This window comes from Desulfobotulus sapovorans DSM 2055, from assembly GCF_059569355.1.
This window is the reverse complement of sequence record NZ_JCANVJ010000009.1, coordinates 1-57,671: the sequence shown is the minus strand read 5'-3', so window position 1 is coordinate 57,671 and position 57,671 is coordinate 1. Positions and strand designations below refer to the sequence as shown.

Annotated in this window: 45 protein-coding genes, 1 rRNA gene and 1 other RNA gene (1 of these 47 running past the window's edge); 33 read left to right on the top strand and 14 right to left on the bottom strand. The window is 54.0% G+C overall.

The genetic code is table 11. The features are described from left to right. From lepB to BR04_RS08580, 6 genes are all read left to right on the top strand, one after another. A protein-coding gene (gene lepB, locus BR04_RS08605; protein ID WP_496355595.1) for a signal peptidase I crosses the window boundary here: on the top strand, positions 1-400 show its 3' portion. The gene continues 248 nt to the left of window position 1, outside the view; only the last 400 of its 648 coding nucleotides appear in the window; its start codon lies beyond the left edge, outside the window; it ends in the stop codon at positions 398-400. Between the two features lie 93 nt (positions 401-493). Then, positions 494-1,432 carry an aspartate carbamoyltransferase catalytic subunit gene (locus tag BR04_RS08600; protein WP_496355594.1) on the top strand — a complete coding sequence of 313 codons (939 nt, stop codon included), beginning with the start codon at positions 494-496 and terminating at the stop codon, positions 1,430-1,432. Beyond that, positions 1,416-2,690 carry a dihydroorotase gene (locus BR04_RS08595; protein ID WP_496355593.1) on the top strand — a complete coding sequence of 425 codons (1,275 nt, stop codon included), beginning with the start codon at positions 1,416-1,418 and terminating at the stop codon, positions 2,688-2,690. Before BR04_RS08600 ends, BR04_RS08595 begins: the two co-directional genes overlap by 17 nt. Positions 2,691-2,703: 13 nt before the next feature. After that, positions 2,704-4,116: a sigma-54-dependent transcriptional regulator gene (locus BR04_RS08590; protein ID WP_496355592.1), complete on the top strand. Its 1,413-nt coding sequence runs from the start codon at positions 2,704-2,706 to the stop codon at positions 4,114-4,116. A gap of 91 nt (positions 4,117-4,207) precedes the next feature. Then, complete coding sequence (locus BR04_RS08585; protein ID WP_496355591.1) at positions 4,208-4,975, top strand: DUF4412 domain-containing protein; 768 nt, start codon at positions 4,208-4,210, stop codon at positions 4,973-4,975. 14 nt (positions 4,976-4,989) lie between these two features. Next, entirely contained in the window at positions 4,990-5,721 is a 732-nt protein-coding gene (locus BR04_RS08580; protein ID WP_496355590.1) for a pseudouridine synthase, read from the top strand. 10 nt (positions 5,722-5,731) lie between these two features. Here the strand turns inward: BR04_RS08580 and BR04_RS08575 are convergent, their stop codons facing one another. The 5 genes from BR04_RS08575 to BR04_RS08555 all read right to left on the bottom strand — a co-directional run bounded on the left by BR04_RS08575 (position 5,732) and on the right by BR04_RS08555 (position 10,553). Continuing rightward, entirely contained in the window at positions 5,732-6,604 is an 873-nt protein-coding gene (locus BR04_RS08575) for a hypothetical protein (protein ID WP_496355589.1), read from the bottom strand. A 186-nt stretch (positions 6,605-6,790) separates the two neighbouring features. Beyond that, entirely contained in the window at positions 6,791-7,504 is a 714-nt protein-coding gene (locus BR04_RS08570; RefSeq protein ID WP_496355588.1) for a class I SAM-dependent methyltransferase, read from the bottom strand. Next, entirely contained in the window at positions 7,491-8,702 is a 1,212-nt protein-coding gene (locus tag BR04_RS08565) for a glycosyltransferase family 4 protein (protein ID WP_496355587.1), read from the bottom strand. The genes BR04_RS08570 and BR04_RS08565 overlap by 14 nt, the downstream gene beginning before the upstream one ends. Positions 8,703-8,940: 238 nt before the next feature. After that, entirely contained in the window at positions 8,941-9,450 is a 510-nt protein-coding gene (locus tag BR04_RS08560; protein WP_496355586.1) for a hypothetical protein, read from the bottom strand. Then, positions 9,447-10,553: a hypothetical protein gene (locus tag BR04_RS08555; RefSeq protein ID WP_496355585.1), complete on the bottom strand. Its 1,107-nt coding sequence runs from the start codon at positions 10,551-10,553 to the stop codon at positions 9,447-9,449. The genes BR04_RS08560 and BR04_RS08555 overlap by 4 nt, the downstream gene beginning before the upstream one ends. Positions 10,554-10,858: 305 nt before the next feature. Here BR04_RS08555 and BR04_RS08550 point away from each other — a divergent pair, with 305 nt between their 5' ends. Genes BR04_RS08550 through mnmH form a run of 3 tightly spaced genes read left to right on the top strand, consistent with a single transcriptional unit; the run spans position 10,859 to position 13,105 of the window. After that, positions 10,859-11,284, top strand: a complete 426-nt coding sequence (locus tag BR04_RS08550; RefSeq protein ID WP_496355584.1) for a hypothetical protein — start codon at positions 10,859-10,861, stop codon at positions 11,282-11,284. Continuing rightward, the gene (locus BR04_RS08545; RefSeq protein WP_496355583.1) at positions 11,241-11,852 is read left to right on the top strand and encodes a dihydrofolate reductase family protein; all 612 of its coding nucleotides are present in this window, start codon (positions 11,241-11,243) and stop codon (positions 11,850-11,852) included. The genes BR04_RS08550 and BR04_RS08545 overlap by 44 nt, the downstream gene beginning before the upstream one ends. Before the next feature lie 5 nt (positions 11,853-11,857). Then, complete coding sequence (gene mnmH / locus BR04_RS08540) at positions 11,858-13,105, top strand: tRNA 2-selenouridine(34) synthase MnmH (RefSeq protein ID WP_496355582.1); 1,248 nt, start codon at positions 11,858-11,860, stop codon at positions 13,103-13,105. On the opposite strand, the gene BR04_RS08535 is transcribed toward mnmH, so the two are convergent. Continuing rightward, positions 13,060-13,635 (bottom strand): hypothetical protein, encoded by a 576-nt coding sequence (locus BR04_RS08535; RefSeq protein WP_496355581.1) that lies wholly within the window; start codon positions 13,633-13,635, stop codon positions 13,060-13,062. The two genes, mnmH and BR04_RS08535, sit on opposite strands and share 46 nt — an antisense overlap. A 159-nt stretch (positions 13,636-13,794) precedes the next feature. On the opposite strand from BR04_RS08535, the gene BR04_RS08530 reads away from it, so the two are divergent. Continuing rightward, entirely contained in the window at positions 13,795-14,673 is an 879-nt protein-coding gene (locus tag BR04_RS08530; RefSeq protein ID WP_496355580.1) for a pyruvate, water dikinase regulatory protein, read from the top strand. 38 nt (positions 14,674-14,711) lie between these two features. Here BR04_RS08530 and BR04_RS08525 read toward each other — a convergent pair whose 3' ends face one another. Then, entirely contained in the window at positions 14,712-15,233 is a 522-nt protein-coding gene (locus BR04_RS08525; protein WP_496355579.1) for a DUF84 family protein, read from the bottom strand. Positions 15,234-15,385: 152 nt separating this feature from the next. Here BR04_RS08525 and BR04_RS08520 point away from each other — a divergent pair, with 152 nt between their 5' ends. The 9 genes from BR04_RS08520 to BR04_RS08480 all read left to right on the top strand — a co-directional run bounded on the left by BR04_RS08520 (position 15,386) and on the right by BR04_RS08480 (position 26,827). After that, the gene (locus BR04_RS08520) at positions 15,386-17,077 is read left to right on the top strand and encodes a glutamine--tRNA ligase/YqeY domain fusion protein (RefSeq protein ID WP_496355578.1); all 1,692 of its coding nucleotides are present in this window, start codon (positions 15,386-15,388) and stop codon (positions 17,075-17,077) included. Then, on the top strand, positions 17,077-17,943 hold the full coding sequence (locus BR04_RS08515; protein ID WP_496355577.1) for a biotin--[acetyl-CoA-carboxylase] ligase: 867 nt from the start codon (positions 17,077-17,079) through the stop codon (positions 17,941-17,943). The genes BR04_RS08520 and BR04_RS08515 overlap by 1 nt, the downstream gene beginning before the upstream one ends. Positions 17,944-17,998: 55 nt before the next feature. After that, entirely contained in the window at positions 17,999-21,709 is a 3,711-nt protein-coding gene (locus tag BR04_RS08510; RefSeq protein WP_496355576.1) for a pyruvate carboxylase, read from the top strand. 129 nt (positions 21,710-21,838) lie between these two features. Continuing rightward, positions 21,839-22,099: a DUF4405 domain-containing protein gene (locus BR04_RS08505; RefSeq protein ID WP_496355575.1), complete on the top strand. Its 261-nt coding sequence runs from the start codon at positions 21,839-21,841 to the stop codon at positions 22,097-22,099. Continuing rightward, complete coding sequence (locus BR04_RS08500) at positions 22,096-22,599, top strand: hypothetical protein (protein WP_496355574.1); 504 nt, start codon at positions 22,096-22,098, stop codon at positions 22,597-22,599. Before BR04_RS08505 ends, BR04_RS08500 begins: the two co-directional genes overlap by 4 nt. Continuing rightward, on the top strand, positions 22,596-24,419 hold the full coding sequence (locus BR04_RS08495) for a UbiD family decarboxylase (protein WP_496355573.1): 1,824 nt from the start codon (positions 22,596-22,598) through the stop codon (positions 24,417-24,419). The genes BR04_RS08500 and BR04_RS08495 overlap by 4 nt, the downstream gene beginning before the upstream one ends. A gap of 93 nt (positions 24,420-24,512) precedes the next feature. Beyond that, positions 24,513-24,839 carry a hypothetical protein gene (locus BR04_RS08490; protein WP_496355572.1) on the top strand — a complete coding sequence of 109 codons (327 nt, stop codon included), beginning with the start codon at positions 24,513-24,515 and terminating at the stop codon, positions 24,837-24,839. A 66-nt stretch (positions 24,840-24,905) separates the two neighbouring features. Next, positions 24,906-25,979: a 23S rRNA (adenine(2503)-C(2))-methyltransferase RlmN gene (rlmN, locus tag BR04_RS08485; RefSeq protein ID WP_496355571.1), complete on the top strand. Its 1,074-nt coding sequence runs from the start codon at positions 24,906-24,908 to the stop codon at positions 25,977-25,979. Beyond that, positions 25,976-26,827, top strand: a complete 852-nt coding sequence (locus BR04_RS08480; protein ID WP_496355570.1) for a rhomboid family intramembrane serine protease — start codon at positions 25,976-25,978, stop codon at positions 26,825-26,827. Before rlmN ends, BR04_RS08480 begins: the two co-directional genes overlap by 4 nt. 343 nt (positions 26,828-27,170) lie before the next feature. Here BR04_RS08480 and BR04_RS08475 read toward each other — a convergent pair whose 3' ends face one another. Further along, positions 27,171-27,545 (bottom strand): chemotaxis response regulator CheY, encoded by a 375-nt coding sequence (locus BR04_RS08475; protein ID WP_496355569.1) that lies wholly within the window; start codon positions 27,543-27,545, stop codon positions 27,171-27,173. A gap of 959 nt (positions 27,546-28,504) precedes the next feature. Continuing rightward, positions 28,505-28,853: a transfer-messenger RNA gene (ssrA, locus tag BR04_RS08470) on the bottom strand. 531 nt (positions 28,854-29,384) lie between these two features. Between ssrA and BR04_RS08465 the strand changes: the two genes are divergently transcribed. Both BR04_RS08465 and BR04_RS08460 read left to right on the top strand, forming a co-directional pair. Then, on the top strand, positions 29,385-30,683 hold the full coding sequence (locus BR04_RS08465) for an exonuclease SbcCD subunit D C-terminal domain-containing protein (protein WP_496355568.1): 1,299 nt from the start codon (positions 29,385-29,387) through the stop codon (positions 30,681-30,683). 148 nt (positions 30,684-30,831) lie between these two features. Then, a complete protein-coding gene (locus tag BR04_RS08460; RefSeq protein ID WP_496355567.1) occupies positions 30,832-34,527 on the top strand; it encodes an AAA family ATPase in 3,696 nt (1,231 codons plus the stop codon). A 69-nt stretch (positions 34,528-34,596) separates the two neighbouring features. Here BR04_RS08460 and BR04_RS08455 read toward each other — a convergent pair whose 3' ends face one another. Next, complete coding sequence (locus BR04_RS08455) at positions 34,597-36,711, bottom strand: Tex family protein (protein ID WP_496355566.1); 2,115 nt, start codon at positions 36,709-36,711, stop codon at positions 34,597-34,599. Between the two features lie 68 nt (positions 36,712-36,779). Continuing rightward, a complete protein-coding gene (locus tag BR04_RS08450) occupies positions 36,780-37,547 on the bottom strand; it encodes an alpha/beta fold hydrolase (protein ID WP_496355565.1) in 768 nt (255 codons plus the stop codon). 194 nt (positions 37,548-37,741) lie between these two features. Between BR04_RS08450 and BR04_RS08445 the strand changes: the two genes are divergently transcribed. Together BR04_RS08445 and BR04_RS08440 are read left to right on the top strand one after the other, a co-directional pair. Then, the gene (locus BR04_RS08445; RefSeq protein ID WP_496355564.1) at positions 37,742-38,503 is read left to right on the top strand and encodes a substrate-binding periplasmic protein; all 762 of its coding nucleotides are present in this window, start codon (positions 37,742-37,744) and stop codon (positions 38,501-38,503) included. Between the two features lie 102 nt (positions 38,504-38,605). Next, entirely contained in the window at positions 38,606-39,565 is a 960-nt protein-coding gene (locus BR04_RS08440) for a mechanosensitive ion channel domain-containing protein (RefSeq protein ID WP_496355563.1), read from the top strand. A gap of 121 nt (positions 39,566-39,686) precedes the next feature. On the opposite strand, the gene BR04_RS08435 is transcribed toward BR04_RS08440, so the two are convergent. Further along, on the bottom strand, positions 39,687-40,649 hold the full coding sequence (locus BR04_RS08435; RefSeq protein WP_496355562.1) for a calcium/sodium antiporter: 963 nt from the start codon (positions 40,647-40,649) through the stop codon (positions 39,687-39,689). A gap of 264 nt (positions 40,650-40,913) precedes the next feature. On the opposite strand from BR04_RS08435, the gene BR04_RS08430 reads away from it, so the two are divergent. The 3 genes from BR04_RS08430 (at position 40,914) to BR04_RS08420 (ending at position 45,142) form a co-directional block, all read left to right on the top strand. Continuing rightward, a complete protein-coding gene (locus BR04_RS08430) occupies positions 40,914-42,533 on the top strand; it encodes a FumA C-terminus/TtdB family hydratase beta subunit (protein ID WP_496355561.1) in 1,620 nt (539 codons plus the stop codon). Between the two features lie 75 nt (positions 42,534-42,608). After that, positions 42,609-43,385 (top strand): co-chaperone DjlA, encoded by a 777-nt coding sequence (gene djlA / locus BR04_RS08425; protein ID WP_496355560.1) that lies wholly within the window; start codon positions 42,609-42,611, stop codon positions 43,383-43,385. A 194-nt stretch (positions 43,386-43,579) separates the two neighbouring features. Beyond that, entirely contained in the window at positions 43,580-45,142 is a 1,563-nt protein-coding gene (locus BR04_RS08420) for a glycerol-3-phosphate dehydrogenase/oxidase (RefSeq protein WP_496355559.1), read from the top strand. Here BR04_RS08420 and BR04_RS08415 read toward each other — a convergent pair. Both BR04_RS08415 and BR04_RS08410 read right to left on the bottom strand, forming a co-directional pair. Further along, on the bottom strand, positions 45,139-46,812 hold the full coding sequence (locus BR04_RS08415) for a sugar phosphate nucleotidyltransferase (protein WP_496355558.1): 1,674 nt from the start codon (positions 46,810-46,812) through the stop codon (positions 45,139-45,141). The genes BR04_RS08420 and BR04_RS08415 overlap by 4 nt on opposite strands. A 70-nt stretch (positions 46,813-46,882) precedes the next feature. Beyond that, the gene (locus BR04_RS08410) at positions 46,883-49,519 is read right to left on the bottom strand and encodes a 1-acyl-sn-glycerol-3-phosphate acyltransferase (RefSeq protein ID WP_496355557.1); all 2,637 of its coding nucleotides are present in this window, start codon (positions 49,517-49,519) and stop codon (positions 46,883-46,885) included. Positions 49,520-50,094: 575 nt separating this feature from the next. On the opposite strand from BR04_RS08410, the gene BR04_RS08405 reads away from it, so the two are divergent. From BR04_RS08405 to BR04_RS08375, 7 genes are all read left to right on the top strand, one after another. Further along, positions 50,095-50,349, top strand: a complete 255-nt coding sequence (locus BR04_RS08405) for a hypothetical protein (protein ID WP_496355556.1) — start codon at positions 50,095-50,097, stop codon at positions 50,347-50,349. Between the two features lie 99 nt (positions 50,350-50,448). Beyond that, on the top strand, positions 50,449-51,570 hold the full coding sequence (locus BR04_RS08400; RefSeq protein WP_496355555.1) for a response regulator: 1,122 nt from the start codon (positions 50,449-50,451) through the stop codon (positions 51,568-51,570). A 169-nt stretch (positions 51,571-51,739) separates the two neighbouring features. Further along, the gene (locus tag BR04_RS08395; RefSeq protein WP_496355554.1) at positions 51,740-54,238 is read left to right on the top strand and encodes a heavy metal translocating P-type ATPase; all 2,499 of its coding nucleotides are present in this window, start codon (positions 51,740-51,742) and stop codon (positions 54,236-54,238) included. Positions 54,239-54,253: 15 nt separating this feature from the next. Continuing rightward, on the top strand, positions 54,254-55,066 hold the full coding sequence (locus BR04_RS08390; protein WP_496355553.1) for an N-acyl homoserine lactonase family protein: 813 nt from the start codon (positions 54,254-54,256) through the stop codon (positions 55,064-55,066). Between the two features lie 294 nt (positions 55,067-55,360). Continuing rightward, positions 55,361-56,290 (top strand): metal ABC transporter solute-binding protein, Zn/Mn family, encoded by a 930-nt coding sequence (locus BR04_RS08385; protein ID WP_496355552.1) that lies wholly within the window; start codon positions 55,361-55,363, stop codon positions 56,288-56,290. A 110-nt stretch (positions 56,291-56,400) separates the two neighbouring features. After that, positions 56,401-57,267, top strand: a complete 867-nt coding sequence (locus BR04_RS08380) for a histidinol-phosphatase (RefSeq protein ID WP_496355551.1) — start codon at positions 56,401-56,403, stop codon at positions 57,265-57,267. 173 nt (positions 57,268-57,440) lie between these two features. Beyond that, positions 57,441-57,671 (top strand): 16S ribosomal RNA (locus BR04_RS08375); the annotation flags it as partial.

Sequence of the window (57,671 nt, the reverse complement as noted above, 5' to 3'; positions counted from 1 at the left end):
GCTACCTGACCATGGAGACATTGTGGTTTTTGCGTACCCGGAAGATCCGCGTAAGGATTTTATCAAACGTGTGGTGGGAGTCGGAGGGGATGTGCTGGAGATCCGGAATAAAAAGTTTTATCGGAACGGCAGCCTTGTTTCCCATGAACCCTATGCCGTTTTCAGTGATTCTTCGGTCTACCGGAAAGAGTTGAGTCCCAGGGACAATCTCGGGCCCGTCACCGTTCCTGAGGGGATGCTTTTCACCATGGGCGACAACCGGGATAACAGCCACGACAGTCGTTTCTGGGGCTATGTGGATGTCCGGGCGGTCAAGGGCAGGGCCTTCATGATTTACTGGTCCTGGGACGCAGAGCGTTTCCGTCCCCGTTGGGGCAGGCTGGGCAATTTTCTGTCCTGATTCCACTGCGCTTGTTGGTATGGGATGTCCGGTGGCATCAGGCCTTTTTCAGGGCAGGTGTTTTTTTCCTGTTTCAGGATTTTCTGGAGGGGTATGCAGTTCATTAAAAAGGATATTCTGGATATGGTCTCCCTTTCCGCAGAGGAGATCACCCACATTCTGGACACAGCCCAGGGAATGAAGGAAATTTCCCTGCGGCCCGTTAAAAAAGTTCCCACCCTGAGGGGAAAAACCCTGGTGCTTTTTTTTCATGAAGACAGCACAAGAACAAAGCTGTCCTTTGATATCGCGGGGAAACGCCTCAGTGCCGATGTGATTGCCCTTGCCAAAAGTGGATCCAGCATGGCCAAGGGAGAGAGTCTTCTTGATACGGTCAGAACCCTGGAAGCCATGAAGCCCGATGTGCTGGTTATGCGCCACGGAACCTCGGGTGCCGCCTGCTTCATTGCAGAGCGTCTCCAGTGCAGTGTCATCAATGCGGGAGATGGCAAACATGCCCATCCTTCCCAGGCTCTTCTGGACATGATGACCATACGGGAGAAAAAGAAGCGCATAGCAGGGCTGGAGGTGGCCATTATCGGGGATATCGCCCACAGCCGTGTGGCCCGCTCCAATATGGAGGGACTGGTGAAAATGGGGGCACGCGTGCGGGTCTGCGGGCCGCCCACCATGATCCCCAAGGGCATTGAAAGTTATGGGGTGACGGTAACCGGATCAGTGGCCGAGGCACTTGAAAATGCGGATGTGGTCATGATGCTCCGGATTCAGAAAGAACGCATGGGGAAGGTGCTTTTTTCCACGGAAAGGGAATATGCCAGGGTGTTCGGGCTGAATGAAAAACGTCTGGCCCTGGCCCGTCCCGACGTCCTGGTGCTGCATCCGGGCCCCATGAACCGGGGAGTGGAAATCTCAGATGCGGTGGCCGATGGCCTGCATTCTGTGATTCTGGAACAGGTGGAAAACGGGGTGGCCCTGCGTATGGCCCTCTTTTATCTTTTGGCGGGAGGTGTACGGCATGCGGATGAAGATTGAAAACGGACATGTGCTGGATCCGGGCCATATTGACGGTATCCGGGATATCTGGATCCGGGAGGGGATCATCGAAGCCATTACAGAACCCGGAGAGATCCCGGACGTTGCGGACGAGGTGCTGGACGCAAAGGGGCTTGTGGTGACACCGGGACTTATCGACATGCATGTGCATCTGCGCGAGCCGGGTCAGGAATATAAGGAAACCATTGAAACGGGCTGTCGTGCGGCTGTGAAGGGGGGCTTTACGGCGGTTTGCTGTATGCCCAATACCCGTCCTGTGAATGATAATGTGGGAATCACGGCATTTATTGTGGCAAAGGCCAGGGAGGCCAATCTTGCCCGGGTCTATCCTGTGGCGGCGATTACGGCGGGGCTTCAGGGGGATCAGCTCAATGAGTATGCCGATCTGAAAGCCGCAGGAGCCATCGGGCTCAGTGATGACGGTATGCCCGTGGCCAACGGGCAGGTGATGCGCAGGGCCATGGAGTATGCAAAGGCTTTTGACCTTCTGCTCATTTCCCACTGCGAGGATCACACCCTTGCAGGGGATGGGGTGATGAACGAGGGGGAAACGGCCACCCGACTGGGGCTTTCCGGGATTTCCAATCTTTCCGAATCCCTTATGGTGGAAAGGGAAATCGGTCTTGCCGAGTGGACGGGAAGCCGTATCCACATTGCCCATGTCAGTACCCGGGAGTCTGTCCGGGCCATCCGCGAAGCCAAGAAACGGGGGGTTCAGGTGACAGCTGAGACCGCTCCCCATTACTTCACCCTCACGGATGTGGCTGTAGGGGATTATGACACGGCGGCCAAGATGAATCCTCCCCTGCGCAGTGAAGCGGATCGGGAGGCCATTCGTGAAGGTCTCCGGGATGGAACCCTGGACTGCATCGCTACGGATCATGCGCCCCATGCGGCCATGGAAAAGGACGTACCCTTTGATGATGCGCCCAATGGTATTATCGGGCTTGAGACTTCCCTGGGGCTTTCCCTGGCTCTGGTGCATGAGGGGCTTCTGTCCCTTGGGGATCTCGTTGATCTCATGAGCAAGAATCCGGCCCGTATCCTGGGAATTCACAACGACCTGATCCCAGGTGCTGCGGCAGATCTGACCCTTATGGATACGGGAGCTTCCTGGACGGTTAATCCTGCCACTTTTGCTTCCTTAAGCCGAAATACCCCTTTTGGTGGCTGGCAGCTTAGGGGCAGGGCCGTGGCGACCCTGGTGGCGGGGCGGGTGGTTTACAGGGATTTTTGAAGGAGGCAGGCAGATGGGTGGAAAAAAGGGTGCAGGCAGACATATTCTGGTGGTGGATGACGAGATCAGTATGCGGGAGTTTCTGGATGTGATGCTGAGCCGCGAGGGCTATACCATCACCACGGCGGAAAATGGGGCGGCGGCCCTGAAATGCCTGGACACGACGCCCTATGATCTCTTGCTCTCGGATATCCGTCTTGGGGATATGACGGGGCTGGATGTACTGCGGGCGGCCAAGGCGAAGAAGCCGGATGTGCCGGTGATTCTCATTTCCGCCTATGCCACCACGGAAACGGCGGTACAGGCCATGAATGCCGGAGCCTATGATTATCTGCCCAAACCCTTTGCCAATAAGGAACTGTTGCTGACCATTGACAATGCCATGACCCTGCGTACCCTGGAAGAGGAACGCAGGGCCATGAACCTTGCCATGAAAAAGACCCTGCGTTTTGGACGGATCATTGGTGAAAGTCCGGAAATGCAGCGGATCTTTGAACGGATTACCCAGGTGGCATCCACCCGGACCAGTGTGCTGATCAGCGGGGAGTCGGGTACGGGAAAGGAGCTGATAGCCCGTGCCATTCATGAAGTTTCTCCCAGGGCTTCCCAGGCCTTTGTGGTGGTGAACTGCGGGAGTATCCCGGAAAATCTTATGGAAAGTGCCTTTTTTGGTCATAAAAAAGGGTCTTTCACGGGCGCAAGTGCGGATCAGAAAGGTTTTTTTGAGGCGGCGGACGGGGGAACCATTTTTCTGGATGAGATTTCCGAGCTGCCCCTGTCCCTACAGGTGAAACTTCTCCGGGCACTTCAGGAACGTAAAATTCTTCCTGTTGGAGGAACCCAGGAGATCCCCGTGGATTTCCGGATTATTTCGGCCACAAACCGCAGTCTGGAAGAGGCGGTGATTCTGGGGAATTTTCGGGAAGATCTTTTTTATCGCCTGAATGTGATCGGTATTCGTGTGCCGCCCTTGCGGGAACGCAAGGAAGACCTGCGTATGCTGGCTCAGCATTTTCTGGATAAATTTGCAAGGGAAATGGGCAAGGGGGTGACCAAACTTTCCTCCTATGCCCTGGATTTGCTGCAACGCTATGATTTTCCAGGAAATGTTCGGGAGCTTGAAAATCTGATTGAACGTTCCGTGGCCCTTTCCTCCACCAATATCATTCTTCCGGAGAGTCTTTCCCTTTCCTTTCATAAACGAAAGCATAGCATCAAGGGGGATATCCGGCATACGGCGGAGATGGACGCCCTTGAGGATGTGGCTTCGGGTGTGGATCTTGATGGTATCCTTGAGGGGATTGAAAAACGCTATCTGGATAAGGCTCTGGATCTTACCCGGGGCAACAAGCAGCGGGCCGCGGATCTGCTTGGAATCACCTTCCGATCCATGCGTTATCGGCTCAGCAAGTACAATATCGAGTGAGGTCTTGTCTTAGAAGGGGATTTGGCTGTTCACCCGCAGCCTGGCTGCATGATCTGTTTTTTTAAATTTTAAAATTCAAGGAGTGTACAGTATGAAAAAAATGCTGGTGGGACTGATGGTCTGGCTGATGGCTGCCATGGTGCATGCAGATCTTGTGATGCAGGTGATGATGGTGGATCATGAAGGCGGTGAAGATGCCCGGGAGACCATGGAGATTTCCATGACCGGGGATAAGCTGAGAATGGACACTGTGGGGCTGCCGGGAAGTGTGACCATTGCCCGTAAGGATAAGGACATGCTCTGGATGCTGCGTACGGATAAGAAAATTTACAGTGAGCTTTCCATGCCGGAGATGCTGCGTATGCACAAGGAAGCGGAAGAACAGTCCGCTGCAACACGGGCCATGATGGAGTCCAGCATGGCGGGTTTGAGTGAGCAGGAAAAGATGGAGATGCGGGCATCCATGGGGCTGGATGAGGCAGAAGAAGCCCCCCTCCAGTATGTGAAAAAGGGAGAGGCCCGTGTGGGAAAATGGAACTGCATTCTGTACGATGGCATGTACAATGGTGAAAAACGGGAAGAGATCTGCACGGTTCCCCTGAAGACTCTGGGGGTTCAGAAGAGTGATTTTGATGTCCTTTTCTGGATGTCCATGGAAAAGGGGAGTAAATTCAGTGAAAAAGAGTGGATGGAAATTGAGGGAAGGGGTTTTCCTGTAAAAACAGTCCGCTACGATGAGGGGGGGATCCTGACAACGGAAGAAGTGACCCGTATGGAGAAAAAGACGCTGGAGGCCAGCCTCTTTGATCTGCCCTCAGGCTTTGGCAAGGTCAGCATGATGGAGTTTTACGGAGAATAAGGGGGACAGAAGGCGTGGAGTTTGCGGAGAAGTCGCCTGTGATTCTGTACAGGGATGAAGCCCTGGTGGCTGTGCATAAGCCATCGGGGCTTCCCGTTCATCGTGGCGGTCGGGAGTCCCGTTTTGGCATGGCTCTGCTTCAGATGCTGCGGGATCATCTGGGGTGTCATCTCTATCCCGTACACCGTCTGGATCGTCCCACTTCGGGTGTACTGATCCTGGCCCTGTCCCAGGAGTCCGCCGCCCGGCTGGGGGCACAGTTCCGTCGCCATGAGGTGGACAAGGAGTATCTTGCCCTGGTTCGGGGACAGATTTCCTTGAGAGGCCGGATTTCCCGTTTTCTCCGCCCGGAGGAAAAGCCGGATGCTCGTCCCCGCTTCAGTGTCACAGCATATCACCGGGTAGATTGTGTGGAAATTCCCGTTCCCATGGGGCGGGTACCGCATCGTTGCTACAGTCTTGTGGAGCTGCATCCGGAAACGGGACGCTCCCGGCAGATACGGAGACATCTCAATGCCCTGTCCCATCCCATCATAGGGGACAGTACCTGGGGGGATACCCGGCATAACCGGTTTTTCCGGGAGGCGTTTGGATGTGAGCGGCTGATGCTGGCGGCTACGCGGCTTTCCCTGCTGCATCCCGTAACGGGTGAAAGGCTGCGTATCGCGTCACCTTTGAGCAGGGATTTTTATGGGGTTCTGGAAAGGCTGGGGATGGAGAAGATTCCCGGTGTCTGGATACCGTGATCTGGAGGAATTAGAATCCGTAGCTTAAGGAAATATTCAGCTCCTGCATGTTCCCGTTGAAGGGGATGCCATTTCGGGAATTGTCACCCGGATGAAGCGCCAGGGGCAGATCCCCTTTTTCTGCCATCCATTGCTGCCAGCTGTAAAGAATTCCTGCACTCCACGAGTTGCCAAGCTGCTGTCGCAGTCCCAGCCGGAAGATGCGCCCATCCCCCTCGCTTCTGTACAGGCCCGTATCGGATACATCCAGACGTTCTCCGTTTTTTTCAGCAAACTTGGCACTGTGAAAAATGATGGAGGACTCCAGGGAAAGATCCGGCAGGGGATTGGCCCGGAGATCGAGTCCGAACCACAGGCTGTTCCATTCCGAAAAGTTTTTTTCATTGGAAGTGAGATTCTGTTCCCGTGTTTCCGATGAAGGGGATGGGGTGTCGAGATACCTGCCGTGATAGGACAGTCCCATCATGGGAATCAGGGCAAGGCGCTGGTTCACAAGGCTCCATTCGTAGCCGATACCTGCGGCGAGGTGCATGCTTTCTGTGGTTTTATCCGGTGTGGCAGTAAGCAGATGGGAGGGAAGGGCCGATACACCTTTTTCTTTTTGAATGGACGATTTAAAGTGCAGGCGATCCAGAGACAGGCGCATGTCGACGCTCTGGGGATGATCCGGTTTGGAGATCCCCATGAGAATGGCATGATCCGTATGGCTCCAGATGGGCAGAGGGGAGGACGGCGAATCGTTTCCCTGAGCGTGAAATTGCAGGGAAAGGACAGGGGCAGGGGAGGGCAGGGGGATGGAATCTGCCCATGCAGTCACGGTGCATCCGGCTCCGGCCAGAAAAAAAAGGATGCATATCAGATAGTTTTTAGAGGAAGTTTTCATGGTATTTCTCCATCAAAGGAGATGCCTGCTGTCCTGCCTGGAATTTTTGTCCGTAATTTTACGGATGTGTCAAATACGGGATGAAACTTTGCAGTACCATCCCGTTTGCAGAAATTTTAGTCTGCACAGTAGCATTTTCTGTTTTTGAATGCAATCTGTTGAAAATGGATTTTTCAGCGTAAACGCTTACAGGTTTTTTTTGAAGTAAAGTACCAGGCTTTTGCCCAGAACCGGATTGAGGAGACCATCCATCAGGCGGGTCAGGGCTGGCTTTTCCATGATATCCCAGACCAGAAAACGGTGATAGAGCCTCACGGCAGGGTGTTGACTATCCGTAGGCCCAACCAGGCATTTCAGCCACCAGTAGGGGCTGTGCAGGCTGTGGGCATGGTGGCAGCCCTGATAGGTCAGTCCGTTTTCCTCCAGAAGGCGGATGAGGGTTTTTTTTCGATAAATCCGGATATGCCCCTGATTTGCATGGCTGTAGTCCTCTGCCAGCAGCCAGCAGATTTTTTCGGGCCAGAAGCGGGGAACGGTGACGACCACGTCGGCTCCGGGTTTTGCGACACGAACCAGCTCTCTTGCGGCGGCCTGGTCATCGGGGATATGCTCCATCACTTCCGAGCAGATCACCGTATCAAAGGCGTCATCTTTGAATGGCAGGCGTGTGATGTCTGCGGTACTCAGTCCCCAGCTTCCGCCTCCATGCCAGCCCATGAGGTCATGATTTTGGAGGCGCTCCTTTGCCGCAAGCAGATCGTCGTGGGAGAGGTCTGCACCGATGGCAGTAACCTTTTCAAGGCCGTAGGCGGCTGCGGTGTGACGCCCGGGGCCGCTGCCGATATCGAGAATTCTGAATCCGGGACGGACGTGGATACGTCGGAAATCAACGGTGATCACGGATAACCTCCCTGTAGGTGGCCACGGTTTTTTCCGCAGCATTTTTCCATGTAAAGTGCTGGTGCACCCTTGCATATCCCGCAGCGCCCAGTTGTTCCCGTTTCAGCGGGTCATCCAGCAGTTCACAGATGGCCTTTGCAAGGGCATCCGCATTGCCTGGAGGCACGAGGAGGGCAGCATTTCCTGCCACTTCAGGCAGGGCACCACCTGTGGTGGAAATGACAGGAGTGGCCGTTGCCATGGCTTCTCCCACAGGAAGACCAAAGCCTTCATACAGCGATGGGACAACGGCAATGGAGGCCTTTGCGTATTCCTGCACAAACTGGTCGTGGTGGATGCGACCTGTGAAATCGATCAGATGGGAGATGTTCAATTTTTTGATGAGCTTTTCGATCCCACCGTTTTCCTTGGCTTTTCCAATTACGGTCAGACGAACGGCATGGGTCCGGGCAACCTTGTGAACCGCCTGAAGGAGATGGTAGAGACCTTTTAAGGGCATGTCGGCGCTGTTGGTGACAATGAGGCGGCCCGGTTCTCTGGAGATCTGGGGGAGAGGATAGAAAAGTTCTGTTGAGATGCCATTGGGAACAACGGAAAAACGGGAAGCCGGAATGGCATATTCCCTTGCGATATCCTGTTTTGAAAACTCACTGACGGTAATGATTCTGGGCAGTTTACGGCTTACCCGCTGCTGCATGCCGATGAAGGAATACCAGCGCAGATGTTTGAGTTTTTTCCAGGGCGCCCTGACACTGCTGATGGCAAGCCTGCGGTCTACGGTCATGGGATGGTGAATGGTGGCCACCGTCGGGATATGGCGGCTCAGATGCTGGATACCATAGGAAAGGCTCTGGTTGTCATGGATGATGTCATAATGGTGCAGTTTGTCCCTGAGGTGGCGTACGGCCCGGAACCCGAAGGTAAAGGGCTCAGGGTACCCCATGGTGGAGACGCTGAGCCATTCCATGAGATTGACAGGATCCCGGAGTTCTCTGAGACTGGGGGTACGGAAAAGGGCATCGGGATTGTAAAGATCCAGGGTTTCAACGGGAAGGAGACGTGCCTTTCCTTCCAGCAGGGGATCCGGAGGGCCTGCCAGTACATCGACCTGATGGCCCAACTCGCAGAGGGCTTTGGCAAGGTTGCGGATGTACACGCCCTGACCGCCGGAGTGGGGATTGCTCCGATAACTGATCATGCAGATCCGTAAAGGCCTGTTCTGATTCTCTGACATACTGACTCCCGGATACGTCCTTGAAAATAAAGTGGAAAAACCGGAAGCATGGGCCTTCCGGGCATGCCCCCGATTCACCGGAGGATCCCAGTGATAAAGGAGTCCCATATGCCGACAGGGCTGGTTTCGTCAAGGTTTTTCACGGATTTATCCGGTTTTTTCCATGGCTGTCCGGGTTTTTTTTGTTTGTCTGCAAGGGATTTCACTCTTTTTGAAGACCTCCCCTCAGGGTATAGCCTGTCAGGTAGAGATGGCGGATTTCTGATCTCAGGAAGCGGTTGAGAATGGTATCCGTCAAGGCCAGAACCCGGGTTTCATTTCCTTCCAGATCTTCACGGGCATAGGGTGAAATGGCAATGTTCAGGGCGTGATGGATGCGATCGGTTTTTTTCTTGAGTTCCGTGACGCCCGAGGTGTCTGCAAAACGGAAGGTCAGTTCCATGCTGAAGAAAGTGCGATCCACAAGGGTGGTGGCGAAACGGAATTTATGGGTGGGCATGTGGGCTGTTTCTTCCAGGGGCGGCTGGTTGCCTGGTTCAAAGAACATACGACGCTGGCGTTGGGCTTCCCAGCTGTTACGGCGGGCCTCGTAAATTTCTCCAAGACCTGAAAAGGTATAGGTTTCATCATAATATTTTTTGTAAAGGACAATCCCTGTGAGGGAGAGTATGGCAAGGGCAATGGCCAAGGCTGTCATCAGGGGTTTTTTCATGGTGTTTCTCCTTTAGCATCGCCAAGATAGGTGGCTTCAAAGGCGATGCAGAGCATGGAGTCCCATCCCTGTTTTGCGGGGAGGTCAAAGCCCCAGGTAATAAGGACTTCCTCTGCGTTCAAGGTTTCAATCCGGGCATAGAGACGTCTGTCTTCCGGGATTTCAGGGCTGTTAAAATCCTGGGGATCAATGGCCGTATAGCCTTCTATGCGGGTAAGCTCTGGGACAAAGACCGCCTCCCAGCGCCATCGTCTGCTGTCTCCTGAGGCTTTTACTTTTTCAAAAATGGGAAAGACGTCCAGAACAGCGCCTGTCCCCTCTGCGTTCAGGTCTGCCCTGTAGCCGACCGCCTCATTGAGAGAGGGATGTTGATCCACGATAAGGCGTACCCCTTCATGGGGGTAAAAGCGGGCGAAAAGGTGGAAAGGGCTTCCCTTGGGAAGACCCGGACGGTTGATGTTCCCCTTTTCCACAAGGCGGGGTGTCCCGTCTTTTGTCACAAACCCCGGCTCTCCAATGAAATATTCCCCTGGCAGCAGGGTCTCCAGGGGTTCCTGAGCCGGAGGCTGTCCGACATCGGTGGCAGCAATATATACACTGAAGTGCCGGCTTTCAAAGGAAAGAGTTTTATTTTCCCTGTCCCGTTTCCGGACATCCATGGGAACCCATTGGCCGGCGATGGGGTCAAAATAGCGGACCTGAACCGTAAGATCCGGTGTGGGGCTGCCATTGGCAAGGAAACTGTGATAGGGCAGAGTGAGAAGGGCGGGAGGATCAAACAGGAGACCATCCGGCCCAAAGTTAACGGCAGTTCCTGCGGCCTGAAGCGCTGGGGGCAGGGGGGCGGGCAGGGAACCTGGCTGAAGGGTAAGGGTTGTGGGGTGTGAAAACTGATCTCTGGGTATGGAAACAGCGGCTTTGAAAATTGTGCTTTGCGGATTGTCCACGGTGAGGGTTCCCCCCTCTTTCCCCATGGTTTTTGTTGCGGCATAGGGGGGAGAAGAGTCCGAAGGGTTCACCTGGCCAGGGTTTTCTTCGGTGCATGCGGAAAAAAACACGATGAGAAGGCAGGGGAAAAGCAGGTTTCTTTTCGGAAATTTCACGGTTTTTTTCTCCATGGGGTTTGGAATTATCTGGCGCAGGGATTCCCCGGTGCAAATTTAAACAGCAAAAAATGTGCCTGTATTTCTAAAACTTGACCCTAGGGACGGGCTGTTTTACATTCGCCCCGTATCAAAGGCCGGTGCGTGGATTTCAGGGGGATTTTTATCCCGCTCCGGCATGGGAGGTCGGTGTTTCGGATAGGCCCGTATGCCGGGTTGTCTGTGCCATGGGCAAGAGGTGGCTGTCAAAGCCCTGACGCTGTGTGAAGTATTTTTGCGCCGCAGACAGAACAGCAGGTTGCCCGTTGGATGAAGATGTGCTGAACAGTCTTGACGAAGGAGGACGGATTTCCATGGAAGAGCGGTTTACGGAAGATATGGTGAAGAAGGCCCTTGATCATTTGCCCCAGGCACTGGCTGTGCGTCTCCAGCGGATTCCGGTTCCGGAGAGGGGAACAGTTCTTGAGGATGCGGCTGTTCCCCTTGATCGCATGGGCCCGGAAATGGAAGAAGACGATATTCGCGCTCTGGACAAGGCGCTTCGATATAAAGATGCCAAAATTCAGCTGGTGCGCATGGTACTGATCACCCGGATTAAAAATGATGTGCAGGATTCGGATGTGGCAGAGGAAATGGCAGCCCATATTTTAAGTCAGCACCCCGCAGACAGGGCGCATGGAGCCTATGATGACTTCTATCGAGGAAAGGGAGTCCCCTCCTTCTCTGCATGAGGCCCGGGGGGTGCGTGTCACCCTGGTTATGGCCGAGACCCTTGATGGTCGTATCGCCCGTCATGCATGGCACCCTGTAGACTGGACAGAACCTGAGGACAAAGCCCATTTTGCAGGCCTTACCCGGCGTATGGGGCTTGTGTTTATGGGATCCCATACCTTTGATACCCTGGGAGGGCCGCTTCCGGGTCGTGAGAATGTTGTGTTTACCCGTTTTCCGGAAAGGCGGGATTCCATTCCCGGTACCCTTGTCTTTACTTCAGACCGGGTAACGGAAGTGCTGGATCGCTATGCTGCACGGGGATACGGAGAAGCGGCTCTCATCGGAGGCAGCTCCCTCAATGGGGTTTTTGCACGGCTTGGTTGTATTGATGAAATGATCATAACGCTCAGCCCCGTAGTGTTCGGGGAGGGCCAGGGGCTTTTTCCCGCAGATATTGCCATGGATCTGGATCTTGTATCCCTGCATCCTTTGGGAAAAGATTCTCTTCTGCTCCATTATCGGGTACAGAAACGGCAGAAGGTGGTGAACCAGTATGCGGAAGGAGCGTATGGGAAAAAAACGTAGCTGTCATGAAGCATGAAACGGGTTTCACACAGCAGGCGGAACTGGATGCCCTCTGTACCCGCATTGCGCATTTGTGCCTGCCGGAGGTGCAGCAGGATGTGATTGCACCGAAGGTGAAGGAAATTTCCCAGGAGGCCTTTGTTCCGCTTCTCTGTAGAAACCTGCATGTTCAGGAGGGGCAGATTGTGGATGTGCGTTCGGAATCCGAGTATGCACGGGATGGGATTCCCACAGCCCTTTCCCTGCCCATACTGGATGATCAGGAACGGCATGAGGTCGGGCTTCTCTACAAACGGCATAACCATACTATGGCCCTGCGCTATGCCCTGTATCTGGCCCAGAAAAAGGAAGCAGCCTATGTGGAGAAGGCCAGGGCCTTGTTTTCTGCGTCTTCTGCTGCGGCTCTGATTCTTTACTGTTGGCGGGGAGGGGGGCGCAGTGCCTATGCTGCGGGACTTCTGGAGCGTCATGGGATTCCTGTTCTGCGTCTTCAGGGGGGCTGGAAGGGGTTTCGCAGGCAGGTACAGCAGCTTTTGTACCATGGGCAGTTTACGCTCTGGCCCCTTTCCGGGCCTACGGGCTGTGGTAAGTCCGAGGTTCTGGAAGTTCTTGAAGCGCATTATCCGGCGGTTCCTGTTTTGCATCTGGAAGCTGCGGCACATCATGCGGCATCGGTATTCGGGCATCTGCGGTTTTCACGTATGGGCAGCACGGGGCTCCCGGATCAGCAGGGGTTCGAAACCCGTCTTTACCTGGAACTGATGCGCAGACGCCGGGAGGACGGCAGTTTTCCCGCATTTATCACGGAGATGGAAAGCCGGAAAATAGGCTCCGTCCAGGTGCCTCCGGCCCTTTTTCGAGCCTTGCAGAAAGGAGCGCATATCCGTCTGCATACGCCTATGGCGCTGCGGGTAAAGCGTTTGCAGCAAGAGTATTTCGGAGAAGATGGGAAAGGACTTCAGGGAGTGCGCTGTGCCCTTTCCGCTCTGACCCGACATGTGGGAAAAACGGTGGTCGGACGCTGGGAGGAGATGCTGGATCAGGGAAATACAGCTAGCTTTCTCGAAGAGATTCTGACTCTGTATTACGATAAAACCTACAAGGCGGAAACCTCTCAGCCTGCCAGAGAGGTTTGCAGCGATGTGGTCGCAGTTGCCGCCCATACCGTGGCAGAAATCTGGCAGGAATGGACGGAGGAGCGGGTACCCTATTCTGATGCAGGGAGAATCCCTGGGGTTTCGCTCGTATCCTGATGGCTGTGGATGCGCAGAATATCCCGGATGGCAGGCGTATCCGCACAGATACGGGTGACAAGATCAAGACGGGTGAGGCTGTAAAGCCGACCATCTTCGCTGCGGGGGGCATACTCGTGAATGTGTACCCATTCGTTGTCCACCGCGAGGATCTCCCCGCACATCAGTGTGGGGCCAGCCATTTCATTGAGAAAGGCCCCGGTACCGAAGCGCTGCTGGATGTCTTCAATGAGCAGCCTCAGGGAGCCGAGCCGCAGTTCCGGTACTTCAAAGGGGGTACGCAGCCGGGCAAGGCGCAGGACGGCCCGCGTATTCCGTGTATCCCAGAGAAGATCCGTGATGTCATCGGTGTAGAGAACGGCAATACCGGCATAGCGTCCCAGACTGTCGTACTCCGTAATCTGTGCCAGGGTATCGGAAAGGGCGCGGATCTGTCCGATGACGGGTGTGTCTGAGAAATGACGGCGTCCGATTTCCACAATATCCTGATTTTTTTTGAACTGACGTAGTTTTTCGATGAGCATACCCATGGGTCTCCCTGTAGTCGCTTCCCTTAAGATATTAAGATCCTGGGAGCTGTTGAAAAAACTCTGTACCCATAGTCGAGTTCCTTCTTCTTGTCAAAAGATCTTGCAGGGACAAGGTCTGTGGGTATCTTGCAATATAAAATTCTTAAGGAAGGAGACCGCATGTCTTGGGGAGAAGTCACCACCATGGGCCGTCAGGGGCAGCCTGTTTATGTTCTGTCCTGTGGCCAGGGAATCAATGGAGAACAGATGGCCCGTTCGGCTCTGGTGCAGTTTCCCGGAATACGGAGCAAGGTACACCGTGTGCCCCATGTGCTCCATCCCGAGGATGTTTTTCATGCTCTGGAGAGGGTTGCGGAAGACCGGGGCATGGTGATCTATACCATTGTGGATTCTGAAATGCGGGAGCTGGTGTGTCAGGAATGCGAACGTAGGGCCATCCCCTGCGTGGATCTCATGGGGCCTTCCCTTGAAATGATGTGCAAGGCGTTTGGTGAGGCCCCTCTCTGTGAGCCGGGCCGCTACCGTAAGTTTAACCAGATCAACATGGATCGGGTGACGGCCATTGAGTTTGCCGTAGCCCACGATGACGGTCTCAACCCCCAGGATCTGGGTAAGGCGGAAATTGTGCTGGTGGGTCTGTCCCGTTCCGGTAAAACCCCTTTGAGCATGTACCTCTCCGTCCATGGCTGGAAGGTGGCCAATGTCCCCATTGTCATCGGTATTCCCCTGCCGGCGGAACTCATGGCCATCAACCGGAAACGCATTGTGGCCCTCTACATTGATCCCGAGCAGCTGGCGGCCCACAGGCAAATCCGCAGAAAGCGGTTGGGGCTTACCGATGACATGGCCTATTCCGGGGTCAAGGAAGTGTACCGGGAGGTGGATGCCGTACGGGAACTGTACCGTCGCCATGGTTTCAATTCCATCAATGTGAGCAACAAGCCCATTGAATCCAGTGCTGAGGAAGTGATTTCCATCATTGAAAAAAGATTTCCTGAAGGCGCTCACAAGCTGGGAAAGCGCAGGGTGGAACCTTAAGTTTGTTTACCCCCCCCTTGTGTTTCGGAGGTAAGAAGTCATGGCAGGGCGGCCAGGGCCATGTGTACGGCGGGCTTGGTATAGGCCATGCGGGTGACCACATTCCGGGTGAGGATGCCGATGAGTCCTTCGCTGTAGCCGATGCGGGGATTGGTGCTGAACCCTGCGGCCTGGACGGCGGCATCCAGCTCCAGACCTTCTTCCACCACCTTCCGGGTGATGTCTTCGGGCAGTTCAAAGGCGGGGCCTAAACCTGTGAAGAAGTGTCTGCCATCAAAGAGGACACAGGCGGTGAGGTTCATATACCCTGTGGCTGTCAGGGGGATGGGTACCAGACCGGATTCGATGCCCACACCAAGATACACCTCCGGACTCCAGGCGGCCCGGGCCCGGTTGCGTGCGCCGGTGAGGGTGGTTTCAAAGCCGATGGGCTGGTCGGAAACGCCCGAAGGCAGACTGAGGGCATGGATTTCGATATCCGGAAACCGTCCGGATTCTTCAAGGGCCTGGAAAAGGGCTTCTTTTTTTACGGGGTTGAGGGAGCCGAGCCGAAAATACATGGACGCTTTCCTTATGTCTTAAATTTTGTTTTTGCCTCTTTGACCTTTGCGTGAGATATGCCTTCTGACATTAAAGTTCAACCTGATTTTGCCACCGTTTTCAGCAGATCCCGAAGACCCCTTGGGCGCCTTTAAGCCCGGAAAGGATAGCCATGAGCAGCAGTGACAGCAGCGCCCCTTCCCATTTTATCCGGAATATCATTGCAGCGGATAGTGCCGCCCATACCCATCAGGGCCGGGTACATACCCGGTTCCCGCCGGAGCCCAACGGCTACCTCCACATGGGACACGCCAAATCCATCTGCCTCAACTTCGGGATGGCCCAGGAGTTTGCCGGAAAATGCAATCTGCGCTTTGACGACACCAACCCGGAAAAGGAATCCGTGGAGTATGTCAACGCCATCAGGGCGGATGTGCGCTGGCTGGGTTTTGACTGGGAAGACCGGGAATTTTACGCCTCCGATTATTTTGAAAATCTCCATGATTTCGCCGTAGATCTGATCCGTGCGGGCAAGGCCTATGTCTGCTCCCTTTCTGCGGAAGAAACCCGCAGCTACCGGGGAACCCTCACGGAACCTGGAAAAAACAGCCCCTACCGCAGCCGCAGTGTGGAGGAGAACCTCGATCTTTTTGCCCGGATGCGGGCCGGGGAGTTTGAGGAGGGCAGCCATGTGCTGAGGCTTAAGATTGACATGGCCGCGCCCAACATCCTCATGCGGGATCCCACCATCTACCGCATCCGCAAGGTACACCACCACAGAACGGGGGACGCCTGGTGCATCTACCCCATGTATGACTTCACCCACTGCATCTCCGACGCCATGGAGCGCATCACCCATTCCATCTGCACCCTGGAGTTTGAGAACAACCGGGAGCTTTATGACTGGGTGCTGGACAATATTGATGCCCCCAGCCGCCCCCGGCAGTACGAGTTCGCCCGTCTGAATCTCTCCTACACGGTTCTCAGCAAGCGAAAACTGATTCAGCTGGTGAGAGAAGGCCATGTGAAGGGCTGGGATGATCCCCGCATGCCCACCCTCTCCGGCTTAAGGCGCAGGGGAATTCCTGCGGCTGCGGTGCGGGATTTCTGTGAACGCATCGGGGTGGCGAAAAAGGACAGCACCGTGGATCTGGCCCTTTTTGAGTTCTGTGTGCGGGATCATCTGAATAAGAGTGCTGAGCGCCGCATGGGGGTGCTGGATCCGGTGAAGCTTGTCATCACCAATTATCCCGAAGGAAAAACCGAGTGGCTGGATGCGGTGAACCACCCGGAAGATCCGGATGCGGGAAAACGATCCATCCCCTTTTCCAGAGAGCTCTGGATCGAACGGGAGGATTTCATGGAAAATCCGCCCAAGAAATTCTTCCGGCTTTCTCCGGGCCGGGAAGTACGGTTGCGGTTTGCCTATTTTGTCACCTGCGAGGAAGTGGTGAAAGATCCCGTAACGGGCGAGGTGGTGGAGCTGCGCTGCACCTATGACCCCGAAACCCTGGGCGGCAATGCGCCGGACGGCCGCAAGGTGAAGGCCACCATCCACTGGGTTTCCGCACCCCACGCCCTGCCTGCGGAAGTCCGCCTTTATGACCGCCTGTTCACGAAGGAAGACCCCGATGACATGCCCGAGGGCAAGACCTTCCTTGATGCCCTCAATCCGGATTCCCTTCAGGTGAAAAGGGCCTGGCTGGAGCCTTCCCTCAGGGATGCGGACAAGGGGGAGGTCTTTCAGCTGGAGCGGGTGGGATATTTCTGTGTGGATCCGGATTCTGAAGGCGGAAATCCTGTGCTGAACCGCACCATCGGCCTGAGGGATTCCTGGGCCAGGGTCGCGGGAAAGGATGCCTGATGCAGTCTTCCGTGCTCTTCTGGCGCAGGGGTGCACCTGGGCTTGCAGCCCCCCTGGATGTGGCCTTTTTCCGGGATTGGGCAGGGTTTGTGCCTTCACCGGATGAAAGGGGAGACTGGGTGGCTGGGGATGCTGGCGGGGGAGAAGACCCTGTCATACGGGTCTGCGGAGACTGCAGCTCAGCCTTTGATGTGGCGGACTGGCTGGAGAAAGAGGGACTTCTTCAGGACTGGGATTCGGTGCTGGCCCTAAGCCAGCGGGCAGGAGTGGGGCAGTACGGGAGAACCTGGATTTCGCCTCCGGGAAATCTGCACGCCGTATGGAAGCTGCCAGGCTCTCTTTTGCAGAGGGGGAGTCTTCTGCCCCTGATGGTGGGGGCAGCCCTGGCCCTGGCCCTGGAGGCAAAGGGAATCCGGGTGGCCGTCAAATGGCCCAATGATCTTGTTCTGGAAGACGGAAAGCTGGGAGGGGTTCTTATCCGTTCCGGCCCGGATCGCATCCTTGCGGGTATCGGGATGAACCTTGTGGCGGCCCCTTTGAGCCATGAATTGCGGGAAAATTGTCTGATCCAGGCAACATGCCTGAATCAAAGGCAATCCTGTGATATTTTTTTTCTGTTCTGGAAGGATATTGTGCAGCATGCGGGGTCTTTTTTAGCGAAAATGCTTGAAAAAATTCCCGATTATGATGTAGTACCCGCTTTGACTCAGAGGCTGTGGCGGAAAGATCGCCCGGTGCGGGTATATCCTTCGGAGGGGGCGGCCTTCAGTGCTGTGCTGCTTGGCCTTGCCGGAGACGGTGCCTTGCGCCTGTTGTCCGGGAAGGAGGAGGTTCTTCTGTACTCGGGCAGTATCGGTTCCGCATAGAATATAAAGATTGTGCTCACTACCAGGGCCAGAAAAGGAAGGGATTGCAATGGGTATGAAAACCTTTGAAGAATTCCAGGCGGAAATCGCCGGGAGACGGGATGCCGGGGAAGATGTCCGTATCCTCATTGCCAACCGGGGGATTCCCGCCCGTCGCATCAGCCGGGCCATCACCGAACTGGGGGCCACGGCCTGCGTGACCGCAACGGATGTGGACAAAACCTCCCCTGCCGCCGTTGCCGCCAGAAGACTCATGCTCCTGGGAGAAAACCCGACGGCGTACCTGGATCTGGAGCGCATTGTCCGCAAAGCCAAGGATGAGGGGATTGAAGCCATCCATCCCGGATGGGGTTTTGGTGCGGAAGATGATGCTTTTCCCGCCATATGTGAAGAGGCGGGGATTATTTTCATCGGCCCTCCCCAGGCGGCCATGCACGAGCTGGGCAACAAGGTGGCTGTGCGCAGGCTGGCTCAGAAGGTGGGAGTGCCTGTGGTGCCCGGTTCCGAAAAAGAGGTCACCATTCCTGAAGCCCGGGAGATTGCCTATAAACTGGGTTTCCCCATTATGCTCAAGGCCGAGGGGGGCGGGGGCGGAAGGGGAATCTATGAAGTGTATTCCGATGATGATCTGGAATCGAGCTTTATTAAGGCTTCTGCCCTGGCGGAAGCCAGTTTTGGCAACCCGAGGCTCTTTGTGGAAAGGCTGCTTCCCTCTGTCCGGCACATTGAGATTCAGGTGATTGCCGACAAATACGGCAATGTCTTTGCCTTTGATGAGCGGGACTGCACCGTGCAGCGCAACCATCAGAAGCTGGTTGAGATTACCCCGTCCCCCTGGCCGGGCATGACCCCGGAACTTCGGGCAAGGCTCAAGGAATACGCCATCCGCCTTGTGAAGGCGGTGGACTATTACTCTCTCGTGACGGTGGAATTCCTTGTGGATATGGAGGGCAACCCCTATCTCATTGAGGCCAATACCCGCCTTCAGGTGGAGCATGGCATCACCGAATGCCGTTACGGGGTGGATCTGGTGGAAGAGCAGATTGCCATTGCCTATGGCTGCAAGCTGCGCTTCAACGAGGAAAATACAAGGCCCAACCAGTTTGTCATGCAGGTGCGGGTGAACTGTGAAGACCCGAAAAAGAATTTCTCGCCCAACGCAGGTCGCATTACCCGCTACATTTCTCCCGGCGGCCCTGGAGTGAGGCTGGATTCCTGTGTATCCGCAGGCTATGAATTCCCCTCCCAGTATGATTCCGCAGCCGCCCTGCTCATCACCTATGCCAACACCTGGCCCAAGTGCGTGGTTCAGATGCGGCGGGCTTTGAGCGAGTACATGATTTCCGGTGTGAAAACCACCATTCCCTTTTTCAAAACCGTGCTGGAACGGCCGGATTTTGTGGAGGGGCAGTACGATACCAAGTATGTGCACCGGAATCCTGAAATTTTTGACTATGTGGATCAACAGCCCGAAGCTCTGCGTCTTTCCCGCCTCATCGCGGACATCTCCGCCAAGGGCTACAACGAATTTCTTTCCCTGAACGACTACAGGGGCGTCCATGACAAGCGTCTCGGGCCCTGCAACCCTGTGATTCCGTCCATGCCGGAGAAGGATTGTAGAGAGCCTTCCCCCCTGCGCAGGGGACAGAGCCGGGAGAGTATTCTGGATTATGTGCGTACGGCCGGAAAGATTTTCTTTTCGGACACCACATGCAGGGATCAGACCCAGTCCAACTCCGGAAACCGTTTCCGTCTGGCCGAAGACCGGCTCATCGGGCCCATCCTTGACAAATGCGGATTCTTCTCCCTTGAAAACGGGGGCGGGGCCCATTTCCATGTGGCCATGCTGGGCAACATGACCTACCCCTTCAAAGAAGCGGAGGACTGGAATAAGTTTGCGCCGGATACCTTAAAGCAGATTCTCATCCGCTCCACCAATGTGCTGGGTTACAAGCCCCAGCCCAAGAACCTCATGCGCGTCACAGGGGAAATGATCTGTGAACACTATGACGTGATCCGCTGCTTTGACTTTTTGAACCACATTGAAAACATGCGGCCCTTTGCCGAGGTGGTGCTGCCCAAAAAGGCCAAGATCTTCCAGCCCGCCATTTCCATGAGCTACGCCAAGGGCTTTGATACGGCGCATTACCTTTCCGTTACGGAAGAGATTCTTGTCATGGTGGCCGATGTGGCGGGTGTTTCTGTGGAAGAGGCCACCCGTATCATCATTCTGGGGCTGAAGGATATGGCCGGTGTCTGCCCGCCCCGCATGATCCGGGATCTTGTCACAAAACTCCGGGAAAAATATCCGGATCTGGTGCTGCACTTCCACCGTCACTGTACGGACGGGCTTTTCTCCCCCGCCCTTGCCGCAGCCGGTCAGGCGGGCTGCCATATTCTCGATGCGGCCATCGGCGCTTCCGTGCGCTGGTACGGTCAGGGGGATGTGCTGGCCACAGCGGCCCTGATGGAGGAGGAATATGGCCTGCCCATCAGTCTCGACAAGGAGCGGGTGCGGGATGCGGGCTTTGTGCTGAAACAGATCATGCCCTACTACGATCGCTATACGGCTCCCTATTTCCAGGGGGTGGACTATGAGGTGGTTCAGCATGGCATGCCCGGCGGCGCCACCAGTTCTTCCCAGGAAGGCGCCATGAAGCAGGGCTATATCCATCTGCTTCCCTATATGCTGAAGTATCTGGCTGGTATCCGTCAGATCGTGCGTTATCATGACGTTACCCCCGGCTCCCAGATTACCTGGAACACGGCTTTCCTTGCCGTAACCGGGGCCTTCAAGCGGGGAGGGGAGAAGCATGTGAGCAAACTCCTCGGGGTACTGGATGCGGTGGTGAACACGCCGGAGGCGGCCTTGTCCCAGGAATTGAAAAAAGCCCGTCTGGAGATTTACCAGGATGCCAACGACGCTTTCCGGGATCTCATTGTGGGAAAATTTGGCCGCCTGCCCTTAGGCTTTCCGCCGGACTGGGTCTATGAGTCCGCCTTTGGCCCGGATTACAGAAAGGCCATGGAAAACCGAACCGAGGATTCTCCTTTAAAGCATCTTCTTCCCATGGATCTCAAGACGGAAAGGGATGCCCTGGTCAAGGCCCTCAACCGGGAACCCACGCCCGAGGAACTGGTTCTTTATCTCAACCATCCCGGAGATGCCCTGAAAACCATCCGGTTCCAGGAAAAATACGGAGAACCGAACAACCTGCCCCTGGATGTCTGGTTTGAAGGGGTGGAGAAGGGCAGCTCCTGTTCTTTCCGGGACAGCCGGGGCATGCCCCATGAAATGACCATTCTTGATATCTCCGATCCCGACGATGACGGCAATGCGGTGGTGCGTTACCATCTGGATTCGGAAATTCTCACCCATGTGGTGAAGGTGGCCCAGCCTGTGCGGGGTGGTTCTGCGGGGATGGAGCTGGCGGATCGGGAAAATCCCTACCACATTGCCTCCCCTTCCAACGGTGATCTCTGGGTCACCCACGTGAATGTGGGCGACATGGTGAAGGCCGGGGAGGAGATTTTCAACATCTCCATTATGAAGCAGGAAAAGGCCGTACGTACCACGGTGGATGGCCGGGTGAAGCGGGTGCTCAAGGCGGCCCGGTACCAGGTGGACCGGAAGATGGTTCCCGTGAAGGACGGGGAACTTCTTGTGGAACTGGAGCCTGTTTCCGCCAACCGTTGCAAGGGCTGTGGTGCACCGGTGCAGGATGGCTTTGTTTTCTGCCCGGCCTGCGGTAAAAAACAGCGGTAGAAAAAACGGTTCAGGTCTTGACACTGCGCCCATTTATGCCATGACAGAAGGCGGCCTTCGGGCCGCCTTTTTGCGTACAGCCCCATGGGAAGAAGATTTCGCTGGACTCTGGAAAGGAAAGGATGCCCCATGAACACTAAAGCCCGGTTTGGATGGATGGTGAATCTTGCTCTGGCCTTTTGCTTTTTGCTTCTGGCACTGACAGGTCTTCTGTCCTGGATGATCCCCCATGGCCGGGGAAATCCGGGCACAGCCCAGGATATCCGGCATTTTTTTCAGGATGTGCATGGCGTCACGGGGCTGGTTTTTCTTTGTACCCTGCTGCTGCATCTCTGGCTGCACTGGCCTTATATCCGCAGGAATCTGAAAGACATGGGCTGGTGGTCATGATCCTCGGAAGGGATGGGAAATCCCTTTCCCAGGAGGCGCTGAATCTGCGGGCCCGGGAGCTGGCGAAGGAAAAGCAGGTGATGATCCTCGGTGTCTGTGGCCCGGAAGGGCCCTGGGCGGCTCCGGTGTATTATGTCTTTTCCGAAGGGGCCTTCTGGTTTTTTTCCTCACCGGAGTCCCGGCATATCCGCCATGGCAGACAGGCCTCGGCCAGTGTCTATCAGGATGGCGGCAACTGGAAGAAGATCTGCGGTCTTCAGATGACGGGCCGCATCCGGCCGGGGAGCAGCGGTTCCCCTTCGGCCTTTGCCCGGTATTTGAGAAAATTTCCCTTTATCAAGGAAATGGCGGGAGCGGGGATGTATGATCCCAAGCAGTTCGGGGAGCGCTTTGGCAACCGCTTTTTCCGTTTCATCCCCGAATACGCCCTGTACGGGGACAACCGCCTGGGCTTTGGTTTCAAAAAGCCGGTCTCCATGGCGGAAGAGGAGCAGGCATGAGATACCAAAGCCTCTGGGAGGCCGTGCTGGATCTGGAAAAAAAAGGCGATCTTGTCCGCATTGCACAGGAAGTGGATCCGGATCTGGAAATGGCCGCCATCCACCGCAGGGTGCAGGAGGCGGGGGGGCCTGCCCTCCTCTATGAGCGGGTGAAGGGGTCTCCCTTTCCTGCGGTTTCCAATCTTTTCGGCACTCTGGAGCGGGCGCGTTTTCTGTTCCGGGATACCCTTGAAGCCGTCCAGACCCTGGTGGCGGCCAAGGCCGATCCCGCAGGACTTCTGCGCAGGCCGTCCTCCCTTCTTTCCCTTCCCCGCACCCTCATGGCCTCCCTTCCCCTCCGTAAGGGGACAGGGCCTGTGCTGGCCCATGAAACCCGCATCTCGAAGCTGCCAGCGGTGCGCTGCTGGCCAAGGGACGGGGGAGGATTTATCCTTCTTCCTCAGGTGCTCAGTGAAGATCCTGAAAAACCGGGAATCTTTGCCACCAACCTTGGCATGTACCGGGTACAGCTTTCCGGCAACGCCTACCGGCAGGATGCGGAAGTGGGGCTTCATTACCAGATCCGCAGGGACATCGGCATCCACCACAGCAGGGCTGCGGCTCTGGGAAAAAGACTTCCGGTGAGCATTTTTGTGGGCGGGCCTCCGGCCCATACCCTGGCTGCGGTCATGCCCCTTCCCGAAGGACTTTCCGAGCTGGTCTTTGCAGGCGCTCTCGGAGGCCGGAATTTCCGTTATGCCCGCAAAGGCGATCATATTCTCAGTCTCGATGCGGATTTCTGCATCACAGGCTACGTGGCCGAGGGCCAAAAACCCGAAGGCCCCTTCGGGGATCATCTGGGCTATTACAGTCTGGTGCACGACTTTCCCTATCTGGAAGGGGTGCGGGTTCATCACCGGAAAAACCCCCTCTGGCCCTTTACCGTGGTGGGCAGGCCGCCTGCGGAAGACACGGTTTTCGGCCAGCTCATCCATGAGATCACAGCTCCCATGGTGCCCGTTTCCCTGCCCGGTGTGGCTTCTGTGCATGCCGTGGATGCGGCGGGCGTGCATCCTCTGCTTTTAGCCATCGGTCAGGAGCGGTTTGGCCCGGAGCATTCCCGGCCCATGGAGCTGCACACCCAGGCCTCGGCCATTCTGGGCTTTGGCCACTGTTCCCTTGCCAAATACCTTTTCATGGTGGCGAAGGAAGATGATCCGACGCTGGATATCCATGATATTCCCGCCTTTTTCACCCATCTTCTCGAACGGGTGGACTGGGAGCGGGATCTGCATTTCCATACCCGCACCACCATGGATACCCTGGATTATTCGGGTTCCGGTCTGAATCAGGGGTCCAAGCTTGTGGTGACGGCCTGCGGATCCCGCAAACGCCGCCTGGGCGCAAGGCTTCCCGAAGGCTTCCGGCTTCCCGAAGGGCTGGATGCGGTTTGCGTGGTGCTTCCCGGTATTCTTGCCGTATCCGGCATGGCGGCGGAAAAGGAGGCAGGCCAAAGCGCCCGCCGGATCGCCAGGGCGCTTCACAGGCAGGAGGGGCTTTCCGGGGCGTTTCCCCTGGTGCTTCTCGTGGATGACGCGGCCTTTGCGGCCAGACGGGAGGCCAACTGGCTCTGGGTGACCTTCACCCGCAGCGATCCCGCAAGGGACGTACACGGGGGCGGGAGCTTCATCCGGGACAAGCACTGGGGCTGCAAGGGGCCCCTTGTCATCGATGCCCGGGTGAAGGGCCACCACGCGCCGGGCCTTGAAACGGATCCTGGGGTGGAAAAGAGGGTGGAGGCCCTAGCCGCACCGGGTGGGCCGTTGCATGGGCTTTTCTGAGAGCAGGTTTTTTCGGACAAGCGATTTGAGAGATACTTTTGGGAAGATATCATTTTTGCAGCATTAGGAATCCTGAGGAGGTTTTTTTCGAATATGGAAGTTACTCTGAATTTAAATGACGATCTGGTGAAGTGGTACAAGAAACGTTCGGCAAATTTTGGGCTGGATCTTGATGATCTGGTGGATTTTGTGCTGAATGCCTATGCCAAAAAAACAGATCCCAAAAAAACGGCGGCCATCGCCTGTCGGGCACGGGCGGCCTGCGGTATGAGTGAGGTTGAAGCGTTGCGGTATGTCCATTTTCCCCTGGAAAAACGTCTGTGGCATGGTGCCAGGGAGCTTGCAGAAAAAACGGATATGGATGCCACGGAATTTCTGACCCGTGTGATTGATGACTTTCTTTCAAGGGAAAAGGCCTGACATCTTCATGTCTTCCGATTTCCAAGACTTAAGGATGCTGCGGTGACCTCCTGTCCTGAAGAAAATATGAAAAACGCACTTTTTTCCATGACCTGTGCAGACCTTGAAAACTGGCTGCGTTTTTTGATGGGGAAGGGATCTTTTCATGCAAGGGCTCTCTACCATGAGGTGATGGGGCGAGGAAATGCTGACTTCAAGGAGCTTGCGGCCTTTGAAAAATCAGGCAGTCTTGCACGGCATATTGCAGAAAAGCTTGTGATCCCCGAAGCCCGTATTGTGGAGACCGCAGGAACCGGGGACTCTTTCAAGTTTGTGACGGCCCTTGACGACGATCTGCGTATTGAGTCGGTGGTGCTCACCATGGATCGCCACGAAACGCTCTGTGTCTCTACCCAGGTGGGCTGTCGGATGGGGTGTGCCTTCTGTGAGACCGGTACCATGGGGCTGATCCGTCAGCTCAAGACCGAGGAGGTCGTCCTTCAGGTGTTTGCGGCAAGGCATCAGTTGAAGCGATCCATCCGCAATGTGGTGTACATGGGCATGGGCGAACCCCTGGATAATCTGGAAGCGGTACTCAAGGCCGTGGAAGTCCTTTCGGATCAGCGGGGTTTTAACATCCCCCTGCGGCGTCAGACCCTGTCCACTGTGGGGCTTGTGCCGGGTATGGAGAAACTGGCAGCACGACGGATGGGAAATCTCCACCTTTCTGTAAGTCTGAATGCGGCAAACGATGGGCTGAGGGATGATCTAATGCCTGTGAACCGGGCCTTCCCCCTGAAGCGATTGCGAAAAGCCATCATGGAGTTTCCCCTGCCGCCGGGTGGAGCCATTCTGCTGGCTTATGTGCTTATCCCTGGTGTGAATGACCGTCAGGAAGATGCCGAGGCCCTGGTGCATTTTGCCACAGGGCTTCCGGTACGCATTAATCTGATTCCCTACAATCCTGGCAGAGAGGGAAAATGGCCTGCAACGGAGGATGGGGACATTCACCGTTTTGGTGCTTTTCTGTACGAAAAGGGGCTTTTTGTCCGAAAACGCTGGAGCCGGGGCAGGGAAGTGATGGCAGGCTGCGGGCAGCTCGGAGGACGGGCAGAAAAGCACCGGGAATTTCAGAATCCGGAAGGCAAGGAGGCTTCATGACAGGGAATAAGGCCCGGATGTGCCCCAAATGTGGAAAACTGGTGAGTCTGGATCAGGACGTCTGTCCCTGGTGCGGTCAGAAACAACCTGGAAAGGGGTGGCGACCTGAAAATATACTTGCCCGCATGGGGCGTCCGGGAGAAATCGTTAAGATCCTGATCTGGGTGAATTCACTTTTTTTTCTGTTTTCCCTGCTGCTCAATCCTGCGGAAACCAAATGGACGCTGAATCCCTTTACCGCCCTGGCACCGGACACCAGAAGTCTGCTCATGCTGGGAGCTACCGGAACCTGGCCAGTCTTTCAGCATGGAGATTGGTTTACTCTGGTGAGTGCAGGCTTTCTTCATGGAGGATTGCTGCATCTCCTTTTTAATATGGTCGCTCTCCGTCAGCTGGGGCAGCTTGTGGAGAGAGCTTTTGGGCCTTTTCGCATGCTTCTTATTTATCTTTTTACTAATGTGGCGGGCTTTGCCCTTTCCCTTGCGGGAGGTGTGTCGTTGACGGTTGGAGCGTCTGCCGCCATCTGTGGACTGATCGGTGCCCTTCTCTATTATGGAAAGCGGCGGGGGGGCTTTCATGGCAAGGCGGTGTATCAGCATACCCAGGGGTGGATTCTCAGCCTTGTGATTATTGGTTTTCTTGTGCCGGGTATCAATAACTGGGGACACGGGGGGGGGCTTCTTGCCGGTATTCTGGCAGCAGCTGTTTTGGGCTACTCGGAGAAAAAAACCGAAAGTACCGGAATACGGTTGTCCGCATTGATTCTGGGACTCGCCACCCTGATCCTTTTGTGCTGGCTGGCGATTACAGCCCTTATTTTTCGGGGTGGCCTTGGGCCATTTATATAAAGCTGGTGGGGGTAGGGCGGTTGATTCTTTTTTAACGGAGATTCTGTTTCAGTTATCGTTTATGGTGGATCCGGTTTTCATGCTTCAATGGGGGAGATGCCGTACCGGGTGTTTCCGCGTCCACGACATTTTCATCAGAAATCCCTTCCGATCAAGCCCGACTGTTGTCGGATTCTGAATACTTGAAAAAGGCCCAGATCTTGGAAAGCGACAGCGCTGAAGAGTTAAAACGTACAGGTTAAAACATGAGGGCTGCCCGGTTTTTTGGAATCAAGGGCAAGGGCTGAGTCAGGGGAGTCCTCAAAAATTTTTTATTCTGATGCCATGCACGTTTTGTTTTTTATCATGAAATGATTTTATTCAGTTTTTCCGCAATGGCTTCCGCAGTAAAAGGTTTTACAACATAGTTTGAGACTCCGGCCTGAACGGCTTCAATCACGTTTTGTTTTTGGGCTTCCGCCGTTACCATGAGGAAGGGGATATTTTTACAGGCAGGATCTGAGCGGACTTTTTTAAGTAAATCCAGTCCGGACATTTTGGGCATATTCCAGTCTGAAATGATGAGATCAAAACTGTTTTTGGACAGGGCTTCAAGGGCCGTTGTTCCATCATCAGCTTCGGTAATGTTTGTGAATCCAAGCTGCTTGAGAATATTTTTCAGAATGCGCCGCATGGTAGCGAAATCGTCGACTACCAGGATTTTGATTGAAATATCCATGGCTAAAAAATCCTCCTGTCGATTGTCGGCAGCTTTATATTATGGTTTACTTTGCTGTGTTTATAGCAAATTTTCTTGTTTGGCAAGAAGCTTGAAACAGGAAACGGCAGAAACCCTTTGCGGGGTTTCTGCCGTTTCTCAAAATGGCTCAAAGAAGGGGAGCCTTGAAGGCAGGTTTATGAATGATAGGACTCATCTTGTGAGCATGTAGATATGACAGTATGGCAGGAAAAGAGTACTTTATTTTATTGTGATAAAGTAAAAATTTGGTACGGCTGTTTCAGCAGAAAGATTTTTTTAAAAAATAAAAAAAGGAACAAAAATAAATTTATAATGATATCAGTATGTACTTGTTTTTTAGTATCCCGCTATCTTTGCTCTTTTGGGAAAACAGGATTCAAACAAGTTCCCAGTATTCCTGAAAGCAGGGGGAACATAGAGATTTTCAGAGTAGCTGTCAATAATAAATCTGATTATCATGCGGACTCAGTTTTTACACCCCGGTTCTTCCACCCTCCTGATTCTATGCTATTTTCCTGAGGGGTGAGAACATGCGTACGCTTTATCTGACTTTCAGGATAGTAACGCATCTACCATATTTTTTTCTCCGTGGGCCTTACCACCAGAAAAGGTCATTACCATCCGAGAAAAGATCCATTGCCATCGGACAATGTGTACCGGGATTCCCCCGGTGCTGCATTTTCGCACTCGATGGCCGTGAGCTGGTTTTTTGTTGCCATATCGGTATCTTCCCCCTGTGTATGTTTTGTGTGTGTCCGTGTGTCCGTGTGTCCGGTTTTTTCCAGAACACACACAGGACTATCAAAAAAAGCCTTGCTGCACCATGTTTTTGTATGTTTTGTGTGACGGCCTTGACGGGTAAAAAACCACAAAACCCGCATAAAATCAGGAAAAAACCAAATAAAAAAGCCACCCGAAGGCGGCCTTAATTATGATGGTGGTGGAGGCGGCGGGAATTGAACCCGCGTCCGAAGATTCTCCATGAGAGTGTCTACATGCTTAGTTCAGATTTTAAATTTAACCCTTACCAACGCCTCTGAACAGGCTGTGGTTCGGGCGATCCTGCTGATTTAACCTGAAAAGCCGCAGGCAGGCTTTTCAGGCGGTCCCGCGAGTCGACGCCCCATTCCAGCACTGCGGGAGTGTGCTGGTGAGACGGTAGCTTATGCTGCTACAGCGTAGTTATAATCGTCTGCGATTACTTTAGGTTCCGCTGTTTTACGAGCCTGCGGAGAGCTCGGCATGCAACCACCACTTCAACATCCCCGTCGAAGCCATGTCGCCCCCAATTTTCAAAAGAGCATGTTTACTCTAGAGAGGTAAAAATAAAGGCTGTCTAAGGGTTTGTCAATCACAATATTGTTGTTGTTCGCGTTTTAGATCTGGATATTTTATTATAACCATTTTGTTTTTATTGCAAAATAAGATTTATAAATAACTATTTTAAATTTGTTTCAGTAAATTTTGGGTATCATTTTGTTTTAAAAAATGTGTTTTGTTTTTTTAGGTTTCATGAATAAGTATCTGTTTTTAATGTTTAGTTCCTGGGTTTTGGCTGGATATCAAAGTGAAGTTTAGTGATTACCCCCAACGGTCATGCGATGATGAAGACACTGTATTGGCCGGATGTGGTTTGAGGATGGAGAAGGATATCCTCTCCCTTCTCCTTTTTTTCGCGGAATTTTTCTGATATTGGCAGCAAAAGACTATTTGCGACAATCGAGCAGGTCATAGGTTATGATAAATGTGTTTTCCGTACTGTGACGTACTTTTTGACAAACCGCTGCATAGGCGGTTTGGGATGCCGAAAGGTCGGCCATGAAAATTCTGCACACCTCGGACTGGCACCTTGGCCGTACCCTTTACGGTCAGCAGCGTTATGAAGAATTCGGGGCCTTTCTTTCCTGGCTTGGCGATTTCATTGAAAAGGAGGGGGTGGATGTTCTCCTCATTGCAGGAGATGTTTTTGACACCACCACACCCGGTGTCCGCGCCCAGGAGCTTTACTATGGTTTTTTGAGCCGTCTGGCTTCAGGCCCCTGCCACCATGTGGTGATCACGGGCGGCAACCATGATTCTCCGTCCTTTCTCAATGCTCCGGGGCCCCTCCTTGCCGCTCTGAATGTTCATGTGGTGGGGGCGGTTTCCGGAAATCCGGAAGAAGAGCTGCTGCTGCTGGAGTTTCCCTCAAGGATCTGTTCTGTACCGGAGCCGCCTGTACGTAAAGAAAGGCTTCTCGTCTGCGCCGTTCCCTTTCTCAGGGACCGGGATGTCCGCATTTCCGAGGCCGGGGAAAGCAGTGAGGACAAGCAGGCCCGTCTGGTTGCGGGTATCCGCAGCCATTATGCTCTGGTCTGTGGTCTGGCGGAAGAAAAGCGTAAGGCCCTGATGGCGGAAGGCAGTGCCTCCTGTTCTCAAAGGATTCCTCTTCTGGTCATGGGCCATCTTTTTGCGGCAGGAGGCAGCATTGTGGAGGGAGATGGGGTTCGGGATCTTTATGTGGGAAGCCTTGCCCATGTGCCTGCGGCGGTTTTTCCGGATTTTGCGGACTATGTGGCCCTCGGCCATCTGCATGGGGCCCAGAAGGTTTCCGGCGCAGAGCATATCCGTTACAGTGGCGCTCCCCTTGCCATGGGGTTCGGAGAGGCGGGCAGGGCTAAAAGTCTCTGCCTTATTATCTTTGAGGATTCTGAAGGAAAAGGTGTAAGCCCGGTGGTCTCTTCCGTGCCTGTACCGGTTTTTCAGGAGCTTGTGCGCCTTGAGGGGGACTGGGAGACCCTTTTGGCTGGGATTGAATCCCTTGTGGAAAGGGATGCTTCCGCCTGGCTGGAGCTGATCTATACGGGCGACACGGTGAAGGGGGATCTGCGGGAATCTTTGGAAGGGGCAGTGGCGGATACAGGGCTGAAACTTCTCTGCATCAAAAACAGGCAGGTCCGGGCCGGAATCTGTACCCCGGCTGAAGCCGGAGAAAGCCTTTCTGATCTGGGAGTGGAGGAGGTCTTTGACCGCTGCCTTGCGGCCCATGCCATACCGGAATTCCAGCAGGAAGCGTTGCGTCAGTTGTATAAAGAGGTGCTTTTGGGGCTGGAAGCAGAACAAAACGAGCATCCATGAGCGGATGCGGAGCCGGGCCTGTAAGGGTTTTGGCAGGGACTGAACGGGGCGTGGCAGGCAGCTGTCTGTACTGCGGTTTTTTTTATGCGGAATTGGCCCCAATAAAAGCCGGGCAGACTTCAACATCATAGGGTGAGCACATCAGGGCATGAAAATCCTTCAGATATCCTTCAGAAATCTCAACTCCCTTACCGGCGACTGGCACATCGACTTTACCCACAAGGCCTTTGTTTCCGATGGGATTTTTGCCATCACCGGGCCTACGGGTGCGGGTAAAAGCACCATCCTGGATGCCATCTGCCTTGCCCTCTATGGCCGCACTCCCCGCCTTGAGCGGGTGAACAAGGCGGGCAATGAGATCATGAGCCGTCAGACCGGAGACTGCGCTGCGGAAGTGACTTTTGAAACCAAAGCCGGATGTTTCCGCTGCCATTTCAGCCAGCGTCGGGCCCGTAAAAAACCCGATGGGGCGCTTCAGGATCCTGTGCATGAGATTGTGGATGTCCACGCCCCGGCGGGTATTGAAAACCGTAAAAAGGATGTGGCGCGCCGGGTGGAGGAGGTCACGGGCATGGATTTTGACCGTTTCACCCGCTCCATGCTCCTTGCCCAGGGTGGTTTTGCCGCCTTTCTGGAGGCAAAGCCCGATGAAAGGGCTCCCATTCTGGAGCAGATTACGGGAACGGCCATTTACAGTGCCATTTCCATGGGCGTGCATGGCCGTTTTTCTGAAGAAAAAAAGAAGCTGGAAAGCCTTGCCTCAGGGCTTAAGCACATACAACTCCTCAGTGAGGAAGCTTTGCTTGCGGGAAAGACCCTTCTTGGGGAAAAAAGCCTGAGGGAGGCTCTGTTGAAGGGAGCCTGGGAGGAAACGTCCGCTTTTCTTGCATGGCGGCGGAAAATTGCGGGGCTTGAGGCTGAGCTTCTTCGCATGGGGACGGAAAAGGAGGCCCTGATCCAGCGGCAGCAGGCTTTTCTGCCTGAGGCGGAAAGGCTTGAAAGGGCGCAGCGGGCCCTGGAGCTTGGGGCGGACTACGCGGGTCTTCTCTCCCTGAGAAGGGAGGATCAGAGGGATGCGGAGATTCTGGGTCAGTGTCAGGAAAAATTGCCCGCCCATGAAAGGGCCTTGGGGGAAGCGGTTCAGGCTCTGGATGCAGGGCTTTTTTTTCTGGAAAAAAAGAAGGAAGAGAGCCGGGAGCAGCAGCATCTTCTGCGGGAAGTACGGGCCCTTGATCTGAGGCTTCAGGAAAAAGAGGCCCCCATCCGTTCGGCTTCAGAGGCCCTTCATGCAGAGGAAAGCGCCTTGAGGCAGGTGCAGGCCGACCATAAAAAGGATGAAAGGCTCCTTTCTGAGGCCGAAGGGGAGCTTCTGGATCTGGGGGCCTTTCTGACCCGGCAGGCGGCGGATGCCGCTCTGGTGACGGAGCTGACCGGGCTTTCCGCCCGGATGGAGGATGTGCGGCGTCTTCATGGTGAAAGGGAAAATCTTGTTCAGGCTGGAATCCGGGCCGAGGAGGAAGTGGGGCAGGCGGAAAAGAAGCTTTCAGACAGCAGGCGTTTCCTTGAAAAGGCCCTGGCTCAGGAAAAAGCTCTGGAAGGGAGCCTTGGGGAAAAAAGGGCTTTCTACCGCGTCCATCTTCTGGAAAGGGAGCTTTCGGACTGGCAGAAGGATTTCTGGCGCTTGAAGGAGGAAAGGGGGCTTCTCCAGGGCCTTGAAAAACACCTTGCAGGCCTCCGGTCTGAAGCCGAAAATCTCCTTGCCATGGAAAAACGAAAATCTGATCTTGGGGCGGAGAAGGAAAAGCTTACCGGGCTTCTTGATGGGGAGAAGGCGAAGAAGGCAGGGTTCGAGCGGGAAGCGGAGCTTCTCGACATTCAGCTTGGCCTTCTGCGAAGACTTAGGGATTTTGAGGAGGCGAGGGGCCAGCTGAAGGATGGCGAAGCCTGTCCCCTGTGCGGGGCAACGGATCATCCCTTTGCCCAGGGCAACATCCCCAGACCCGATGCCACAGCCGAAGCCCTGAAGGAGGTGAGACGGCATCTCAAGGCAGCGGAGGGAAGGCTTTCCCGCCTTGGGGTGCAGGAGGCGGAACTGCGCAAGGATCTGGAACAGCTGGATCTTTTGGGCAGGGAGGCCCTGGCCCGGAAAAAGGCCGGGGAAGAGGCCATCGGCAGTATTCAGGAAACTTTAGGCTGGGATCTTTCCCTTGATGCTCTAAAATTTGATGCTCTGGAAAGGGCCCTGCCCGGTTTCTGTGCAGAGAAGGAGGCTCTTTTTCTGGATGCCGGAAAACGGGTGGAAACGGGTGAGACCCTGGAAAAGGAAATCCGCAGGCTTTCCGAGGATCTTGAGAAAAAAAAGGCCCTTACCCGTGGCGGAGAAAATACCCTTAAGGATGCCTTTCACCGGGAGGAGAAGGCCCTGTTGACACGCACCCGTCTGCAGGGGGAACTGGCCCTGCTTGAAACCCGCCATGCTGCGGCCCTGAGGGGATTGGAAGAGGCCCTTGAAGGCTATGGAATGGGAAAGGTGTCCGTCTCCCGTCTGGAAACTCTCGAAAGGGAGCTTGTTGCGCGGAAAAAGGCCTGGTGTGAAGCAAGTCAGAAAAAGGAGGGTCTTGGCAGCCACATCCATACCCTGAAGATCCGCTTAAGCCATCTTGAAGGAGAGATGGAAAGGCTTGGCAAGGGGATGGGTGAAAAAAAGGAGGCCCTTTCCCGTCTTCTGGAGGAAAGGGAGGTTCTGGCCAGCAGGCGCAGGCAGCTTTTTGAGGAAAAAAATCCGGACAGGGAAGAAGCCCGGATGGCGGCCGCCCAGCAGGAGGCGGAAAAGGCCGTGGAAGGGCTTCGCAGCAGGGTGGAGCAGGCAAAAGAGCAGAGGAACAGGCTCATGCAGCAGATGGAAGGTCTCCGTTCTGCCCGAACCCTTCGGCAGGAGCCTCTCTCTGGAGCGGAAAGGGAGTTCATCGCAAAATGTCTTCTCCTTGGCTTTTGCGATGAAGAAAGCTACCGCAGGGCTTCCCTTGGGGAAGAGGAGCGAAAGGCCCTTCTTGTCCGGGCGGAGGGTCTGAAACGGGAGGAGGCGGAGCTTCTGGCAAAGGAGGCGGAAAAAGGGCTTCTTTTGGAAAGGGAGCGGGAAAAAGCCCTCACAGGGGAGCCGGAGGAGGTTCTTCTTGAGGGGCTTGGCCGTCTGGAGGAGGAAAGGACAAGGGTGCAGCAGGAGATGGGGGCCATCCGTCAGAAGCTTTCCGACAATGACAGTCTGAAGGAGAAATTTGCCGCAGAAAAGGCGGCAGCGGAAGCCCAGGAGGCCATCTGTGGCCAGTGGAGCCATCTGCATAGCCTGATCGGGTCTTCGGATGGGAAAAAATACCGCAATTTTGCCCAGGGGCTGACCTTTGAGGTCATGGTGCAGCACGCCAATCAGGAACTTTCCAAAATGACGGATCGCTACCTTCTGATCCGGGACAGTCGCATGCCCCTGGAGCTGAACGTGGTGGACAGCTATCAGGCCGGGGAAATCCGCTCCACCCGCAACCTTTCCGGCGGGGAGCGCTTCATCGTGAGTCTGGCCCTGGCTCTGGGCCTTTCCCGCATGGCGGGTAGCCGGGTGCGGGTGGATTCTCTGTTTCTGGACGAGGGTTTCGGCACCCTCGATGCCGAAGCCCTGGACACGGCTCTCGAAACCCTTGCAGGCCTGCACCGGGATGGCAAGCTCATCGGCATCATCTCCCATGTGCCCATGATCCGGGAGCGCATGGGAACCCGCATTCAGGTGATTCCCAGAATTGGCGGGAGAAGCGAGATCCGGGGGCCGGGTGTCCGGGCGGGGGAGGCCTCCTGACCGATGGACTGAGGCCCTTCAGGTTCTGTTGCTTTCTCGGAGCGGTTTTGTGGGAAGCTGATCATGGGATCAGTTTGCCCCGCTTTTCATGGAAAGGGCGATCCGTTTTCTCGGTATATCCACCTCCACCACCCGGACTGTCACCCGCTGGCCCACGGTGACCACCCCATGGGGATCTTTTACAAAACGATCCGCCATCTGGCTGATATGCACAAGGCCATCCTGATGTACCCCCACATCCACAAAACAGCCGAAGTTGGTGACATTGGTGACAATGCCCGGAAGCTTCATGCCGGTTTTAAGATCCGCCATGGTGTGCACATCGGCGAAGGCGAAAAGGGAAAACTCCTCCCTCGGATCCCGTCCCGGTTTTTCCAGCTCAGCCAGAATGTCTCTGAGGGTCGGCAGTCCCACATCCCCTGTGATGTAGGCTTCAGGCCGGATTTTTGCCCTGAGTTCCGCGTTTTTCATCAGCTCCGCCACATTTGCACCAAGATCTTTGGCCATACGGGCCACGAGGGCATAGCGTTCCGGATGCACGGCGCTGGCATCCAGGGGATCGGCGCTTTCCGGCACCCGGAGAAAGCCCGCAGCCTGCTCAAAGGTGCGGGCTCCCAGACGGGGTACCCTGAGGAGGGATTTTCTATCTCTGAAGGGGCCGTTTTCCATTCTGTACTGCACCACGGCCTTTGCCAGCCTGGGGCCAAGACCTGCCACATAGGAGAGCAGGGGAGCGCTGGCCGTATTGAGCGATACGCCCACGCGGTTCACGCAGGAGGAGACCACGGCATCCAGACGTTGCTTGAGGAGGTTTTCATCCACGTCATGCTGGTACTGGCCCACCCCAATGGCCTTGGGATCAATTTTTACAAGCTCGGAAAGGGGATCCATGAGCCTGCGGCCGATGGATACCGTGCCCCGAACGGTGACATCCTTATCCGGGAATTCTTCCCGTGCGATTTCCGATGCGGAATATACCGAAGCTCCGGCCTCGTTCACCATGACGATGGGAATGGAAAGGGCGAGGCTGCGGAAAAAGCTCTCCGTTTCCCGGCCTGCGGTGCCGTTCCCAATGGCAATGGCCGAAACGGAAAAACTTTTGAGGAGTTTCCGGATAAGGGCTTCGGCCTCCTTTTCCTGCTCAAAGGGGTGAATGCGGGTATCGGCAAGGAGGGTGCCTCCGGCATCCAGTACCGCCACCTTGCATCCTGTCCGGAAGCCCGGATCTACGGCGAGAAGGGGTTTGCCACCAAGGGGCGGGGCCATGAGCAGGGCTTCCAGATTGGTGGCAAAGACCTGGATGGCTTCGGTATCGGCCTTTTCCTTGAGGGCCTGACGCAGCTCCGTTTCCAGGCTGGGAGCCAGAAGGCGCTTCCAGGCATCCTGAGCTGCCTTTTCCACCTCCAGGGAAGCCCGGTTTTTGCGGCGGATCACGCGAAAGAAGATGCGTTGCAGGGCTTCGTCCGTGTCGGGGCGGATCGTGATGCGGAGAACACCTTCCCGCTCTCCCCGGAACATGGCGAGGATTCTGTGCCCCCCCGCACGGGAGGCCACTTCTTCGTGATCAAAATAATCCCGGAAGGTGGCGCCTTCGTTTTCCTTGCCCTTGACCATGAGGCTTTTGATGCTGGCTTTTCTGGAAAAAAGTTCCCGGAGTCCGGCCCGGATAACGGCGTCTTCGCTGATGATCTCAGCAAGGATGTCCCGGCTCCCGGAAAGGGCGGCTTCTGTGTCCGGAACCGCGTCGCTGATGTAGGAAAGGGCTTCCTTCTCGGGATCAAGGCTGTCGGGCTGGGCCCAGATACGCAGGGCGAGGGGTTCCAGCCCCTTTTCCCTTGCCATGCTGGCACGGGTTCTGCGTTTGGGACGGTAGGGAAGATAAAGATCTTCCAGGCCTGCAAGGCTGTCTGAGGCCCTTATGGCTTCAAGGAGTTTTTTATCGTCAATGTTCTGCCCGGCAAGGGAGGCGAGGATGCTTTCTCTTCGGGCTTCAAGCTTCCCGTGGGCTTCCAGACCATTGAGAACGGCCGCAATCTGTACCTCGTCCAGCCCCCCGGTTTTTTCCTTTCTGTAGCGGGCCATGAAGGGGATGGTGGCTCCTTCGGTGAGAAGAACTTCCACGGCCAGAACCTGATGTTTCTGGATGCCAAGGTGGTCTGCAAGACGCTGATGGATGGTTTGCATGGTTTTTCCTGAAAAAGAGGGTCTGACGGCGATCCGGTAAGGATTCCGGGAAAGGGGGCCGCCTGAATTCAGGGCTGCCGGGAAATGAACTCCAGAATGGCGTGGTTCACCTCTTCCGGTTTTTCCACAGGAGAGAGATGGCCTGCACCTTCGATGCATTTCAGGCTGGCATTTGTAATGTGATCCTTGAGATAGGCTCCGAATTTCACGGGGGAGAGTCTGTCTTCTGATGCGGTGAGGATGAGAACGGGGGCTGTGATCCGGTGCAGCTGATCCATGATGTCAAAGCGGTCGCAGGCCAGAAAGTCTTTGAGGGCGGTTTCCGGGCTCTCGATGGCTGCGGCCTCCAGAACGGGTCGGATGGCCTGAGGATCGCTGTGGGGAGAAAGGCCCATCTGCATCTGAAGCTCCCTGAACACGGAGAAGTTCTCCCGGATGGTGTCAGAAATCAGGGGGCTGACCCGGAGCCTTGCCCCGGAATTGATCACAATGCCCCTGGGAAAAAGGGAGGGTTTTCTGGCAAGAAGCTCCAGCACAATGCCGCCTCCCATGGAAAGACCGCAGAGGACGGGGGCCTGAATTCCGACATGCTCCATGAAGTTCAGGATGTAGTCCGCCTGATCCGAAACGGAGACACAGGCCTCCGGTTCCGCAGCACTTCTGCCGGGCAGATTGGGGGCAAAACAGTTGACGCTGCCGGACAGGCCGTCGAGCTGGAGTTTCCAGAACGCTGCGTTGATTGCGGCACCATGGATGAACACAAGGCTGGGCTTTGAGGGGGTGAAAGGATGGGAAGCGGTGAAATAGCTGAAAGCGTTCTCTTCTATCCTCTGCATGAAGGGGTCTCCTTTTTCGGGGAGCATGACGGCCGGGGTGAAAGAGAGGGGGCATCTTTCTTTTCCTGCCATCCGCTGGTTCTGTCCGGGCTTTTTCAGGATTGTCACTGCCGCATGAAAGAGGTAGGCTGGAATGTCTTTGTCTGTCAATTGCTTTTACGGGAATCCGGAATCGCTGGAAAAGGAGTCCGTCCATGGATGTCTGTAGAATAAAAAGGTATACAGTCCTTTTTTCCGTATGTTTCTGCCTTTTAAGCCTTGCTCCGGTTCAGGCGGCTGAGACCTGTGTCCTGCATTCCGGATGGGAAGAATGGAAGCCCTATCAGTACCGGGCTGACAGCGGAGAATTTACGGGGCTGGATGTGGTCTTTCTGTCCGGAATTTTTCGGGAAATGGGATGTACCGTCCTTTTTGAGGAAATGAACTGGAAGGGCGCTCTGGCACGGATAGAGAACGGTACCCTGGATTTCGTCGCAGGAGCCAGCAGACTGCCCGAAAGGGAACGCTATGCCTGGTTTTCTTCTCCCTACAGGCATGAAACCTTTACCCTGATTGTCCGGAAAGAGGACGTGGGACAGTATGACTTCCATGACCTTTCTGATGTCATGAAATATCCTGTCAGGATTGGTGCCACCCATGCCTACTATTACGGGCAGGAGTTTGAAAACATGATAAAGATTCCGGCCTTCCGTGAGCGGGTTTCCTTTGTCAGTGCGGATATTCTGAACTACAGGATGCTTCTCCATGGAAGAATTTTTGGTTTCCTCATGGATCCTGTGGTTGCGGTATCCCAGCTGGACATGGGCCGTGTGGCAAAATATCCTGGCGTGGAACTGGTCAGCGGAGAGATTGCTGTCATGTTCAGCAGGAAAACCATTTCTGAGGATTTTGTGGAAAGGTTCAATGGGATACTGAAACGAATTCCGTATTCGGGACAGAAGGCGGGGCAGGAGTGATGGAGTGATGGGGGGACAGATGCCTTTTTTACGAAAGAGCGGGAGGGGGTGTAAACGCATGCCCCAGGCTCAGCCTTTTTTTTCGCCCACACTGCGGAAGCCATGGTCTGGGAATGTGTTCTGAAGGCCATTGGTTCGGAAAAATGCAGGGAGAGACGGGTTGTGGAGTGGAATTTTGTTGTGGACAATACTTTTCTCGTAAAAGCCATCACCAGTTTTGTGGTGGTGACGGCCATCCTTTTTCTGCGCTATGCGGCCATCCGCAGCATTCTCGGTCAGGAAGAACTTGATGGAACCCTGAGAAGGCGCTGGATGGTGAGTATCCGGAATACGGCCATTTTTCTGGTGATTTTTCTTCTTGTACTGATCTGGATTGAACAGCTTCAGGCCATCGGTGCAGGCCTTGTGCTGGTGGCTGCCGCTGTGGTGGTGGCTACCAAGGAATTTCTTCTTAATATTATCGGGTATTTTTACCGGAGTGCCTGCCACTCTTTTGTCATTGGGGATCGCATTGAAGTCAATGGTATCCATGGGGATGTACTGGATCAGAACCTTATGGGTATTCTCATCATGGAAGTGGGATCAGGCGTCAAAACCCATCAGTATACGGGGGTGAATATTTTCATCCCCAATGCCGTTTTTTTGTCCAATGCCGTGCGCAATGAGACCCACGGGGGGGAAGACTATGTTTTTCACATTATCACCGTCACGGTGAAAGCAGGGGAACACTGGCAGAAGGCAGAGTCACTGCTGCTGGAGGCGGCCAATCTGGTTTGTGCTTCCTACCTCACTGAAGCCCGCATTCGTATGCATCATATTTCAAGACGTCATGCTCTGGATGCCCCTGCTGTGGAACCCCGGGTGAATCTTCAGATGCCGGATCATGATAAAATCACATTTCAGCTTCGGGTGCCTGTTCCGGCAAGGCGGCGGGGCCGTATTGAAGCGGACATTCTGCGGCGTTACCTGACTGCTTTGTATGTGCAGACGGAAGAGGGGGAGGTTCCCCAGGGACTGGCAGGTATGCTGGAATCCCCCTTTCCCATTCATGAAAAATCCTGAAGGGGGGATCGGGTACAGGAGTGTCCGGTTCGGATGGGGCAGATGCTCTGATGGAGGTGCAGGTGCTGGCCCCGGGCTTTATCCTTTATAAAACGGATAGCTTGTTCTGCTTCTTCCGGGTTCAGATCAACGTACTGCGGATGAGCCAGACCGAATAACCGCAATAGACAAGAAGGAGTACGCCCCCTTCCATGCGGGAGATGTTGCCCGGTTTACGGAAACCGTATCCCAGCAGAAAGAGGGAGGCGGTGAGACCTGTCATCAGGCCCATGTCCCGTGGCAGCAGTCCGGTTCCTGCGGAAATGGGGCGAACAAGGCCTGCAATGCCCACCACGACAAGGGTATTAAAGAGATTGGAGCCGAGGATGTTGCCCAGCGCAATGGCATGTTCCCCTTTGCGTGCAGCAGCCAGACTGGAGGCCAGCTCCGGCAGAGAGGTTCCCAGGGCAACAATGGTAAGACCGATGATGAGATCGGAGATGCCGAAGGCCTGGGCAATGGCTACAGCCCCCCAGACCAGTATCTGGGAGCTGAAAATCAGAAGACCAAGACCAAGGGCCAGACGCAGCAGGGATCTGGAAACGCTTATGTTTTCGATCTGGATGGCTGTGATGGGGGCAGCTTCGGAATCCGTCTGTTTTTTTCCCATGGAGAAGAACAGAAGAAGAACAAAGACCCCAAGGAGAATGACGGCGTCCCAGCGGGAAACCAGGGTGTCAAGAAGCTGAAAGACCGCTAAAAGGGTTACCAGCATGAGGACGGGTAAAGCCCTGCGCAGCACCTCATCGGTTACGGGGATGGGACGGATCAGGGCGGTAAGGCCAAGAATGAGGGCGATGTTGGCGATGTTGGAGCCGTAGGCATTGCCCAGGGCCAGTCCTCCCTTCCCCTCGAAGGAGGCGAGGGCGGATACCAGCATTTCCGGTGCGGAAGTCCCGAAACCCACGATGACCATACCGATAAGAAGGGGAGACATCCCAAGCCGTCTTGCAAGGGCTGCGGCACCTTCCACAAAGAGATCCGCGCTGAAAACCAGAATGCCAATCCCTGCAATGAGTGCAGTCCATGCCCATAACATACTCATTTTATACCTTTTTCAGAAAATATTTTTTTATTGAAAACGTATTCTCCACGGTGGGATCCGGTACAGGAGAACAGATCGCGGAAAATTTAGTCTATTCCTTTGACTTTTTCCAGGAGATTCGGGAAACCATGGGGCGGTTATGCAATGTCCACGGTATGGTCGGAGTCTTGGGAAAGAGTCGTTTTGTTTCCGGGTCTGTTCGCATCGGGTGCCCCATGGGGAGTCCGTATAGCATTTTTTTATAATGGAAAAACGGAAAAAATTATGGAATCGTTTATATATCAGGATGTGTTGGCCCGGAAAGAAAGGGATGTGGCCTGGCGATCTCTTGGAAATACCCATATCCATCCCCTGTCCGGGGAGCTTGGGGGCTTTTTCAGGGTGGATGCCGAAGCCCTGCGGTTATTGACGGAAGAGGCCTTTCGGGATGCCGCTTTTCTGCTGCGCACGGAGCATCTGGAACAGCTTGCTGCCATTCTCAAAGATCCGGAGGCTTCAGCCAACGACCGCTTTGTGGCCATGGAACTTTTAAAAAATGCGGTCATCAGTGCGGGCAGGGTCTTTCCCATGTGTCAGGACACGGGAACGGCCCTGGTTATGGCAAAAAAGGGAGAACGGGTGCTGACCGGTGTGGACGATGTCCGCTGGATCGCCGAAGGGGTTCATCGGGCCTATACGACCGAGAATCTCCGGTATTCCCAGCTGGCTCCCCTTTCCATGTACGAAGAAGTGAACACAAAAAACAATCTTCCTGCCCAGATTGAGATTGCCGCAATCCCCGGAGACAGCTACAAATTTCTTTTTGTAGCCAAGGGGGGAGGATCGGCCAACAAATGCTTTTTATACAACAAAACCCGGCAGATTCTGTCTCCTGAAGTTTTGCTGCCCTTTCTGCGGGAGAGCCTTCAGGAAATTGGTACTTCCGCCTGTCCGCCTTACCATCTGGCGGTTGTCATCGGTGGCCTGAGCGCGGAGCACACCTTGAAAACCCTGAAACTGGCTTCCACGGGATACCTTGATACTTTGCCTGACAGCGGCAATGCCCAGGGACGGGGATTCCGGGATCTTTCCCTGGAAGCGGAGCTTCTTGTCATGAGCCGGGGGTTGGGGCTGGGAGCTCAGTTCGGAGGACGCCATTTCTGCCACGATGTGCGGGTGGTGCGCTTACCCCGGCATGGAGCCTCCTGCTTTGTCGGGGTGGGGGTAAGCTGTTCCGCCCATCGCAACATTTTGGGAAAGATTACAGCGGAAGGCCTTTTCCTCGAAAAGCTGGATGCGGATCCTGCCCGTTTTCTTCCGGATCCGGAATTTGATATGGAAGATGCGGTGTCCATTGATCTGAACCGTCCCATGGAAGCGATTCGCAGCACCCTTTCGGAACTCAAGGTGGCCACCCGGGTCATGCTGAACGGCCCTATTGTTGTGGCAAGGGATATTGCCCACAGCAGGCTGAAGGCCATGCTGGACAAGGGCGAAAAACTTCCGGAGTATTTCCTGAACCATATGGTGTATTATGCGGGACCTGCCAAGACTCCTGCGGGCTACGCTTCAGGCTCTTTCGGGCCTACCACCGCAGGCCGAATGGATCCTTATATACCGGCCTTCCAGGAACAGGGGGCTTCCCTTGTCATGCTGGCCAAGGGTAACCGCTCCCGGCTGGTGCGGGATTCGTGCAGAAAATATGGCGGTTTTTATCTTGGCTCCATCGGCGGGCCTGCGGCAAGGCTGGGCAGGGACTGTATAAAGGCTGTCCAGGTGCTGGATTTTGAGGATCTCGGTATGGAAGCCGTTTACCGCATTGAGGTGAAGGATTTTCCCGCCTTTATCATCATGGATGACAAGGGCAATGATTTTTACGATACCCTGCTTGCCCGTCCGTCCTGAGGTCTGGGGTATGGGAAAGATGCGGTGCAGGAATACTTTCTGAAAATATAATTTTTTAAACAGGATAGGACGATTATGGGGTGGCTGGGAAAACTGGTGGGAGGCACCTTGGGATTTGCCATCGGCGGTCCTTTGGGAGCCATTTTGGGGGCGGCTTTTGGCCATGGTTTTGACAAAAGGGATGAGGCTTATCTTTCGGGCCGGGGCGGACGATCCGGCGGACATCGCAGAATCGATACCCAGGATGATGCCCGGCATATGACTTTTTTTGTGGCCGCTTTTTCCATGCTGGCCAAGCTCACCAAGGTGGATGGCCGGATTACGGATGTGGAGATCCGCACCATAGAAGAGATTATGGAAAGGGATCTGCGGCTCAATGCGGAATCACGGAAAATAGCCATCCAGATTTTTCGTACAGCCGTCCAGTCTCCGGAAACCTTTGAATCCTTTGCCATGCAGTTTGCTGATGCCTTCCGTCATCAGCGTCAGATTCTGGAGCTGATGACGGATATTCTTTTTCGGGTGGCGGCCAGCGATGGAGGGGTCAGTGCTGACGAAGAGAGACTGATCCGCAGTGCGGTGCGTATTTTCGGGCTTCCTGCCAGCTTTTATGAACAGCTTCGTTCCCGCTATATAAAAAAGGATAAAAGCGGATACGAGGTGCTGGGGCTGGAGCCAACGGCCACGGATGAGGAGATCAAAAAACAGTACCGCAGGCTGGTTCGGGAATACCATCCGGATACCATCGCCTCAAAAGGGCTTCCCGAAGAATTTACGGAACTGGCGGAAGAAAAGTTCCGCACCATACAGGAAGCCTATGAAAGTATCAAAAAAAGCCGGGGGATGGCGTAGCAGGGCACGGGGAAAAAATGAAGCTGAAAGAAGTCCTTCAGAAGCTGGGGGCTGAGGACGCCACCCTCCTTGCGCGGAGTCTTGCCGGTTGATTGGGAATGAACCGGGGGAATCCGAAAATTGCCGTATTGTAAAGAGTGAAGGAATATCCGTAGCCAGAGTTTTTAAATATTTAATCCCTTGCATGGAGTTTTATGAACAGGGAAAAGGGGCTTGCCCTTCTTGAGGATGAAAAGAAAATATGGGATTTCATTGTGATTGGTGGTGGAGCAACGGGCCTTGGTGTTGGGGTGGATGCCGCCAGCCGGGGGTATTCCGTACTTCTTCTGGAGGCGGGGGATTTTGCCGAAGGGACATCCGGTCGTTCCACCAAACTCATTCACGGAGGGGTTCGCTACCTCCAGCAGGGAAACGTGGCCCTGGTGGTGGAAGCTCTCCACGAAAGGGGACTTTTGTTGCGGAACGCCCCCCATCTGGTGCATAACCTTGAATTTCTTGTGCCGGATTACCGCTGGTGGGAGCGGCCTTTTTACGGTGTGGGGCTAAAGCTCTATGACATGCTGGCGGGAAAACACGGATTTGGTAAATCCCGCATTCTTTCCAAGACAGAAACCCTTACCCGTATACCGACCCTGGAGCCGAAAGGGCTGAAGGGTGGGGTGATATACCATGATGGCCAGTTTGATGACGCAAGGCTGGCCATTACCCTGGCCCACACCATGACCGATTCCGGAGGCCTGCCCCTCAACCATGTGGCTGTGGAAGGACTCCTGAAGGGAGAGGACGGCCAGGTTTGCGGTGTGGCTGCAAAGGACGGTTTGACTGGGAAAAGCTGGGATCTGCGGGGCAGGGTCGTGATCAATGCGACGGGCCCCTTTGTGGACAGTATCCGCCGTATGGATGAAGCCGATGAGAGGGCGATCATTGCCCCCAGTCAGGGGATCCATATCGTTCTGGATAAATCCTTTGCCCCTCTGAAGACGGCCCTCATGGTACCCCATACGGATGATGGCCGGGTGATTTTCATGGTACCCTGGTGCGGTAAGGTGCTGGTGGGAACCACGGATACGGCTTTGCCTTCGGTGGATCGTGATCCCAAACCCCTGAAAGAAGAAGTGGATTTTCTTTTAACCCATGCGGCCCGCTATCTGGCCAAAGATCCGACACGGGAAGATATTCTGAGTATTTTTGCCGGGATTCGTCCCCTGGTGGCTGCATCGGACAGCAAAAATACCGCAGCCCTTTCCAGAGACTATCATCTCTGTATTGCGCCTTCGGGGCTGGTTACCATTGCGGGCGGCAAGTGGACGACCTACAGGAGGATGGCGAAAGACACCGTGGACAAGGCGCTTCCGCTGACCGGACTTTCGTTTCGGCGTTGTGTCACGTCCCGTCTGAGGCTGCATGGCTACATGGAGGGAGGAAATTTTGAAGATCCTTTCCATAGCTATGGGACAGACAGATCTGCCGTAGAGGCTCTTGCCGGAGGACAGCCGGAACTTCTTTCTCCCCTGCATCCGAAACTTCCCTATCGGGGGGTGGATGTGCTCTGGGCCGTACGTCATGAAATGGCCCGAACCCTGGAGGACGTGCTGAGCCGCAGGATGCGCGCCCTGGTGCTGGACGCGAGGGCAGCCTTTGAAATGGCGGACAGGGTGCTGGATCTCATGGCCTCTGAGCTGGGCCGGGATGCGGAGTGGAAGGCTGCGGAACGGGCAGCCTTCGAGAAGCGGGTTGAAGGATGTCTTGCGGTTTAGGAAAAGAGAGCCGTCCAGGTTTTTTGAGCCATATGGGCCGTTTCCTGTATGGGGCCTAAGGCCGGATCTGTAAAGGCCTCCTGCCTGAGGAGGGTGGTAAGGGCGGGGGAAATATAGTCTTTAAAAAAGGTCTTTTTCTTTTCTTTCCAGAGAAAGGAAAAGGCTCCGAGGATCTGAAGGTTGCGGCAGAGGGCCGCATAGGTATACCCCTTTTTGAAGCATTCCCTTTCCTCTGTCTCCGGATTTATGAGGGTACAGGCCTCCTCAAAGAGGGTCTTACGGATGTCCGGAGGGAGGGCGGCATAGGGATCCAGGAGAAGGGTGGCAAGATCGTACTGAAGCGGGCCAGCCATGGCCCCCTGAAAATCGATGACACGGGGGACTCCTGCCTGGATCATGATGTTACGGCTCTGAAGATCCCGGTGTATCAGGCCGAAACAACCGTTTTCAAGGGTTTTTTCCGCAAGGTGGGAAAAGGCTTCGGAAAGATCCTGGGGCAGGGTATCAAGACCGAGGAGGTTTTTCAGAAAAGCCCTTTCAAAATATCCGCATTCTCTTTCAAGGATCAGTTGCCTGTCATACGTGGGAAAGGTGAAGGCCATTTCGGTGATGAGACCTGAAGAGGCCTTTTTCATGGCCGGAAACAGGGAGAGAATCTTTTTATAATAGGGTAGAGCAGCTTCCGGGCCGTACTGGAGAATAAAATCGTGCAGGCGTGTATCGCCAAGGTCTTCCATGGCTACAAGGCCGGAGAAAAGATCCCAGCCGAGAATACGGGGAACGGGAAGACCGGATGTGGCAAGGTGCCTTCCCAGAGCAAGACAGGCAGAAGCTTCCGATGGGGTCTGAAGCCCCTGTATGCCGTGATCGGCCACGATGATCCTTTTCCCGTCCAGCCAGGTGATACGCCGCCATCCGCGATCCGAACCGTCCCCAGCCAGGGCTTCCTGGCTGCGGATGGGGTTTTTGCTGTTCAGGGAAAGGAGCAGCTCCTGAAAGGCCGCTCCGGAGAAGCGTTCCGGCGTCCCGAGATCCGACCAGAAGGCGGATGCGGGAAGGTGATAGGCATGGGGAGGACTGCCCGCAAGGATCATATCCCTGTAAGCGTCAATGGAGGAAAAAGTCTTCCCTTTCCGGAAGAAGGCCAGGGCTTCGGGGGAAAGGATCTGAACACCGGTAAAAGCCATGCGCTGGCTGTTTTCCGGAACCTTGTCCTGTCTGAAGCCCAGGATGGTTTCTCCTTCAAAGGCCACATGATTCATGTCTGCTGAAGGCGTCAGCACCAGCGTGGCGAGGGCATTTTTTTTCTGGTGAAAGGCCAGAATGGGGGCAAGCACCACTTCCATACGGATGTCCGCATTGACCACCAGCATGGGGGCGTCTGTAAAAAAATCTCTCATGTTGGCGATGGCTCCGCCGGTGTCCAGCAGTTTTTCCTCCCTGCGGCAGAACACGGGAACGGGCCAGAGATTGCTGCGGATGTGCTTTTCCACAAGGGGAGCCAGATGGTGGGTATTGAGGAGGATGGCCTCAATGCCCTGAACTGCAAGCTGATGAATGAGGCGATCCAGGATAGGGATTCCTCCCACGGGAAAAAGGGGCTTGGGCAGGGAGTCCGTGTGGGGCTTTAAGCGGGTGCCGATACCAGCGGCAAGAAGGATGGCGCGCATGGGTTCTCTTTTCTGGGAGGAGAGAAAAGGGAAACCGGCCCCCTGGGAAGGCCGGTTTCTCCGGAGGGTTTCAGGTGACGATGAGGTTGATATAATGCTGGATGCGGTCTGCGTGCCGGGCGATGGCTTCCTTGTCTTCGGATCCCTGGAGTCCTGAGCGCTGGAAACAGGCAAGACCATTTTTATAATTGACCCCGGAAAGGGCCTCAATCCGGTTAATTTCTCCCCGTTTGCTCATGCGCTGGCCCATGGACTGGATTTTTTTCAGGCGGTTTTTGGGTTCCACCGTATCTGCGGGATAGCGCATGAAGAAATTGAGTACCACCCAGTAGGATTCCAGATAGGTGAGGAGGAAGGCGGAGAAGAGCTTAAGCTTGCGCAGCCCCACAGCTGTGACGTTATAGGTGTCTGGAAGGGTGGGGTGGGGTACCAGGATGGCATCGTCAATAAAGGCCTTGAGGTTTTTCCGGATCAGCAGTTCGGCACTGCGGTCTGGATCCTGGAAAAATTCATCCTTGAAGAACTCTGCCAGCGTGCCGTAGGTAAGATGCAGATTGGATGAGGAAAACTGCAAGGCGTCCTGTTCCAGGATGGCAAGTGATGTATAGGCCGCAGGAATGAAAAAGGCGATGACATTGTTTTTATAGTAATCCAGGATGGGCCGTTTGCCTTCGTTCAGGACAATGCGCAGATCTTCGCCCGCATCCTGGCCCGCATCCACAAACCCCCTCTGAATGAAAGCGTCCGTGACCTGTTTTAAGGCATAATCCGGATTGATCTGAAGGGTATCGGCCATGCGGACGTCCATGCGGTTGAGATAGGCCAGATAGCCTTCCATGACCTCACTGAGGCGGGGATAGGGAATGGTGGGCTGAAAGACATTGAGCAGAGCGCCTGCCACAATGCCATAGGGAGTGGCCACGCTGACCTGGTTGATCCCATGGATACAGCGAAACGCCAGATCTGTACAGACTTCCTGGTGGGTCTCCTTGTCCAGATCCGCAGGTCTGAGGCCATTTTCTGAAAAATAGCGGTTCAGGGAAATGGGCTTGTCAAAATTGACATAGACCTTGCCATACCGCACCTTGAGGGACTTTCTGGCTTTGACCAGCTGTCCCATACTTTCCGGCTTTTTTTCACCTCCGCTGAGTTCGTGGAGGTAGGATTTTTCTTCCAGTACCCTGTCGTATCCGATGGAAATCGGCACAATGGACAGATCCGGTGCAACGCCATGACCATAGGCACCCAGGGTCTGGGAAAGAAGCCCCATCTTGGGAGACAGAAGTTTTCCCGTCCTGCTGCGTCCCCCTTCGATGAAAAATTCGATATTGAAACCCTCGGAAAGCAGTTTTTCCACATAGGCGGAAAAAATACGGGCATAGAGGCGATCCCCTTTAAAGGTGCGTCTGAGAAAGAAGGCACCGCCGCCCCGAAAAATGGTACCGAGCGGCCAGAAGCTTAAGTTTTTACCCGCAGCGATATGGGGGCAGGGCATCTTATTGTGGTGAAAGAGATAGGAGAGGATAAGATAATCCAGATGGCTCTTGTGGCAGGGAACCAGAATGAGGGGGCCTTTTTTGGCCGCCTGCTTGATGCGGGCCAGCCCTTCCTGATCCACGGAAATCCCGTCAAAGATATTTTTGAGCATCCAGGTGAGAACAAGGTCATAGATTTTGATCCAGCTCATGGAGTAATTGGCTGCGATTTCATCCAGGTAGTCTTTGGCTTTTCTGCGGACAGCCTGAAGGCTTTTGCCGCTTTCCCTCACTTCTTCTTTCAGGATTTCCTCTACCTTTTCGCTGGTGAGGATGGCTTCAATGAGTTCCGCCCGTTTTTTGAGCACAGGGCCTGTGATGCTCTGACGGTGCAGGGTGAAGATGTTCTGAATTTCTCTGCGGAGTTGCAATGCCTGGTTTTCGGTGGGGAGGGGAAGAATATCCGTCCGGGAAAGAAAGTCTCTCAGGCAGATGGGATCGGAAAATTCCATGAAAACTTTGTGATTGTTTTTGCCTGTGAGGGTCAGTATGCGGCGGATTTTACCGGGTTCTTCGGCGGATCCGAAAAGGATATCCATCAGTGAGGGTGTATCCCTGTGGGGATTGATACCGAAAAAAAGAATCTGGGGGAGAATATAAATCGGTCTGTCACAATTTTTTTGCATTTCCAGAAGAAAGGCAAAGGCATCTTTTCGGGATTTCAGAAAGCGGCGTTCAAACCCTTTTTTACTGGAAAGATACAGGAATCCCGCATGTCCCGCCATGAGCCTGTCACGGTAAAATCCCAGATCATAGGGATTGGGAATGCGGAAGTGACGGAGAAACCAGAGCGTATGAGCCATGAAAATCCGCAATGTCCGTCCTATGGGCTGAAATGCGAAAATCCTGTAGTCAAGGCCGATACGGGGGGCGGGTATGCCCAGTGCTTTGTAGCGAAAGCCGGAAAATAAAAATTCCAGAATACTGTATCTGGGGGTTGCGTACAGGAGTATGGCATTTTCCGGCAAGGTCTGAACGGTTTTTTGAAGCTCTGCATCCGTTGCGATATTCCGGAAAAAGAAACGGAAGATCTGCCGGGTGAACCATCCTGGTTTTGCGTTCAGTACGGAGCTGTAAGGCTCTTTTTCATGGGCCATCTGGTTATGGGCCCATTTTCGAAAAGAGAATTTTTTAGAAGGCTGGGGCTGTTCGTGATCAGGGCTTTCTGACATGGGGATCCTCAACGTGTACAGGTTCCAGATGGGATACGGTAATGGATGGGGTTTTTATGGCATTTGGGTCTGGAAAAGGGGAGGGTGTCCCCCCCTTCTCCTTTTCATGCATGACCTAGCAGAGAAAGTTATGGGTGGCAACTGCAAAGGGTTTCAGGATACTCTTTCAGAGAATGTTTTTTCCATTGCAGGATCGTCCGGCTTATGGCAAGGTCTCAAAACCTGAAGGCATCATTTTCAGGCTTGTTTTGCCCTCTGGCCTATGATATTTTGCGCGGAATTTGTCGGTATGGTTCCAAAGGGGCGGGTGTTTTTTTTAAGCAACCCAAAAAGTGGGTGATGCTGCAGGATCGACCAGAACCTTAAAAAGCAGAAAACAATTTTTAGATTGTGGTGGCGCGAAAAACATGAATTTCTGTTTTTGTGAAATGAGTTTCCTAAGTATCTATAATTTTGGGATACAGTGGTTAGTTTTACGGATCAGAAGAATGTTTTTATTCGGGCACGGAAATTTAAGGGCAGGAAGACTGTAGTTCGCCAAGAATGATACTTATCTAAGAGGAGGTTTATTTCCAATGAAAACGTTAGTGGGTGGTGCGGTTGCCGCTGTTCTGGGTGTGATCGGTCTTGCTGTGTGGTTTTCTGCCTTTCTTCAGTTGATTGCAGGTGCGCTTCCGATCATGCTGCTGATTGGTGGTGGTCTTGCACTGTATCTTGGTTTTGATGAGCTGAAAGATACCTGGAAGAACGAAGAAGGTGTTACCGTTAAAAGCGATAAGGATCGTATTGAAGAGCTGGAAAAAGAGCTGGAAGCCCTTAAGAAAGCCTGATTGAATACATTTTTGCCGGTAAGAATTGTGAAAGGGGCTGCGCTTTTGAGCGTATGACCCCTTTCTTGCGTTAAGAGAAACACTCTCCGGGAGATCCTTATGGAACGGCCTCTGGAAATTCTTGTGGTGGATGACAGTGCCCTTATCCGCAAACTGATCCGTGAAGAATTGCAGGCAGCAGGGTATCGGGTCAGCGAAGCCGCTAACGGATTTGCGGCTTTGGCCAGAGCTGCGGAACCTCCGTCTCCGGATTTGATCACCCTGGATATTGATATGCCCGGTCTTGGGGGATTTGAGACTTTCCGAAAGCTCCAGGAAGACCATTACCGGCGTTTTTTTACCCATGTGGAAGACGCCAGGATTCCCATTATTTTTGTTACGGCCAATGATACGGTGGCCACCCGGCAGAAAGGTTTTGCCCTTGGTGCTGCAGATTTTATCACAAAACCCTTTGTCCGAGGTGCTCTGAAAGCGGCTGTGGAAGCTATCCTGAAGCCGCCTCAGCCCATGGCCGATATGACGGCTCTGGTGGTGGACGACAGCGATACGGCGAGACACATTGTAACGGACAACCTGCGACGGGAAGGGTTGCGGGTTTTTGAGGCAGAAGATGGACAGGCGGCTTGCGATATTCTGGAAGAGATGGGATGGATGATGGATATTGTTGTCACCGATCTTGTCATGCCCCGCATGGATGGCTTAGGGCTTTGCCGTGAGGTACGCCGCAGGGCCAGTCTTGAGGATACGCCGGTACTTTTTCTGACGGCCCTTGCAGATCAGAAGGAGCTTTTGAAGGTTTTTGCGGCAGGTGGAACGGATTATCTGATCAAGCCTTTTTTCAAGGAAGAATTGCTGGCACGGGTGAATGTACATCTGGAACGCACCCTTCTCACCCGTAAACTGCGCAGAACCATTGCCGATCTCAAGACCGCGGAAGTGGAGAGGGAAGCGCAGCAGAAGAGGGAGGGAGCATTGGGGATGGCGGCCACCATCTGCCATGAATTAAATCAGCCCCTTCAGAAAATCAGCGGTTATGCAGAGCTTTTACAGATGCGGCCTCCGGAAAAGGGGGATGTCACCCAGTATGCGGAAAAGATACTGGGGGCGGTTAATGAGATGGGTACCCTGACCCGTAAGCTCATGTCCCTGACCCAGTACCGTACCCGGAATTATCCCGGAGGAGAGACCCTTGTGGATCTGGAGGTTCGGGATTCGGACTGACGGGATCTGTTGCCTGATAAGGTGCAGGGAGGGCAGTTAGGGGAGGCGGCTGATCGTGTAGTTTTTTCTTGCCATCAGATTTCTGCGGCTTATTTTTTTGGATCGGGAAATGTTTTTTATTTTTATAGATATTTTTTGCCGGTTCTGTGTTCCTTTTTTGGAGGTTTTTATGGATCAGAAATTCAGTTTTCCCGTCAGGGGCATGCATTGCGTCAATTGTGCTCAAGGCGTTGAAAAGGCTGTATCCACTCTATCAGGAGTAGAGGAGGTTCATGTAAATTTTGCTGCGGAAACTCTGCATGTACGCATGGATCCGGAAAAGGTGTCCACAGCCCATGTGGCGGAAGCTGTTCACAGGGCAGGGTTTCAGATTCCGGAAAGCCGGATCCGTATTCCTGTTGCAGGTATGCATTGTGTCAACTGTGCAAAGGGGGTGGAAAAGGCTTTGCTTGCCACGGCCGGAGTTCTTGCTGCGGAAGTGAATTTTGCAGCAGAAGAGGCTCATGTGCACTACCTTCCGGGTGTGGCAGGCTTGGAAATTCTGAACGGAGCTGTGCGTCGGGCGGGGTTCACCCCCATCCTCGGAGAGGATGCAGAGCTTTTGGAAAAGGATGTTGAAAAGGCAGCTCGGGAGCAGGAGATAGCCGGTCAGAAAAAAAAGTTTTTTGTGGGCCTTCTTTTTACCCTGCCCCTTTTTATTCTTTCCATGGGGAGGGATTTTCATGTTTTTGGATTCTGGAGTCAGGAACCTTTTATGAATTATTTTTTCTGGTTTCTGGCCACACCCGTTCTTTTTTATACGGGGCTGGATTATTTCAGGGGAGGATACCAGAGTCTGCGTAACAAAAGTGCCAACATGGATGTTCTGGTAAGCCTCGGTGCATCCGTTGCCTACGCCTACTCAGTCTGTGTCGTACTTTTTTCGGGTCTTGGAACCCATGTTTATTTTGAAACCGCTGCGGTGATCATTACCCTTATCAAGCTGGGCAAGCTGCTGGAGGCGGGAACCCGGGGTAAAAGCGGAGAGGCCATTCGCAAGCTCATGGATCTTGCACCGAAAAGGGCTATTCGCCTGGAAGAAAGTGGTGAGGTGGAGTTTCCCGTATCGGAAATCCGCAAAGGAGACACGCTGGTGCTGCGTCCCGGTAGCCTCGTTCCTGTGGATGGGAGAGTACTTGAGGGGCGGAGTGCGGTGAACGAAGCCATGCTTACGGGTGAATCGTTACCCGTGGATAAAAAGCCGGGAGACCCTCTTACCGGCGGTACCCTGAACCATGACGGACGTCTTGTCTTTCGGGCAGAACGTGTGGGGGCGGATACAGTACTGGCGGGTATCATCCGTCTTGTGCAGGATGCCCAGGGCAGTCGTACCAGGGTGCAGGCCCTGGCAGATCAGGTGGCGGCAGTGTTTGTACCTGTGGTGGTGGCTGTGGCCCTGCTGACTTTCGGTACCTGGTGGCTGGTTTCAGGAGATGGTGTGGAGGCCATGGTGCGGTTTGTTGCGGTTCTTGTCATCGCCTGCCCCTGTGCCCTGGGCCTTGCCACCCCCACGGCGGTAATGGCGGGAACAGGCAGGGCGGCGGAAAATGGTGTCCTGTTCAAAACGGGCATTGCACTTGAGGATGCAGCAGCTGTGGATACGGTGGTTTTTGATAAAACAGGAACTTTGACCTTTGGGCGGCCTGAGGTCACAGACATTCTGCCCACGGATATGGAGATTTCCAGGGAAAGCCTTCTGCGCCTGGGGGCTGCTGTGGAAAGGGGATCGGAACATCCTGTTGGTCGGGCTATTTTCCTTCAGGCAGAAAAAGAAGGGCTTGATATTCCGGATGTTCAGGAGTTCAGCAGTGTAGGGGGTGCTGGTGTTCTGGCGTTTGTGGACGGGATAGAGCTAAGGCTGGGGCGTCCGGACTGGCTTGAAGAAGGGAGGATTCCTCTTGATTCCGGGAGAGAAGCCATGACAAAGCTCAGAAAAGAGGGAAAAACCGTTCTCGCTCTTGGGGGGGCAGGAAGGCTCTTTGGGCTTTTTGCTGTAGCGGATGTGCCAAGGCCGGAGGCATCCTTTGTAGTGTCCCGCCTGAAGGACATGGGGATGCGTACTGTGCTGATGACGGGAGATACACCGGAAAGTGCTGCCATGGTGGCTGCGGCTTGCGGCATTGACACCGTTTTTTCCGATGTCAGGCCGGAAGGAAAATCCGAAACGATCCGAAAGCTGCAAGAGGAGGGATGTAAAGTGGCCATGGTGGGAGACGGCATCAATGATGCTCCTGCCTTGGCAGCCTCGGATTTGGGTATTGCCATGGGATCGGGAACGGATGTGGCCATGGAAGCCGGAGCTGTGGTGCTGGCAGGAGGCAGGCTTTCCCAGGTTCCCTTTGTTTTTGTGATGGGGAGGAAGAGTCTTCGGGTGATCCGCCAGAACCTTTTCTGGGCTTTCTGTTACAATGTGGTGCTCATTCCCGTTGCAGCAGGAGCTTTGGCTTCCTTTAGCATGCTGCCTATGATGTTCCGCCATCTGGATCCCATGGCAGCCGCCCTGGCCATGGCCTTGAGCAGTCTTACAGTGGTGAACAATTCGTTGCGGCTGTACCGTTCCCGTATTGACATGAATGTGGAGGGTGAGAAGGTCGCCCGTAACGCGTTATTTGTGAACGATATTTTATAAGTAAGGAGAAAATCCATGTCCGTCTGGCAGATTCATGTCCTGGCCAATGGCCGGTTTTCCGTGCGTTTTCGTACTCCCGGAGGTGAGGATCTCCTGCCGCCTATGGAAAACATTCCCAGCAGTGTCTTTCTTCTCAGGTCTTCAGACCATCTGGTACTGGTGGACACAGGCTTTGATCCCATGGATGTGGGCGGGCAGGGGTCTTCGGCCTCCCAGGAAAAGGGGGAGCAGCTGGAAGAGGCTCTGAAAGCTGCTGGAGTACGGCCATCGGATGTGGAAGATGTGATTATGACCCACCTGCACTGGGATCATACTGCGGGCATGTCTCTTTTTCCCCACGCCCGTTTTCATGTGCAGGCAGATGCTTTTCGGGCTTTTAATGTCTTGAATCCCAATGAAGAAACTTATTACCGTCCTGCTCATTGGCTTAATCTTTTGCACCGCATGGTGCTGGTGGATGGGGATGACGAAATCTTGCCTGGTATCCGGGTGCGGCGTACGGGCGGTCATTGTGCAGGGCATCAGGTGGTGCTGGTTGAGACAGCTGAGGGCCTTCTTGCCTTGGCAGGGGACCTTCCCTATGACTATTCTGGGCTTTGGTCAGCTTTGCCGGAGGATTTTTGGAAAATTTACCGGAAAGGCAGGGGAAAGCAATTCTGGTGGACAGTATCGGCCTGGGAAAATCTGGGGGTTTTCATGGGGGAAAGGGGACTTGAGGATGTGCCCTGTGTTAATCAGGAACTGAATTTTTCAAAGCTGCGGCGTCTTTGCGCACAGGTACTGCTTACCCATGATCCTGTTTTATATCCGGGCAAGGGGATTTTTTGATCGGAAGAGATTTTTTATGTTTTTGGGTGGGGTTTATATACTGAGTATCTCAGAGTATTGCCTTGTCATGTATCAGGGGGGCTGATTTTTAGTTTTTTTTAAATTGACGACCACCCTGTTCCAGTTCATCGTTCCCAGGCTTCAGTGTGGGAACGATGTGCTGTATGCCGTAAAGGTAACTCTTGCGTCTGTTCTCACACCTCAAGGATATGGCATGGAAGCAGAAGCAAAATCTGGAACCGCAAGGCTGCGCCTGGGGAGTAATCAGATTTTTTGATATAATGAGGAGAAATTATGGATAAAGCCTTATATTATATATGCTTTTTCAAAGCATACCGTGCGTGTATTGTGGGTATTTTGCTGTTCAGTTTGGGTATTATGGCCATGCCGGGATTTTCTTTTGCTTCAGAAAAACCTGCTGTAACGGTGAGCATTTTGCCACAGAAGTATTTTGTGGAGAAAATAGCGGGTGCGCATCTGTGTGTGAATGTCATGGTGACTCCTGGAGCCAGCCCAGCTACCTATGAGCCGACACCCTCCCAGCTGTTGGAACTGTCCCGATCCAGAATTTATTTCTCGATTGGTGTCCCCTTTGAAAAGGTCTGGCTGGCCCGTTTTTCCCAGACCTATACCAGTCTTTCCATTGTTCCAACGGATACAGGTATCGCAAAAAGGCCCATTGCAGGACACCATCATGATGACGATCATGGGCATAAGGGGCACGGTCATAGCGGTGGTTTTTCCGATCCCCACGTTTGGCTTGCACCGGAACTTGTGGCTCTACAGATTCTTGTTATCCGGGATGCCCTCAAAAAATCTTTCCCGGAATTTTCCGATGATTTCGAAAATGGTTATGCTGCTTTTCTTAAAGAAATTCAAATGCTGGACGCCCAGATCCGGCAAGTTTTTGATTCAAAAAAAGGGAACACGTTTTTTGTGTTTCATCCTTCCTGGGGGTATTTTGCTGAGGCCTATGGGCTGGAGCAGATTCCTGTGGAAGTGGGTGGTCGTGAACCCACGCCAAGTGAGCTTGCTCGTTTGATCCGTATGGCCAAGGAGAAAAAAGCAGTGGCCATTTTTATCCAGCCCCAGTTTTCTGAGCGGGCGGCAAGAATTCTTGCGGAATCTGTGCAGGCCAAGGTTGTTGCCATGGATCCTCTGGCGGAAGACTGGGCTGGTAACCTTCTGAGAGCAGCCCATGTATTTTCCCTGAATTTACGCTAATTTTTGTGTCAAAAAAATAAAGTCCTGCTCAGGAGTGGAAAGCAGACGTATTTTGGGCTAAGAACCATGCGGACTTTATCTCTGTTTTCTTTCATGGTTCAGGAGGATGTATGCGTGCTGCGGATTTACGGCCTGCCTGGGTGTCTGTACACGGGGGTCATTCCGGAGAGTTTTGTCACCATGCCACAGGCAGCCTTGAGGCTATTTTGGAAAAATATGCGGAACTCGGGTTTTCCTGGGTGGGTATTTCCGAGCATGTGCCGGCACCTGCACCGGAGTTTCGATACCCGGATCAGGTAGCAGCTGGTCTGACCCCCGAATTCCTGCATGAACGTTTTGTTCGTTATATGGCCAGATGCCGTGAGTTGCAGGCTGCTTTTGCACCGAGACTGAAGGTTTTTGTTGCCATGGAAAGTGAAAGTTATTCCGGATACGAGAGCTTTATGCCGGATCTGATTGCCCGTTTCCGACCGGATTATATTGTTGGCTCAGTGCATCACGTGTCCGATTTCGGTTTTGATTATTCTGAGGAACAGTATCGAGCAACTGCGGATGCTGTAGGGGGCATGGATGCGATGTACTGTCGGTATTTTGATTTACAGTTTGAAATGATGGAAACCCTGAAGCCGGCGGTTGTGGGCCATTTTGATCTGATTCGTCTTTTTGATCCGGATTATAAGGTGCGGATGCGCAAACCGGAAATTGCAAAGCGTATTACCAGAAATCTTGAAACTGTTGCAAAACTAGGTCTGATTCTCGATTTTAACCTGAGAGCCCTGCGAAAGGGGGCTTCGGAACCTTACGTTTCTGCGGATATTTTGCGAGAGGCGTTGGAGGTAGGGGTTGCCCTTGTGCCAGGGGATGACTCCCATGGTATTTCCGAGGTGGGAAATTTTATGTCCCATGGAATAGATGTTTTGGTATCTGCGGGAGGAAACACAGAATGGCAAATTCCAAAAACATATAAATACAGCTAGTTATAAAAATATTTAAGTTTGTAAAAAAAATATATTGACACAGAAAGATAATCTGGATAGTTTGATCCTCGTTGCTTACGGCGGCGGATCGAAAAAATCGATCTTTGAAAATCAGGCAGTGAAAGAATAAGAACATACCCCTGAGTAATCCTCTTAGGAGGAAGTACAGAGATTCAACGGAGAGTTTGATCCTGGCTCAGAATGAACGCTGGCGGCGTGCTTAACACATGCAAGTCGAACGAGAAAGTTCCCTTCGGGGGATAAGTAAAGTGGCGCACGGGTGAGTAACGCGTGGATAATCTACCCTTGAATTCGGAATAACATCGCGAAAGCGGTGCTAATACCGGATGATGTTGTGTTTTCTTCGGGGAATGCAACCAAAGAATGCCTCTTCATGAAAGCAT

What these genes read in the sequence shown, in the direction of transcription:
- rlmN (WP_496355571.1), top strand. Translation starts at nt 24,906, where the DNA reads ATGAAAAACGCACTTTTTTCCATGACCTGTGCAGACCTTGAAAACTGG.
- djlA (WP_496355560.1), top strand. Translation starts at nt 42,609, where the DNA reads ATGGGGTGGCTGGGAAAACTGGTGGGAGGCACCTTGGGATTTGCCATC.
- BR04_RS08525 (WP_496355579.1), bottom strand. Translation starts at nt 15,233, where the DNA reads ATGTATTTTCGGCTCGGCTCCCTCAACCCCGTAAAAAAAGAAGCCCTT.
- BR04_RS08490 (WP_496355572.1), top strand. Translation starts at nt 24,513, where the DNA reads ATGGAAGTTACTCTGAATTTAAATGACGATCTGGTGAAGTGGTACAAG.
- BR04_RS08460 (WP_496355567.1), top strand. Translation starts at nt 30,832, where the DNA reads ATGAAAATCCTTCAGATATCCTTCAGAAATCTCAACTCCCTTACCGGC.
- BR04_RS08380 (WP_496355551.1), top strand. Translation starts at nt 56,401, where the DNA reads ATGCGTGCTGCGGATTTACGGCCTGCCTGGGTGTCTGTACACGGGGGT.
- BR04_RS08480 (WP_496355570.1), top strand. Translation starts at nt 25,976, where the DNA reads ATGACAGGGAATAAGGCCCGGATGTGCCCCAAATGTGGAAAACTGGTG.
- BR04_RS08530 (WP_496355580.1), top strand. Translation starts at nt 13,795, where the DNA reads ATGTCTTGGGGAGAAGTCACCACCATGGGCCGTCAGGGGCAGCCTGTT.
- BR04_RS08455 (WP_496355566.1), bottom strand. Translation starts at nt 36,711, where the DNA reads ATGCAAACCATCCATCAGCGTCTTGCAGACCACCTTGGCATCCAGAAA.
- BR04_RS08450 (WP_496355565.1), bottom strand. Translation starts at nt 37,547, where the DNA reads ATGCAGAGGATAGAAGAGAACGCTTTCAGCTATTTCACCGCTTCCCAT.
- BR04_RS08385 (WP_496355552.1), top strand. Translation starts at nt 55,361, where the DNA reads ATGGATAAAGCCTTATATTATATATGCTTTTTCAAAGCATACCGTGCG.
- BR04_RS08435 (WP_496355562.1), bottom strand. Translation starts at nt 40,649, where the DNA reads ATGAGTATGTTATGGGCATGGACTGCACTCATTGCAGGGATTGGCATT.
- BR04_RS08520 (WP_496355578.1), top strand. Translation starts at nt 15,386, where the DNA reads ATGAGCAGCAGTGACAGCAGCGCCCCTTCCCATTTTATCCGGAATATC.
- BR04_RS08475 (WP_496355569.1), bottom strand. Translation starts at nt 27,545, where the DNA reads ATGGATATTTCAATCAAAATCCTGGTAGTCGACGATTTCGCTACCATG.
- BR04_RS08390 (WP_496355553.1), top strand. Translation starts at nt 54,254, where the DNA reads ATGTCCGTCTGGCAGATTCATGTCCTGGCCAATGGCCGGTTTTCCGTG.
- BR04_RS08420 (WP_496355559.1), top strand. Translation starts at nt 43,580, where the DNA reads ATGAACAGGGAAAAGGGGCTTGCCCTTCTTGAGGATGAAAAGAAAATA.
- BR04_RS08400 (WP_496355555.1), top strand. Translation starts at nt 50,449, where the DNA reads ATGGAACGGCCTCTGGAAATTCTTGTGGTGGATGACAGTGCCCTTATC.
- BR04_RS08585 (WP_496355591.1), top strand. Translation starts at nt 4,208, where the DNA reads ATGAAAAAAATGCTGGTGGGACTGATGGTCTGGCTGATGGCTGCCATG.
- BR04_RS08595 (WP_496355593.1), top strand. Translation starts at nt 1,416, where the DNA reads ATGCGGATGAAGATTGAAAACGGACATGTGCTGGATCCGGGCCATATT.
- BR04_RS08415 (WP_496355558.1), bottom strand. Translation starts at nt 46,812, where the DNA reads ATGCGCGCCATCCTTCTTGCCGCTGGTATCGGCACCCGCTTAAAGCCC.
- BR04_RS08505 (WP_496355575.1), top strand. Translation starts at nt 21,839, where the DNA reads ATGAACACTAAAGCCCGGTTTGGATGGATGGTGAATCTTGCTCTGGCC.
- BR04_RS08410 (WP_496355557.1), bottom strand. Translation starts at nt 49,519, where the DNA reads ATGTCAGAAAGCCCTGATCACGAACAGCCCCAGCCTTCTAAAAAATTC.
- BR04_RS08500 (WP_496355574.1), top strand. Translation starts at nt 22,096, where the DNA reads ATGATCCTCGGAAGGGATGGGAAATCCCTTTCCCAGGAGGCGCTGAAT.
- BR04_RS08395 (WP_496355554.1), top strand. Translation starts at nt 51,740, where the DNA reads ATGGATCAGAAATTCAGTTTTCCCGTCAGGGGCATGCATTGCGTCAAT.
- mnmH (WP_496355582.1), top strand. Translation starts at nt 11,858, where the DNA reads ATGAAGCATGAAACGGGTTTCACACAGCAGGCGGAACTGGATGCCCTC.
- BR04_RS08590 (WP_496355592.1), top strand. Translation starts at nt 2,704, where the DNA reads ATGGGTGGAAAAAAGGGTGCAGGCAGACATATTCTGGTGGTGGATGAC.
- BR04_RS08405 (WP_496355556.1), top strand. Translation starts at nt 50,095, where the DNA reads ATGAAAACGTTAGTGGGTGGTGCGGTTGCCGCTGTTCTGGGTGTGATC.
- BR04_RS08575 (WP_496355589.1), bottom strand. Translation starts at nt 6,604, where the DNA reads ATGAAAACTTCCTCTAAAAACTATCTGATATGCATCCTTTTTTTTCTG.
- BR04_RS08445 (WP_496355564.1), top strand. Translation starts at nt 37,742, where the DNA reads ATGGATGTCTGTAGAATAAAAAGGTATACAGTCCTTTTTTCCGTATGT.
- BR04_RS08560 (WP_496355586.1), bottom strand. Translation starts at nt 9,450, where the DNA reads ATGAAAAAACCCCTGATGACAGCCTTGGCCATTGCCCTTGCCATACTC.
- BR04_RS08565 (WP_496355587.1), bottom strand. Translation starts at nt 8,702, where the DNA reads ATGATCAGTTATCGGAGCAATCCCCACTCCGGCGGTCAGGGCGTGTAC.
- BR04_RS08495 (WP_496355573.1), top strand. Translation starts at nt 22,596, where the DNA reads ATGAGATACCAAAGCCTCTGGGAGGCCGTGCTGGATCTGGAAAAAAAA.
- BR04_RS08510 (WP_496355576.1), top strand. Translation starts at nt 17,999, where the DNA reads ATGAAAACCTTTGAAGAATTCCAGGCGGAAATCGCCGGGAGACGGGAT.
- BR04_RS08430 (WP_496355561.1), top strand. Translation starts at nt 40,914, where the DNA reads ATGGAATCGTTTATATATCAGGATGTGTTGGCCCGGAAAGAAAGGGAT.
- BR04_RS08465 (WP_496355568.1), top strand. Translation starts at nt 29,385, where the DNA reads ATGAAAATTCTGCACACCTCGGACTGGCACCTTGGCCGTACCCTTTAC.
- BR04_RS08515 (WP_496355577.1), top strand. Translation starts at nt 17,077, where the DNA reads ATGCAGTCTTCCGTGCTCTTCTGGCGCAGGGGTGCACCTGGGCTTGCA.
- BR04_RS08545 (WP_496355583.1), top strand. Translation starts at nt 11,241, where the DNA reads ATGACTTCTATCGAGGAAAGGGAGTCCCCTCCTTCTCTGCATGAGGCC.
- BR04_RS08440 (WP_496355563.1), top strand. Translation starts at nt 38,606, where the DNA reads ATGGTCTGGGAATGTGTTCTGAAGGCCATTGGTTCGGAAAAATGCAGG.
- BR04_RS08600 (WP_496355594.1), top strand. Translation starts at nt 494, where the DNA reads ATGCAGTTCATTAAAAAGGATATTCTGGATATGGTCTCCCTTTCCGCA.
- BR04_RS08535 (WP_496355581.1), bottom strand. Translation starts at nt 13,635, where the DNA reads ATGGGTATGCTCATCGAAAAACTACGTCAGTTCAAAAAAAATCAGGAT.